The sequence below is a fragment of the Prevotella sp. ICM33 genome (assembly GCF_000517825.1).
Lineage (GTDB): Bacteria > Bacteroidota > Bacteroidia > Bacteroidales > Bacteroidaceae > Prevotella > Prevotella melaninogenica.
Genome location: NZ_JACD01000051.1, coordinates 1 through 57671 on the forward strand (window position 1 = coordinate 1; position 57671 = coordinate 57671).

Here is a 57671-nt window from a genome sequence, read left to right on the forward strand (position 1 = left end):
GTCATNGGNGCCTCGTTGTTAACGTCGAGTGTCTCCTTGTAATGAACGATGTAAGCATTCTTGAAAGAAATCTCCTTCATCTTAGCATCCTCNTCGCTCTTCTTNTAAACNATNTTACCCTCAACAGGNTTNAACTGGCTGTTAAGCATAGCCTCGATNGTAGAAGTGTCATCAGTAGACTCNATNGTTACACTGATACGACCGCCAGAGATGCTTGATGCAGGCTGACCNTTCTTGTCAGTTGTACGGCTGAACTCGTAGTTAGAGTAGAGTACGTCATACTCCTTACCACCTAATTCCAAAGTTGCTCTAAATGAACTCATAATTGANAANTTTTNANTTNTTNGAAAAAAAATGATAAACGAGGCACCCTTATCATCTCCTTNACCAGAAAACAAAAAAGAGAAAACCTCAACAACTTCTTGAAGTCCCCTCTGTACGGCTGTTAAACAGTCTTGCTCTTGAAAAGAAGAGGATGATTCACAATCTGTTGCTTTTAATAATGACAAAATTAGAAATATATTTTCATTACAACAAATATAAAAACAATATATAACAGATATTTAAGTTTTAATACAAGCAACGATTAAATTGAGTTGTAAATCGAGATTGTATCTATAACAGTGCTCAGTATAAAGCTTTATCATAAAGTAATATTTTACTCTAACAACATATTCCCTTGTCAAGAGTAAGACTAATGTATAATTTCTATAAGTTTATCGATTAAGAAACTCAATGGAAATGGAGAAGTAATTCTTTAGGAAAAGACATCTATAAGAACATAAAAAGTACTTAACACCATTGGTGCTTACCCTTAGCACGACATGTGTTGAGGATAAGCACTTAGACTAAAGATAGCGAGAAAGGGATATAATGGCGTTATAATGAATATATTATGACGCAAATGCCTATTCCATATAAGAGATGTTTATCAGACAGCATCAATACAGCAATCGTTATTTTGGTATCACACAATTAATAAAAAAGTGGTATCACTATGGATACACGGAATAAGTAAAGTACATTATATATCGGTAAATAAAAGTAACTATCAGTGAGAAAACGCAAGATTAATGAAACAAATTTCTATCATTAACAATATTACCCCCTTAGCTCCTGGTGATATAATACACTGATAATCAAAATAATAAGAGGAATATCCTTACGAATATTCCTCTTATAACACTCAGTGATTCCGTTGGGGTTCGAACCCAAGACCCACAGCTTAGAAGGCTGTTGCTCTAATCCAACTGAGCTACGGAACCATCATGCGGGTGCAAAGGTACAGATTTAATTCGATTCTACCAAATTCCATTCCCCCAAATTTCGTGACAATAAACTTATCTGGTAAATTTATTTATACTTCTGCAAGAAAGTATCAGCTTGTGTATTTCCAAGTTCCTTAGCCTTTTGAATATTCTTAAGACCTTCTTCCTTCTGTTTACTTTCACATTGTGCAATACCAAGAATAAGATGGGCATCAGGCTGAGAGGCGTCAAGTTGAATTGCCTGTTGAGCAGCACTGATAGCAGCATCAACTTTGTTTAGACGTAACAAAAGGCTACCTGCTTCTGTTGGGTATAAGGCTTCCTTAGGATCAAGTTGTGATGCAATGAGAATATCCTGCAAAGCTTGCTGCCACATACGTCCTTTCACCTCGCACTGTTCACGCATATAATAGAAAGCAGCACCAAGACGTCCTTGGTTAAAATATTCATATGTATAATAATCCTGTACAGCCTTTCTATATTCTCCCATCTTCTCTAATTGCTGACCACGTGTATAGAAATATGGTGCAGAAGTAGAAACATATGGTGTGTCGCAAAGTTCGATACTCTTATTAAGTAAATCGAGAATCTCCTGATCATTAGCTCCCAAATGCTGACGACTCTGTGCCATCTCTAAGTAAAGTTCTGGATTATTGAACTTAGTCTTTGTCAATGCTTCAAACTCAGTATAAGCTTTTGCATAATCGCCTTTCGCATAGATAATCTGTGCCTGAAGGTGACGATAAGCATCGTATGCCTTAGTAGTTTCAGCTTTTTTTATCTCATCCAAAGCCTTATCCAATGTCCATCCCACAGACTTTGTCTTTTCAGCAAATTCTTGAATAAGCGCATTACGATAAATAAGACGAGCAAAGTTATAATGTGCTTCATCCTTTGCAGAAACCTTACTAATAGCTGTTTGCATTGTTTTATCCGCATCAGCAAAGTCACCTTTTGCAACTTGTATATTCGCTAAAGCATAATAACCATCATTTGCTTGTGGGAATTTTGTAATAAATTCGTTGACAATAGCTTCGTGTATATTAGTAGGTTTCTCAGAAGAGAGCATCAATGCAACAACAGCCTCCTCTACTGTGTTTGGTAAACCTATTCGAATATTGCTCTGTCGAAGAGTGATATCATTCTGTGAAAGTCCCTTAACAACAAAGTCCTTGGCATAGTTTACATCCGTTGAACTCTGTGATTCACCAGCAGAATTGAACAAACCGATAACCTGTCCTTTAACATTAAATACAGGAGCACCATTCAATTTGTCAGTAGCTGAAGACTTCAGAATCGTATAATTATACTTATCCATGAACTTTTCAACACTTGACACATCAGCCTTCTCAGCATTACCACTCTTTGGCATTGGTGTAATCCATGCTTCATCACCTACAGAAACTGTTGTTGCCAAAGGAGCAGCAATAGTCTTACCGCTTACTTGAAACTTGACTATATCATAAATCTCATTGGCACCAAGCAAGCAATCCACCTCGTGTTTCTGTCCTTTAGCATCAATAATAACAGCTTTATCTGCTCCTATAAAGGGCTTCCAAGGACTTACAGCAACACCATCTGTACTAATACATACACCATTAGATGTTGCTAAAATACTGCCATCTGCCTTAAAAGTTGTCAATGTAAAAGCTGCATCTGCAGCCTTCTTAATCGCACCAGGTTGAGCAGAAATGTTAGTAGAAACACCCAATATAAGGGCAATGGTCAAAATTAAAGTTTTCAGTTTCATATTCATTATTTCTTTCATTGTATATTTTTAGTAAGGTATTACTATTTCTTCTTACTTAAATCTAATAGTTCCCGAGCATTCTGTAAAGCTGCATCAGAAACATCGGCACCCGAAAGCATCTGTGCTATCTCATTCACACGCTGCTCTTGAGTCAACTCACGCATGTGACTGCGTGTCCCTTCTGCAGTCTCCTCCTTCTCTACTTTATAGTGTGAAGTACCCAAAGCAGCAATCTGTGGAAGATGTGTGATAGAGATAACTTGACGATTATTATTACCCATTTCTTGCATGATGAGAGCCATCTTCTGAGCAATTTTACCACTAACACCCGTATCAATCTCGTCAAAGATAATTGTTGGTAACTTCACGGCACCACTTACCATAGCCTTTAACGATAACATTACACGAGCAATCTCACCACCAGAAGCTACCTGTGCAACAGGTTCCATAGCCGTACTTGTATTGGCAGAGAAAAGAAATTGAATCTTATCTGCACCATCCATTGTCAAAGGCTTTGGGGACAAATCAACCTTAAACCTAACATTCGGAATACCCAATGGAATAAGTCGGCTACTCATCTGTTCCTCAACAATCTTTGCAGCCTTACGCCTAAGTGCAGTCAACTTTTCTGCTTGCTTTTCACAAGTAGTAAGTTTTGTCTTCACTTCTTGCTCAAGTAATTCCAGTTCTTCATCACTGTTATCAATATTCTTTAGCTGATAAGCAATGTTATCACGTATCACGATGAGTTCTTTCTCTGTGGAAACGTGATACTTCTGTTCAAGTGTATTCAGCAAATCAAGTTGTTGATTTATACTATCTAAGCGAGAAGGATCAAAGTCAATATTCTCAACTTCACTACCAATCTCACCTGCAATATCTTTCAGTTCTATATGTACTGATGACAAACGCTGTACGAGTTCTTGTGCTTTAGGATATACTTTCTCTATATTTCCAAGACTATCCAGACTTTGTCCCAGCTTTCGAAGAACTCCATTGTCATCATCACTCAACAGATTATCAGCCTCATAGAAAGCTGTTTTGATATCTTCTGAATGAGAGAGCGTTTCACTTTCTTGCTCGAGTTCTTCTTGTCTGCCCTCATCTATATTAGCATTGTCTAACTCATTGAATTGAAAACGCATGAATTCTTCATTTTCCTGCGCTTTGGAAATCTGCTCTTTCATATCTGAAAGACGTCTTTCAGATTCTTTATAGTCTTGATAAACTGAACGATAAGCAGCCAGTTCTTTTGTGTCTTGAGCAATAATATCCACAACATTCAACTGGAAATCATCCTTCTGTAACAAGAGATTCTGATGCTGTGAATGAATATCTATAAGTTGTTCACCCAATGCACGCATCATTTGTAACGATACAGGTGTATCATTGATAAAGGCACGAGACTTTCCTGTAGCCGTTAGTTCACGACGAACAATTGTATCTTCTGGCTCAAAATCAATATCTTGTTCCACGAAGAAGGATTCAAATCCATAGTTAGAAAGGTCAAAATGTGCCTCAATCGTACATTTCTTCTCCCCTTGCTTTATCTGTTTGCTATCAGCCCTATTGCCTAACAGCAAACCAATTGCCCCCAAGATAATACTCTTTCCCGCTCCTGTTTCACCAGTAATAACCGAGAAACCAGAATGAAAAGCAATATCCAGTTGATCAATCAACGTATAGTTTTTAATATATAGATGTTTCAGCATATATTTGTCAATTATAATAATTGAAGTTAAGGCAGAGGATAACTGTGTCTTACAAAAAGATTACTATTGTTTTATTTTATCCCATGTAATATTCTGACTGGCATTGATACCAAAGAGGATATCGTAGACCAATTCCTTTTCTTTTTGTGTTCCTTTGCCTTTATATATATTAGCCAACTCGTCTTTCTTATAGTCTGTCCATATTTGTGGTAGCATACTTATCGGACGGTTCTCATGTGCTTTCTTTAATCCATTCTCCAAAGCTGATGTGATATTTGTACGACCACGTTCTGCATTGTTAGCCATTTCATCCAAACCTGTACGGTAATAGTCGTACTGCAATTGACGAAAAGGTTTCATAGCACCATCAAGATAATCGTTGATAATAGCAAAGCGGTTGCGTGAATTATCAAAAGCTTTCCATCCCGTAAAGTTGAGATTCTGTGCATTATTCGTCAAAACCATACAACGCTGTAAGACATCTTCACCACCCATAGGAGAAAAAGAATCCAAATCTAATCCTATGATAAGATAAGCATAATAGGCTATCAGTGCCGTCAGTTGGTTATCTATATTCTCCTCATTAAACTCAATCTGATCGAATTGAGCAAAGGTGAAGTTAAAGTCACCATCTTGATTATTATAGAGTGTGGAACTATAAGCAGCATTATAAACTGGGCGGTTTGCTTGTATCAAAGCAGAACAAGTAAAGAGGTTGCTACCTGGATCATATTTGCTAACAGTAATATTAAAGTTACAGTTTATACGTTCATTTCTTTGAAACTGATAATGAGTCCATTGGCGTGTGTTAATAAACTGTTCCAAAGTCTGTTGTAAATTCTCAAAGACAGAAGCATCTGTACCCTGAATCTGATTATGATTCACGGTTACCTTTGCATTTAGCTCTTGCGCAGATAATTCTCCATTAGAGAATAGAAACAAGCTCGTCAATAATATCACGAGCCACTTCTGTCTTTGGTTTCTTAGCATAACTCTTCTTACCTTCTTTGTTGATAATCGTTATTTGGTTATCATCTGCCTGGAAAGTCGTACCAGGAATTCTCGTTGAGTTCAAAACAATGAAGTCAGCATTTTTCTTTTCCAACTTTCTTTGGGCATTGCTTTCTTCTTCATTCGTCTCCAATGCAAAAGCAACGATGCGTTGTCCTTCTCCTTTCATACTACCGATAGTTGCAGCAATATCCTGTGTTGGCTTCAGCTTTAAGAGTAGTTCATCACCCACTCGCTTAATCTTTTGCTCAGCAATCGTCTCTGGACGGAAGTCTGCAACAGCTGCACACAGTATTGCTGCATTACAATTAGGGAACTCCCCTACTGCAGCTTCATACATCTCCTTACAGCTTTCAACATCGACTCTCTGAATATTTTCTGTACAAGTAAGGCTCACTGGACCAGCAACAAGCACTACCTTTGCACCACGTCGACTGCACTCTTCTGCCAAAGCAAACCCCATTTTACCAGATGAATAGTTTCCTATAAAACGTACTGGGTCAATCTTTTCGTATGTAGGACCAGCTGTTATAAGAATCTTTTTATCTTTTAAATCTTCTATATAAGATGGCGACTCCGATAAAGTAGAGAAGAAATCTGCCAAAGCCTTAACAATATTCTCTGGTTCTTCCATTCTTCCCTTACCCTCCAAACCACTGGCAAGAAAACCGCTACCTGGCTCAATAATATGATTCCCGAAGCTACGTAACGTCTCAATATTCTTCTGCGTTGATGGGTGCTTATACATATCTAAGTCCATTGCAGGCGCAATGAAGACAGGTGCTTTCATTGAAAGATAAGTAGTAATAAGCATATTGTCAGCTACTCCATTTGCCATCTTACCCAGCGTAGCAGCTGTACAAGGAGCAATAACCATTGCATCCGCCCATAGTCCGAGGTCTACATGAGAGTTCCACGTACCATCCTTTTGTGAGAAAAACTCACTTACAACTGGTTTATGTGTTAATGCAGACAGCGTGATAGGAGTAATAAACTCCTTACCAGCAGGCGTAATAACCACCTGCACTTCTGCCCCACTCTTTATCAGCTCACGGATAATAAGACAACTCTTATATGCTGCAATAGAGCCTGTTATGCCTAAAACTATTTTCTTTCCTTTCAGCATTACCTTACTTATTATTAAACTCTCTCAGGCGAATACGTGTCAAGACCTGCTTTGTATTATAAGTAAAATCACTTGCAAGCATCCAACTGTAATAACCTGGATCTTTACGCAGAACCTCTGCTACATCCCAACCTTTATACTTACCAAAGTTGAATACTTCATGACGGCGTGGCTTTCCTGTAGCATCCAACAATTGGTTACCATCCTTATCAGTCATGTCACGCCATATTATACGACCAGCGAAGTCCACAAAGTCATTCATACGAGAAAACTCTGCAAGTTCATCCATGTCGTTATTCAACACACGATCCTCTTCTTCCTGATTGCCGGGAGCATACATATCAAGTTCACCCTGTAGCACACGCCATGTAGCTTCAGTATCCTGATCCGCCTTATGTGCTTCAAAGTCGTCCTCCATCTTCCTACCACAGTAGAACTTATAGGCAGCAGCAAGATTACGACGCTCCATCTTATGATAGATATTCTGTGCATCAATCAGACGACACTTTGAGAAATCAAAGTCAACACCTGCACGCAGAAACTCTTCTGCCAACATTGGCACATCAAAACGATTAGAATTATATCCAGCAAAGTCACAACCAGCAAACTTATCTGATAAATCCTTAGCCTTCTGCTTGAAGGTTGGCGCATCAACCACATCAGCATCAGAAATACCGGTCAATAGCGTCACCTCTGCAGGTATTGGCTTTTCAGGATTAATAAATATATTCTCTCTTTCTTCCTTTCCATCAGGATGAACCTTGATAAAAGAAATCTGGATAATACGGTCGTTTACAAGGTCAAGCCCTGTTGTTTCCAAGTCGAAAACAATCAAAGGCTTTGTCAAATTCAGTTTCATACGTCTGTGTATAACCCTATATATAATCATAAAGGAGAATGGCTATATAGAAGATACACAGCCATCCTCCCGATAAAATCTATCTCACTTGTTTCTTAATCGTTCAACAGCATCGGCATAATCAGCATGAGAATATCCTCATTCTCTGGCTGAGTACCTGGTACGATTACACCAGCACGTGATGGATCAGCCAACTGAATGACAACATCATCACTCTCAAGGTTGTTCAATATGTCAAGCATGCTTGAGCCCTTGAAGCCAATGCTCATAGGGTTGCCACCATACTCACAGGTAACACTCTCCTTTGCACTTGTTGCAAAATCAATATCTTCAGCATTCAACTCTAACAAACCTGCTGACACATGGAAACGAATCAACTGTGAAGAATCACTTGCAAAAGGTAATACACGACGCAAAGCACCAATCAATGACTTACGATCAATCGTAACCTGATTAGGATTATCCTGTGGGATTACACTGTTATAATTAGGATATTTACCTTCAATCAAACGACATGCGAGGTTGCCTTCAGCAAAAGAAATCTCTGCAGAACGCTCATCGAAACGAATGATAACATCGCCACCATCCTTTGAAAGAACATTCTTCAACAATGAAGCTGGCTTCTTAGGAAGGACAAATGATGCAGGAGAATCACTCTTAATAGAGAAGATCTTGTTTCTTACAAGCTTATGACCATCGCTGGCAACAACAGCCAAACCATCCTCTTTCAAATCGAAATAAACACCATTCATCACTGGGCGGAGCTCATCCTGTGCTGTTGCAAAGAGTGAACGTGTCAGACTATCTGATAACTTCTCAGCTTGAAGCGTAATTGTCGTTGCATTATCTGATACAGACTGCGCCTTTGGATACTCATCTGCACCAAGAATCGGGAAGTTATAAGAACCATTCTGATAGGTAACATAAATCTTCATTTCATCCAGATTAACATCCAATGTCAATGGTTGCTCTGGGAGTTCTTTCACAGCATCAAGAATCGTATGATTGTTCACTGCAAAATTACCCTCACCTTCACAACTCTCAAGATTCAATGTTCCGCACATGACATTCTCACTATCTGAAGCAGTAATTGTAAGTTGACCATCATGAACTTCAAACAAGAAGCAATCCAAGATAGGAAGAGAATTCTTACTATTAATTACTCGAGAGAGAGTCAACAACCGGCTGCTCAATGCAGTGCTTGAAAGGTTAAATCTCATTAGTATCTTATTTTAGTTAATATTCTGTTACACTTATTATATATCCAGACGGCTGAAACAAGTCCATTACCATCTTTCAACTTCATCGTACAAAAATACAAAAAAGGGACGTGAAAAACAAAAATTAAGTATAAAAGTTTCGCTTTTTAGAACTATTTTAGTAATTTCGCAAACAAAATAAAGTATTAAAATAACCAAAACAAGTAAGAAAAATGGAATTTCAAGGAAAAGTAATAGAAGTCCTTCCTGCACGTGAAGGAACATCTGCAAAAGGACCATGGAAGTCGCAGGAGTATGTGATTGAGACACACGACCAGCATCCAAAGAAGATGGTTTTCAACATCTTTGGTGCTGATAGAATTGAGCAGTTTGCTATCAAGGCTGGTGAAGAAATCAATGTAAGCTTTGACATTGATGCACACGAGTACAACGGCCGTTGGTTTAACAATATTCGTGCATGGAACATTCAGCGTGTAGACGCTACAGCTGCTATGGCTGGTGCGCCTGTTGCTGCAGCTCCTGTCACTCCTCAGCCAGCTCCTGCTGCACCACAGGCTACTCCATTCCCTCCTGCACAGCCAGAGGAAAGTTCTACAGATGACTTACCATTCTAATAGAATTACACTATTTTCCGATATAGATAAAGGCAGACTCTCTGATTTTGTAGAGTTTGTCTTTTTGTTTTAACAGATATTCTTATTACTAAAAATCTTAGCTTTATACCTTATTATATGGTGATACTATGAGTTGTAAACACAATGTCTATAAAAGCAAAACCTATTATCAAATTTATAGTACCTCAAATCCGCAACTAAGCCTTTCAACATCCTTATTGCATTTACACATCCTCTCATTACTGAATTTGCAGATAATTTGAATTTGAAACACCCACTTCTGCCTACAATATCCCCTTACCCCACAATGTGACTTGAGGCAATACGCAGTATTATTCCCAAAAATCCTGCATACCATCCATCCGTTTCTGTCTTTGAATCACAAGTCGGTATGCTTTACCCTTCCACTTCTCAACAAGGATAGAGTTCAATTCAAACTCAATGCCATTGATTTCCTCTGTTTTCCAGCCTTTGAGAGCAAAGGTGTCATTGTAGATCGAACTGCAGCGGTTAGCACGGATATAGAAGGACTTGTTGTGTTTTTCTATTTCCTCCACGATTTCCTTGGAGCATGCTCCACAATCAGTTCTGAAGCGATTGATAATGAGCCCATTCTGTTCAAATCTCTCAAAGAACCTCTTCTGCGTGTTCTTCTGAAGGAAACGAACATTTGTGTTACCATTGCTATTCTCTATACCGACTATCAAATCGCCAATAACCGACACGCCAGGGCGATAACCAAAGAACTTCTTGTATGTAGGCTTTGCATCATACTTCTCTATCTCTATAATCTGATGGTCGAAATCAACATCATACATCTCACTCCCTTTCAGTTGGCCAGATGCAAATATACAATTGAGCAATAAAGTATTGAGAGTGTCAGCCGTATTGAAATCGTAGGTCTTGCCCATATCTGATGTGTATGAAATGTTTTCTTGCGTCAACTTCTTTATCGCTCTGAGGATAGTATCAGAGCTACAAGTGCGAAGTGTCAGATGAAGCGAGAGGTGGTTCATCAAATGAGTAGTGACATCCTGGGGTACATGATCCGCCACAGAAGTAGATACTCATGAGAGAACGAATGATTTCGCTGTACTGATAACCGAACGATCTACACCTTAGACCGAGGGTTGAGTCGATTACAGATGATAATGTGTGGAGTCAAATTGCTCCATGATTGAAAATAACACCCCAAAAGGAGTGAGTCTCTCAGATTTAATTTGTATCTTTGCCATGTCCATCGTCGGATTCTCTTGTTTTTTTTTGCAACACTAAGATAAGTGAAAACTCTGACATGGCAAAATCCTGAGCAACTTTTTGTTGCTCTGGTACTTAAAAAGTTTAATTTATAATAGTATTGCGGAATTAAGAATGTTCATGTAAAACAAAGTACTTATGATATCTGTCTATTCCATCAAACCGCAGTTTCAACGGGTGTTAATGCCTATTTTAGAGTTGTTGCATCGTGCAAAAGTTACTGCCAACCAAATCACCTTGTGGGCTTGTGTCCTCTCACTTGTCATCGGCATTTTGTTTTGGTTTGCGGGCGATGTGGGTACATGGCTCTACCTTTGCCTGCCTGTGGGACTGCTGATACGTATGGCCCTGAATGCCTTAGACGGCATGATGGCTCGTCGTTACAATCAAATAACCCGAAAGGGAGAGCTGTTAAACGAAGTGGGTGATGTCGTTTCGGACACCATTATTTATTTTCCGCTGTTGAAGTATCATCCCGAAAGTCTTTATTTTATTGTGGCTTTCATTGCCCTCAGCATTATTAATGAATACGCAGGAGTGATGGGAAAGGTGCTGTCGGCAGAACGACGGTATGATGGTCCGATGGGCAAGAGCGACCGTGCTTTCGTTCTCGGCCTCTACGGGGTGGTCTGTTTGTTTGGTATAAACCTTTCAGGATATTCCGTTTACATCTTTGGGGTTATCGATTTGTTGCTTGTACTCAGCACGTGGATTAGGATAAAGAAGACGTTAAAAGTAACCAGGAATTCGCAAACGCCTGAGTAAACCGATGGTATTGATAAGCAGTGGAGTATGAAAAAGAAACCTTATCCAACGGTTGCGGTTTTTTCTGGCGGTGGTACACGTTATGCTTTATATCTCGGCATGTATGCGGCGATGCAACATTATGGTGTAAAGCCCGACCTGCTGATTGCCGCTTGCGGTGGCAGTATCGCTGCCAACATCATCAACTCGTTTGCTACCGACGAGCAGCGAAAGGCCTTTATACAGTCGGAAGAGCTGTATCGCTTTGTGCAAAACACCCGAATGACACGTTTCAAAATGCTGTATAAGATAGGTGTCTATTGCCAGCGCAAGGTGCGAAACACATTCTATGCTCCTTATATAGAAAATATTTTCGATAAATTTATCGTAGACATGCCCACCGACATACGCCCTCTTTTGCCCTCGTTGGCTGTTCGACCAACCCTTCCCACCATCGTAGTAGGTGCCCGATTGTTGTTTGACAGGGCTGACATCGGTAAAGAAAGAAACGGAAGAAAACTTTATCGGAAGGTGCTTTTTACCGATGCCGAGACAGCTAGAAACATCGATTTGCCGGCTGTTAACTGCAATTTTAAAAGCTATGAGGGTAGTGCCATCGACTCGCAAGTTGAGCTGTTTCAAGATGTTCCCTTACCCATTGCCACCCGAATATCTGTTTCGGATATGTTCTACGTTCAGCCCGTGCATTACAAAGGTGCCTATTTTGCGGGCGGAATTATTGATTTGATGCCCATAGAACTGGCCGAACAACTTGGCGAAACAATTATCTTTGAGAAGAAAAAGGGGTTTGGCACCATCGACGAGGCACTTATTAGAGCCGTATTTGGATATAGTGGAAACCGCCGATTGCAAGAAGTGATGACGCATTCGGTGAACTATTGGGTAGACACGGCCGACATGAACCAGGCACTTTCGGGCCATTACATCGAAAAAAAAATCAATCTTCTGAAGCTCCAGGTAGAACTGAAACTGCCCAAAACCTATGCCCAGTTTGTAAAAGATATGAACTTTCAATGGCAATACGGATACGATAGGGTTGCCCAACATTTTAAAAACAAACAGGTATGAACATCTTTATTACGGGCGGAACATCGGGTATCGGCTTGGCCTTGGCGCGGTTTTATGCTGCCAAAGGCCATCGGGTGGGGGTGTGCGGACGAAATACGGCACGAATAGACAAGAGTGATGAGGTTAACAAACTGTTACTTGCATACCAGCTGGATGTGTGTGATAAGGACGCATTAACCGTTGCCGTAGAAGTGTTTTGTGCCGATAAGGGGTTGGACATGATGATTGTTGCTGCTGGATATTACCGTAACGGCGTTACTGAAGAAGTGGATTTTGAGCAGACTTCACAAATGTTGAAGGTTAATATCGCGGGTGCATTGAATGCGATGGAAGTGGCACGAGAAGCAATGAATGCATCCGGCGGACATTTGGTAGTGATTGCTTCGGTGGCAGGATTGTTGCATTATCCGTGCGCAAGCGTATATGCCAAGTGCAAAAGAGCATTGATACAGATAGCCGATGCTTATCGCCGAAGTTTAGCCGACTATCAAATAACGGTTACAACACTTGTTCCGGGCTACATAGACACGCCACGATTGAGAGAGATATACCGTAATGACCTTTCCAAATGTCCGTTCTGCATGCCCTTAAATCGGGCTGTTGAAACAATGACAAAGGCCATAGCGCAGCGCAAAGAACAGGTGGTGTTTCCGCCAAAAATGCGCCTTTCCATCGCTTTTCTTTCGCTTTTACCCACTTGTTTGTTATCGGCTTTTATGCACCGAAAGACATTATGGAGCATTCCCAAATAAACAACAAAACTGTATGGACGTGTAAGTGGCCCTTGCCAAACGGTTTGATGCAGCGTTGCGGTATAGATAACAAATGCTTGCAAGTAAGCAAATACATCGCCCTTGTTATTTGTTGGGGTGTATTCTATGCTGTTTATACTTTTGCTGCAAGCTATGCGGCATCGCTTAAAGAGGTGTCTTCGCTTTGCTTTTCGTTTGAAAAAGCCATACCGTTTGTACCTTTTGCCATCTATTTTTATAGCAGTAGTGTGGTGTTTTTTATATGGGTTTTCTTCCTCTGCAATACTTTTCGGCAGCTGTCGACATTAAGTAAACGCATCGTTTTTATAACCGTTTTATCGGGAATTTGTTTTATTATCTTTCCGTTAAAACAAAGTTTTGTACGTCCAGAAACAGCCCATATCTTGTTTTCTTTCATCAATACGTACGATACACCTTTTAATCAGGTCCCGTCTTTACATATAGGTTATGCCTGCATCTTTTGGAGTGGGGTGCGAAATAGCAGGTTCAGAAACTTACTGAGAATGTGGTTGGTGTTGTTAATGCTGTCTACCCTTTTGGTGTATCAGCACCATTTCATCGATATTACTACCGGTTTGATGGCAGGTTTTCTGACGTTATGGATGTTTCCTTACCGTAAAAAGCGCAACCAACAAATAGCAACGGTTTACTTTTTTGTTGCCGCTGTGGGGTTGACGGCGTTATTGTTTGCCATCGAACATTCGGTTTTAGGAAGTATTTTTTTATTGTGGGGCATACTCGTCTTGCTTTTATTGGGCCGTGCTTATTATCGCTCTAATCGACATTTTCTTAAAGACGACCACGGTTGCATCGGTTTTTTGCGTTATATTTTCTATTTCCCCTATATCGCAGTGTATCGCATATTGTGGTTGTTTTCTCGTCAGGCACCTGTAGAAATTGCACCCAACATCTTCGTTGGAGGCTTGCTTTCATGCCGTTCTGCTCGGAAATTCGCCATGTTGGGAGAGGTTTCGGTGTTCGACCTTTCAGCCGAATTACCCGAAAACGCCTACTTTCGCACATCGGCAGATTACCATTGCTTTCCGCTTTTGGATATTGCCACTATCCCCAAAGCCTGTGAGGAGCGTATTGTAAATACGGTTTTAGAGAAGATGAAAGCCGAAGATGTGCCTCGAAAGCTATATATTCATTGTGCAATGGGCCGTTTTCGGAGTCGCCGAATAGGTGAAACGGTGCAGTTAATGATAAATAAAAATTTAACCAAAGATAAAAATGGAAACAGGAACATTTAAGAGTTTTGACAACGCAGATATTTTTTATAGGGTGTGGAATTACAACCCTTCGCAGAAAACCATTGTGATATTGCATCGCGGGCACGAACATTCGGGACGTTTGCAAGCCTTTGCCGAGAACGAGCAATTTGTGCATTTCAACATCTTTGGCTTTGATATGCGTGGACTGGGGCATACTTCACAATCCGTTTCGCCCCATTTTATGGACTATGTACGCGACTTGGATGCTTTCGTAAAATACCTCTATGAGCAGTATGGAATTGTTGAGAGAGACATCTTTGTGGTGGCTAACAGCATTGCAGGTGTAATTGTTTCGGCGTGGTGTCACGACTTTGCGCCCCGTATTGCTGGTATGGCACTTCTTGCTCCTGCGTTTACCATTAAGTTATATGTGCCTTTTGCAAAGACGGGAATTGCGTTGGCAGCGCGGCTCTTCAAACACCTAACAGTGCCCAGTTATGTAAAATCGAAGGTATTGACACATGATGTGGAACAGCAAAAGGCGTACGACACCGACCCGCTAATTACTAGAGAAATTGATGCGCACTATCTCTTGGATTTGCTGAAAGCAGGAAAGCGTATAGTAGAAGATGCTGCTGCCATAACCATACCGACGCTATTGCTCTCTGCCGGTAAAGATTACGTGGTGAAAGACGATATGCAAAAGCGGTTTTTTGTTGACATCAGTTCCACCCAAAAGCGGTTTGTCAAGCTTAAAGGGTTTTATCACGGGCTATTGTTTGAAACGCAACGTGAGCAGGTTTACAATCCTATTGCTGAGTTTATTAACCGCTGTTTCTCACTCGAACAACCGCCGGCGACCTGTATGCCTGATAAATTTACAGTTGACGAGTATAACAAAATGACTTTGAATATGCTTCCCCGAATTGAACGTTGGGGCTTTCGGATGCAGAAATGGATGCTCCATCACTTGGGATTTCTTAGTAAAGGAATGCGTGTGGGACTAAAATATGGTTTTGATTCGGGTATGTCTCTGGATTATGTTTATCGCAACCAAGCACAGGGATGCGGACCAATTGGGCGATGGATAGACAAAGGCTATCTTAACGCCATTGGTTGGCGAGGAGTAAGAATACGACGAGAGCATCTCATCGCAACCGTAGAAGAGCGTATTGAAACGCTTAAACAGCGCAATGAACCCGTGAAAATACTCGATATTGCCGGTGGGACGGGTAATTATTTGTTCGACATCAAACGCAAGTTTCCGGAAATAGAAGTGGTTATAAACGACTTTTCGGAAGCAAATATTGCTTTCGGCGAGGCACAGATACAACAGCAAGGACTTCAAAATATACGGTTTACTCGTCTTGATTGTTTTAATAAAGACTCATATCGACAGCTGAATTTTGAACCTAATATTGTTATTATTTCTGGTATATTTGAGCTGTTTGGTGATAACGAGCTTGTTTGTAAGGCCATCTCTGGTGCTTTATCCGCACTGCAACCGGGCGGCTTTTTGGTCTATACTGGTCAGCCTTGGCACCCTCAGTTAAAAATGATTGCTTTCGTATTAAACAACCATCAAGAGCGTGATTGGATTATGCGGCGGCGTTCGCAACGCGAACTAGACAGTCTTTTCGCCTTTTATGGCTTAACCAAATATGGCATGAAACTCGATAACTTCGGTATCTTTACCGTTAGTTATGGAACGAAATAAGTTGCAAACGGGCTTTTTCTTCAGCCGCAGATAAATTTGTTGGGGGCGTTGTTATCAAAGTAAGACGTGTTGATGGCGATGTTTCGGCGTGTCAAAGTCATTTTCCAATTACCCGTCGCCCTACCATTTTGTAGGATAAGGGGAAAGAAAACTTTGCTGTTGTGAGAAGCTTGCAAAACATCGCCGCGATACTTGTAGGCAATGATGTATTCGTCGTAAGCAGACAGAAAGATAAATCTTTCTTTCTCTTTGATGTCGATTGAAGAAGATTCGTGCAGCAGATAAGTTTTATCGTTGAAAACGACCTTTTGAACCTCTTTTTCAATAATTTCAACGCCCAATCGCGCCTCTTTCACTGACAATTCCGATCACCAACAGAAGTCGTCTAACGTTGCTGGGGCATGACTTCTAAAGTAATTGCGTGCCAATATGCTCAACGTCTCGTCTTTTTTGGGTAAGGTATAGGGGCTACTCGCTCGTCTAAGAGCATGTAGGTATGTGTGTTTCCCACTTCAGGGCCGCTGCAAATGAGTGCCTCGCATTCGGCATTCTCCAAAAAAGGTTCATAAAAACAGTGTCCGAAGGTAAGCCTTTTTCAGCCATTCATTCTGTAATTTGCTGTTTGGCAAGGCTCTTTCCGCCGCTCAACATGTCATAGATATGCTGGTTCGCGGTGTCGTACATCTGCTCGGAGAGGGACACTCTTTTATTGCACTTCGTTTTGGAACTTGCATCTCTGAGCCAAGCTCAGGGGGGTGAACACTATATAAAGAAGTTTGATGCATGGCATTATCTTGTCGTCATGCTTTATGCAGTAATGATGCGTTTAGACTCTCTGCGTGAGATAAAGGCCTCTCTCTTTGCTAATATTAATCGCTTTAAACATCTTGGTTTAAAGCATTTTCCTTATCGAAGTACCTTGTCAGATGCAAACAAACGTCGAGATTCCGAGATATTCGGTTCAATCTATATGAACTTATATGAGAAATACCGCCATGAGCTTTACTCGGACAGCCGAAATTGTGGACAGCCCAAATGGCTGAAGAATCTAAAGATAATAGATTCTACGACAATCAGTCTGTTTTCTAACTTGGTCTTTAAAGGAGTAGGACGTAATCCCAAAACTGGTAAGAAAAAGGGTGGAATAAAAGTACATACAGAGATATTTGCCAATGAGAATGTTCCAAGCGATATCAAGTTCACATCCGCAGCCAGTCATGACCAATTTGCACTTATTCTAGAACGATACGCCAATGAGGAACTGATTGCTTTTGACAGGGCCTATATCAACTATGAAAAGTTCTCAGAACTCACGCAAAGAGGCGTTATATATGTAACTAAGATGAAAAGTAATCTTAGCTTTGAAAGAATTGCTGATACAGATTATGAGATGACTACAGATTATGGAGCTGTACGTGTAGAAACCATTATCTTTCATAAGCATACAAAGGAAAAAGATATCTACCATAAAGCAAGAAAAATTACATATCAGGATAAGACTAAGAAAGGGAAAATCAGATTAATATCTCTGCTGACCAATGATTCTCAGATGTCGGCAGAAGATATTATAGCTATCTATAAGAAACGATGGCAAATAGAAACCTTATTTAAGCAAATAAAACAGAATTTCCCTCTAAGATACTTCTATGGAGAGAGTGCGAATGCTATAAAAATACAAATATGGATTACGCTTATAGCCAATCTGCTTATAACACTAGTGAAGGACAAAATAAAGAGACCTTGGAGTTTCTCAGGCTTGGCAACAATGATAAGAATTCTACTTATGAGTTATGTCTCAATACAAAGATTCTTTGAGCAGCCACATAGAGACTGGGATAGATTGATTAGCCAGGTAAAAGCCCCACCAGAAGAGTTGTCATTATTCTAGGGGGGCTTGGAATTTGAAATTAGAACTAATCATGTGCATTTCAGCAGGATTGAGAGAGAGTATTGCAGCATGTAGAGGTTTTATCGGACAGCAATATTACTTTTTTGAAGCTTATAAGACTATATTTATGTAAATATTTTTGCGCGCAATTGATAACCTATTGCAAGCTAATTTGCACTCAGCACCATTGGTGCTTACTATCAGCACAACACGTGCTGGGCACAAACACGATATGTGCTAAATAATAATACATCAGAAAAAGATGAGGGGAAAGGGCATTATAATCATCATATAATAAGAGATTAATGACCAATTGAAACAAAAAGTGGTATTATATCTCACCCTTCAAAAACCATAATAAACAAAAAATCGCCCAAGGATTTATTGACCCCTTGGGCGATTTATATACTTATTTAATAAGTCTGTGGCCTATTAAACTGCTGCCGCAATCCACTCATATACAAAGCTGCAAACACCAAAGAGGAGAATTCCTGCCATGCAAACAGCCAAAGCGAACTTAGTGTTACAGTCACTCTTGAAGGTTGGCAATGGATTGTCTGTACGAACAATATACATAGCCTTTACAATCTTAAGATAGTAGTAGAGTGAGATAACAGTGTTGAGCAATGCGATGAATACAACCCCATAAGCCCATGCTCCCATTGTAGTGTTGATGTCAGCACCATTAACGCCTGACATGAAGATGAAGAACTTAGAGAACATACCTGCAAACGGAGGAATACCACCGAGTGAGAACATCGCTAAGGTCATCAAGAAGCTCAGACGTGGGTTAGTCTGATAGAAACCATTGTAATCATCAATATTGGTCTTACCACCATTATTCTGTTCTACAACAGAGATAATTGTGAAGACTGCCATGTTAGCAACAACATAAATCAAAACGTAGTAACTAAGTGCAGCAACTGAATTTGCCCAATTATTACCAATAGCTGCCAACATAATATAACCAGCCTGAGAGATTGAACTGAAAGCCATGAAACGCTTCAACTCATTCTGAAGTACAGCAAAAAGGTTGGCAATAGTAATTGAAAGAACAACTACAATCATCAGCAACACGTGCCAATACTCCATCATGCCACCGAAGACATGGAAGAGAATACTCAACAATGTGAAGGCTGCAGCACCCTTTGAGATTACGCTCAAATAACCAGTAACAGTTGTTGGTGCACCTTGATAGGTATCAGCTGTCCAGAAGTGGAATGGAACAAGAGAGATCTTGAATCCAAGACCACTGAAGAAGAACACAAGACCCATGATTACCAATGGGGTTGCCTGCATCTTTGTAGCGATATCATCGAAGTAGAGAGTACCAAACTGACCATAAAGGAAGCTGATACCATAGAGCATTACACCGCTTGAGAAGGTTGCTGTCAAGATAAACTTAGCTGCACCCTCTGCAGAGTTCTTGCGATACATATCGAAGGCAACAGTACATGCCAAAGGCACAGATGCCATTTCAAGACCGAGGAAGAACATCAAGAAGTTGCCTGCACTCATCATGGTGAACATACCGAGCAGTGTTGAAACAATGAGCATATAGAACTCAGATTCTTTACCACTCTTTGCAGCCCAAACACGACTCTGAACAACAACAATAAAGGTACCCATAGAGAGGATTGCCTTCATCACATCAACAGCAGGTGTTGTTTCATACATACCACCGAACAGACTCTGTGTGCCCATAGGATAAAGACACACGAAGGTGTTCAAAAGTAAGAGTACAGAAGCCAGCGGATTGAACCACTTGCGTTCTTCTGTCTTTGCCGTTGCAAAGTCAGCAACGAACAAAACAATCAGGATGGCAATAAGACTTGCCTCCGGAATCATCTTAAAGAAATCACTATAATTCATTTCGCCAGTTTATTAAAGATTACCCAAATTTGGTATATATGTGAAGATGTGATCAAAGATAGGATGAACCGCGTCCATAATCATATTCTCAAAGAAGAGTGGGCAGAGACCTAAACCTGCAACGCAGAAGATTAGACAGCCGATAGCGAATCGCTCGTCCCATGTAGCATCATGTAACTCATAGAACTTCTTATTTGGAATTTTCTGGAAAAGAATCTTTCCTACTACTCGCAAGATATAAACAGCCGTGATTACAATTGCTGTACAAGCAATGATTGTTGCTACACGATGGAATGTACCTGCATTCTCGAATGAACCTACGAAGATTGTCATCTCAGCAACGAAGCCTGAGAAGCCTGGCAAACCAAGGTTAGCAAGACCTGCTACTACATAAGATACAGCCAAGAATGGGATAACCTTCATAAGACCACCAAGGTAACGAACATCACGTGTTCCTGCACGGTGATAAATCATACCGATACATGCAAAGAACAAGGCTGTCATCAAACCGTGTGAAAGCATCTGGAGAATAGCACCAGTGATAGCTGTCTGTGTGGTCATAACCAAAGCGAAGAGTACCATACCACAGTGTGAAACTGATGAATAAGCATTGATATACTTCAAGTCGGTCTGTACACAAGCAGAAAGTGCACCATATACTACAGAGATTGTTGTCAACACAAGGAATACTGGTGCCCACATCTCCAAAGCATCAGGCATAAGGAACATTGCAATACGCAAACAACCGTAGCCACCGAGCTTCATCAAAACACCAGCGTGGAGCATTGATACTGCTGTAGGCGCTGAAGCGTGACCGTCAGGAGACCATGTGTGGAATGGGAACAATGCACCAAGTACACCAAAACCAATAAACACCAACGGAAAGAAGATGTTCTGAATATTCTTAGGCATAGCATGCATACGTGCTAACTCCATTACATCCATTGTGGTAGCACCACTAAAGTAGTAGATACCAAGGATACCGAGTACCAAAAGAGCAGAACCACCCATCAACATCAAGGTAAGCTTCATTGCTGAATACTCCTTAGGACCAGTACCCCATACACCGATGAGGAGGTACATTGGAATCAGCGCAACCTCATAGAACATGAACATGGTGAACATATCCGTAGAGATAAAGAAGCCAAATACACCTGAAGACAAGAGTACAAACCAAAGGAAGTATTCTTTCTTCATTGGTTCAAGCTGCCAGCTGGCAAAAGTACCTGTGAAGACGATAATTGCTGAAAGCAAGATCATTACGACAGAGATACCATCTACACCCACCGAGAAGGCGATATTTAGAGGCTTAAACCACATTACGGAGTTTGTCAACAGCATCGCATCATGATTACCTGCGTTGCGCTGCTGAACGAAATAAACAGTCAGCCAGATTGCACCTATCAAAAGTGCCGTAGAGCCGGCTACCATCACACCGCGTACCTGATTATCATTCTTCGCTACCCAAAGGGCGAAAAGCATCAGGACGGGGATAATTACAAATACAGTTAATATCCAACTCATTTCTTTAAATCAAGCAAAGTAATACTAATGTTAATGCTACAGTACCAGTGATGAACCATACGGCATACTGACGAACATCGCCACTCTGCCATGAACGGATAGACTCACCAGCCTCCTGTGTACCCCAAGCCATGAAGTTAAACGTACCATCAATAACGTGGCGGTCGAACCATGCGATTGGAATAGAGAAGCATCGGAATACGATCTTGTGTGTAAAGAACTGCCATGCATTATCAATATAGAATCTGTTGAGGGCAGCCTTGTGCAAACGTGGGAAGGTACGCTGCAAAGCATCAGCAACAGGCTGCTTCTTGCCCATGTACATCCAAGTTGCAAGAGCAATACCGATAACTGCTGCAATGATACTGGTTGTTGCGATGCTCCAGTCAAGATGGATATCATAGCTGAGACCATTAGCACTTACAAAGTGACCAAATGGAATCCAACCTGCAGTGATAGAGATAATTGCGAGGAATACCAATGGACCCCACATTACGAAAGGTACTTCCTGTGGACGACGACGATTCTCTGGGTCCTGCTCGTAATAAGACTCACCCCAGAAGATTACATAGTAGAGACGGAACATATAGAATGCTGTCATACCAGCTACAAGTGTCATAATCCACTTTAAAGCCTGTCCTTCTACACCAGGAAGTGCATTACATGCTGAGATAATCTCATCCTTAGAGAAGAAACCTGCAAATGGAGGAATACCAGCAATAGCCAAGCAACCAATCAAGAAACAGATATTCGTAATTGGCATGTATTTGTGCAAACCACCCATATACTCCTTGAAGTTGCTACCAATGATAACAATAATAGCACCAGAGCAAAGGAAGAGCAGAGCCTTGAACATAGCATGAGTGAAGAGGTGGAACATTGCTGCCATATAGCCGAGACCACCATGGTGGAGATATTCTGCACTATAAAATGAACCGTGATCCTTCTCATAGAAGCAAACACCAAGCGCAACAAGCATGTAAGCAATCTGTGAGATAGTTGAGAAAGCCAAACCACGCTTAATATCACGCTGAGCACAAGCTACTGCTGCTGCATAGAAAGCTGTGAAAGCAGCAATCCAAGCAATCCAATGGAGTTGCTCCTGTGCACCGAACTGTACATAGATAGGCAACAATGATGCAACCTGGAAAACACCAGCAACAACCATCGTAGCTGCGTGAATCAAAGCAGACACAGGTGTTGGACCCTCCATAGCATCTGGCAACCAGATATGCAATGGGAACATTGCTGACTTACCAGCACCACCAATGAACATCAAGAAGAGAGCTGTTGGGAGTACCCAAGTCAAATGTGGGTTCTTAGCCAAGCCATTCAGTGTCTCAGCAAGACCTGGATTAACATTAAGATCATAGTTGAAAGTTCCTACATAGAAACTGAAGAACAAGATACCAATCAAGAAGAACAAGTCAGCAAAACGTGTGACAATAAAAGCCTTCTTGCTGGCATGAACTGCAGTATGCTTTGGATAATAGAATCCAATCAACAGATATGAACATACACCTACCAACTCCCAGAAGAGATACATCTGGAAAATATTAGTTGCCACTACAAGGCCAAGCATTGACATCGTAAAGAGTGATAGGTAGGCATAGAAACGCTGGAAGCCGTGCTCATACTCCTCAAACTTATAATTCTCATCACGTTCAGCCATATAGCCGAATGAATAGATGTGAACCATCAAGCTGACAGTAGTAATGACGATTAACATCATCACACTGATTGGAGAAAGACGGAAACCAATGTTGAATGTCAAAAGTTCAGTAAACTTCAACCATGTAATGTTGAAGACTGTAACAGTTGGGTATGTACCATTTGCCAAACGACCATCAGTTACATTGAAGGTCTCGCCCATAGCTGTATACTCACCAGTATAAAAGAAATAATGGTAAGCAGTGTAAAGGCTAAGCACAAATAATGTTCCCAACATACAAGTGCCGATAATACCAGCGACCTTGCGAGGCATCTTCATACCGAACAAGCCAAGCACAACAGCGCTTAGGAACGGGAGAAGAAGTATCAAAAATGCGTAATCAAACATATTTGTTTCTTTTTATAATTTCATATTTTCAATACTGTTCACCTGATCGCTGTGGAAATGACGGTAAACATTGATGATAATAGCGAGTGCAACAGCTGATTCAGCAGCACTTACACCGATAGAGAAGAGTGTAAAGAACATACCCTCATATCCATCAGGGAAAAGTAGACGGTTGAATGCAGCAAAGTTAATATCTACGCTATTAAGAACTAACTCTACGGAGATAAGCATTGCAACAAGGTTGCGACGGGTTACGAAACCAAATACTCCGATAAAGAACAATAGTCCACTAAGGACAAAGAAATATCCTACTGGTATCATTTGCTATCCTCCTTCTTTTTGTTATTCAATATAACTAAGCCACCAATGATACAAGCCAAGAGGAATACAGAGATGAACTCGAATGGGAGAACATAACCATACTTATCAGCTGTCATCAAATTACGACCGATGGTTTCCATTGTAACCTCATTTGATAAAGAATCACCATTCACTACAGTGTGACGCAAAACTTCATTCTTTAACAGAACAAGGATTACTGTACCAAAACCAACTAAAGCAATGAAGGCTGCAAGGAAAGTACGCTTTCCTAACCAACGCTCAGAAAGACCTTGCAATGTACGCTTACTTACTAACTGAATAGCAAAAATGTACATCATTGTGATACCACCAGCATAAATACTGATTTGAGCAGCACCAAGGAATGTGTAATCGAGCAGGAAATAGAGACCTGCAACGCCAAAGAGCACAAACAGCAATGCTGTCGCAGCTCGCATGATACGCTTCGTCGACACGCAGAATACGGCTGAAGCCAGTATAATAACGGCGAGAACCGCAAACATAATTAATCTTGCCATATCTCTAAACCTTTATTTCTTTTTAGTATTGAATGTTCCTACCTTCCAGTCTGCACCACCGTCGATAAGACCTGGCAGTGAACCTCCTTCATATACCTCCTTATCAAGGTGAAGGATTAACTTAGAACGGTCGAAGACAGCATTCTCGAAATCATTCGTAAACTCAATTGCATCGAAGTTGCAGGCATTAACACACAACTCACAGAACATACAATCGCCTAAGTCATACTCATAATCAACGAGCTGCTTCTTCTTTTTACCTGTCTCTTCGTTGGTAACCATCTCAGAAAGAATCTTGATAGTACCATTAGGACAAGCCTTCTCACACATTGTACAAGCAGTACATTTGTGATTCTTTTCTTCGTCACGCTTGAAGACTAAACGGCCACGGTGACGCTTGGCTACGTGAAGGGTTGTCTTACGATTCTCAGGATACTGCTCGGTAGATTTTGGTGTGAAGTATTCCTTCATGGTCACCTTCATACCCGTAGCAAGTGTCTTGAGTGCGCTCCCGACCTCACCAAAATATGATTGTTTTTTATCTTCCATTCTCTTTAACCATTAATAGTGAATAGTCCAACCAAATGCTACACATACAGTCATCAAAACGAGAATAACCAATGATAGTGGCATAAGATACTTCCACTCTAATTTCAGAATCTGATCGATACGGAGACGTGGGAATGTCCACTTAATCCACATCAACAAGAATACTACTGCGAATGTCTTACCAAGGAACCAAACAAGACCTGGAATATAATTCATAATAGCATCAAAGCCATCTAATCCAATGTTCAAAGGAGCCCAACCACCTAAGAATACAGTAGTTGCAATACCTGCTACAACAAATAGATTAAGGTACTCTGCCAAGTAATAAAAACCAAATCCCATACCACTATACTCTGTATGGTAACCTGCAGTCAACTCACTCTCAGCTTCTGCCAAGTCAAATGGACCACGGTTAGCCTCTGCATTACCTGCTACACAGAATACGAGGAAAGCCAAAGTAGCAGGAACATGTCCCTGTACGATCAACCACTGCAAAGGACCTGTCTGTGCTTCAACAATACCTGAGATCTGCATAGTACCAGTCAGAATAACTGCTGAAATCAAACAGATACCTAATGACAACTCATATGAAATCATCTGTACTGCACCACGCATAGCAGAAAGGACTGAATACTTGTTGTTACTACCCCATCCTGCGATAAACACACCAATAACACCAATAGAACTAATGGCTGTTACAAGGAAAATACCGACATTGAAATCAAGGATATGAGCTCCCTTATTCCAAGGAAGGAAAGAGAATGTACCGACAGATGCAATAATTACAAGGAATGGAGCCAAGTAATAAAGCAGTTTATCTGCCTTATCAACAGCAAAGATTTCCTTAATCAACATCTTCAATACGTCAGCAAAGACCTGTAAGGTACCCCACCATCCTACTCTGACAGGACCAATACGGCACTGGAAGTAGGCGCAGACCTTACGCTCCATAAAGATAAGCACAATTGCAAGCAAAGCATAAGCAAGAAGTATTGCCAGTCCCACCGCAACGCACTCAATCAGAACGGTCCAGAAATTACTCAAGCCACAAGTGACGCGAAGCAATTCATCGAACCATGTTGTTACTATTCTAAAATCGAACATAGTATGATTTTAATTCTTAATTGATTACTTTAATGATAACCTTGTTAGCGGTCAATATCTGGAATAACGAAGTCAAGCGCAGCACCAGTAGTCACCAAGTCGGCAATCTTCTGACCACGTAGCATCTTATCCATAGCACCAACAAGTGTCAGACCCATAGGACGGAACTTCAAACGATATGCAGTCTTGTCACCACGTGAATCCAGATAAGCACCAAACTCACCACTTGCACCCTCAACAGCGAAGTACCACTGTCCTTCAGGAACCTTGATGATTGGCTTCTGCTTAATATAGAACTCACCCTCAGGGATATTATCAATGAGCTGCTCAATAATATTGAGACTCTGATAAATCTCCTGAATATGACAATAGTAACGATCCATAGAATCGCCATGAGTCAAAGTAATCTGCTCAAAGTTAACCTTATCATACATAGCATATGGATGGTTCTTACGAACATCATTCTTCCAACCACTTGCTCTACCAGCAGGACCAGTCACACCATAGCTGATACAATCCTGCTCATCCATAACACCAACATTACGGAAACGCTCATGGGTAATGACATTATCACCAAAGACATCAAGATACTCTTGAACCATTGGACGTAGGTACTTGCAGAGCTCCTTAACATTTGAAACGAAGTTCGGATCAATATCAGCCTGCAAACCACCTATTCTATAATAGTTCTGAATCAGACGACCACCCGTTGTCTCCTCCATTACGTTCAGCACATGCTCACGATCACGCATACCATAAAGGAAGGCTGTGAGTGCACCTAAGTCCTGAGCACAACAAGATGTATAAAGGAGGTGATTATCAATACGCTGCAACTCATCCATAATTGTACGGATGTAGAGAATACGCTCTGACAATTCAATACCCATACCCTCCTCAATAACACCAACGAGTGCATGACGATGCATCATCGCTGACAGATAGTTCATACGGTCAGTCAATGCCAAGGTCTGAGGATATGTGAACTGTTCACAAAGTTTCTCGATACCACGATGAATATAACCCAAGTGTGGATAAATCTTGGTTACCGTCTCACCATCCAACACCGTCTGCAGACGAAGCACACCGTGTGTAGAAGGGTGCTGAGGACCAATATTTACAACGAAGTTATCATCAGTAAACAGCGGGCGCTGTGTACCAACGAGTTCACCATTCTTATTAAGATTCCACTCTGTAGTTGTATCAAGTTCTACATCATCCTCCGTAGTATACATGTTCTTAGCAGGATCCATGTCATAATCCTTACGGAGTGGATAACCCTTAAAGTCATTTCTCAAGTAGAGACGACGCATATCAGGATGACCAAGGAACTTAACACCATAGAAGTCATAGACCTCGCGCTCTAACAAGTCAGCATCAGCCCAAATATTGTAGACAGAAGGAATCACATGCTCCTCTCCTACCTTCTTTGCAAGCTGCTTTACAGAACAACGCTCGTGTGTATTTGTATTCTCAAGAATATAGATACATCCAAGACCTTCCTCTGCACCAAAGTCTTCGCCGACAACAGTTACAAGGTAATCGAAATGCTTCTCATTCTTCAGCTTTGCCATTTCTGAAGCAAAGCTATCAAAACCGAATTCTTTATTTTCTAATTTCATTCTCGCGTACCTTATATATTAATTGTTAGTAGCTGTCTCATCTGCAGCCTTGCTTGCTGCATCAATCTGATCGATTTCCTTACCCAACTTCTCAACATCTTCTTGTGTCACTGGCTGGTTAACGACAATCGTTTCTTTCTTAGGAGCAGACTCTACAGGAGTTGAAGAAACAGGCTTTGCTTCAGGTTTGGCTGTAGGGCGAACTAGTTTAGGAACTGGTTTATGTGACTCTTCCCAAGCTGCTTCACGCTTTTCCTTAATCTCTTCAGGGGTAATACCCAACTTCTCACTAAAGATAAGCTCGGCATTACTTTTACCCAACTCACGCTCCTCAGCAGTCTGCTTGTGGTTTACACCACCAAAGAATTTCTCAATCTTCACCTTACGTTGAAGCTGCATCATACCATAGATAATAGCCTCTGGACGTGGAGGGCAACCTGGAATATAAACATCCACAGGGATAATCTCATCGATACCACGCATCACATGATAACTATCCTTGAATGGACCACCAGAGATAGCACAACCACCAACAGCAATTACATACTTAGGCTCAGCCATCTGGTCATACAAACGCTTTAAAGCTGGAGCCATCTTATTTGTGATAGTACCAGCACACATTATCAAGTCAGCCTGACGTGGAGAGTTACGTGTTACCTCAAAACCGAAACGTGAGAAGTCATAACGCGCACATCCAACAGACATAAACTCAATACCACAACATGATGTTGCAAAGGTAAGTGACCAGAGAGAGTTACTACGTCCCCAATTGATAAGTTGATCCAAGTTACCGAGAACGAGGTTTGTTCCACCATCGTTCAATTCGCTTGCCATTTTGCTAAGCGTGTCATTGTCTTTCCATTCATCGTATGGAAGAGACTTGATTTTTGGCTTTCTTATTTCCATTCAAGTGCTCCTTTCCGCCAAGCATACGCAAGACCAAATACTAATACCAACATAAAGAAACCAATCGTAGCAAGTGCGAGAGGTCCAAATGTTTTTACAACAACAGCCCAAGGATAAAGGAATACGGTTTCCACGTCAAACATCAAGAAAAGAATGGCAAAGAGGTAGTAACCGATATGCACTGGCAACCAAGAGGTTCCGTAAGTCGGGATACCACACTCATAAGGCTCACCCTTCGCCGGATTATATGAACGCGGACCAATCCATTTAGCAATAGCATAAGCTGCTACTACCAAGAATGCGGCCGTTATCAAAACGGTAACAAAAAGTGTGAAATACATAAACTTTATATAGCTATAATTTAATTGTTCAATCTTGCTCTAAGAAAACATGTTTCAAAACGTGTGCAAAGATACAAAAATATTTGAGAACGTGTGCAAATTAAGCAGAAAAACATACCACTTTTTGCAAACTCCACTTTACAAACGATGTATTGGCAGATTTACAAGACGATAATACGAAGTTTATCAAATACGACATGTTTACTTCCTACGACAATTAGGTTACTAATGAAGTTGTTCATGAAAATATCTTATCGACAGCTTACATGAAAGAAAACAAATTAAGAATAGTATTCTATCAATCCATCTATTGGTGAAGCTATCACCTTACCAACTTTAAAATTAAAAGTACTGGCACTCATTCTTAACTGTTCTTCAAAAGCTGCTGCAATCCCCCCAACAGCAGAAATTGTACGGACTGAGGTTGCTGTATACTTCAAGATATTTTTCTTAAAGAAATTATCGAAGTTAAATCTTACTAAAGATTCTAATTCAGCATATTGTAAGTTCTCTTTAATAAACTTAGAAATACCTCCTAAGTAGCGATTCGCAAGCGGTTGACGATAAACTTTATCTATGATTTCTGGATAGGTTAAACCACTCCACTCTAAATATAAATCGCGTATCTCTGTAGATAAATCACCCTTAAAAATACCATTGAGTAGCAACTTGCCAAGTACTGCTCCACTACCTTCATCTCCTAAAATATAACCTAAAGGCGGAACGTTTGCCACAATATTCTCGCCATCATACTGACAGCTATTGGCACCAGTACCTAAAATACAAGCAATACCCGCATCGTATCCACAGACAGCATGTGCAGCCCCTAACAAGTCACTCTCCACCTTTATCGAAGCTGAAGGGAATGAAACCATAAGTGCTTCACTCACAACTGAAGAAAGATTCTTCGTACAGCCTGCTCCATAAAAAGCTATCTGTGAAACACATTCTGTTATATCTTTCTTTAGTAAAAAGCTATCATTTTGCTCTGTAGCCTTGCATAGCGCAGGCTTTAGCTCCTGCTCTAACACCTTCAAAATAACATCCTTCGACTGATGAAAAGGATTTATCCCTTGTGTACGAACTTTCAGAACATACTTACTTGTATCTGTAGGCAAACTAATCAATGCCCAGTCTGTCTTTGATCCTCCACTATCAGCAATTAATATCATAGTATATTTTTTCGTGCAAACTTACTATTTTTTATTCATTTATATGAATTATAACCCAAGAAATGCACATACAAAGACATCTTTAGTATCATTTTACATTCCGATATAAGCCTAAATGATAAACTTTGTGTACCTTTGTAGACATTAAAACAATCATAAAAACTATTCTTTACAACAAATAGATATGCGCAAAAAGCTATTCTTTATCACCATATTGCTGTTTATCCTGACCCTTCCAGCAAATGCTGTACTACAGGAGGACTCACTGAAAAACTCACTCCAAGTACTACGCCATGAATTGATTGCACAACATCTTGAACAAACAAAACAACTGAATAAGTCAAGATTCATAACTGAGCAAGTGACAAATCAGCTAAAAGAAATTGGTGAAAAGTCTGCTCAGGTATCATTGATGCTTTACTCACAGAAGACGGACAACATCTTTGACCTTACCTATGCTTGCCAACAAGCAACCGAATTATGGAAAGACTTCCAAACAAAAACACGTCCGTTTCATGACCTTATCACGGAAAGTAACGAAGAAATAGCACGCTACGACTCCCTTGTCAATGTGCTTAGCACGATGTACACTTTCGGTCTTACTCAAAAAATGAAGACTGACCGAAACGTATGTCTTACTCTTGCTGTAAGTATTCGAAGAATGCTAAAGGAGCGCAATGATTCTTATCAAGAATATATACAATATTACAATTACAGCCAGCATCAGTTGCAGGCACTTGATGCTTATGCCCAAAAACGCTATGCCGAGATTCAGTCAGGCATCTTTACAAACACAGGAGATAGCTACTTCAAGGTTCTTAAGTCAGTTCGTTTTCGTCTTAGTCAGATGAACACGACACTCTCTGAGAAATATACTCCAAACACCGTCGTAGTCTCTCAATGGGATGTAAAATGGATTATTACACTCTTCAGTATGATTCTGATTTATGGTTTGATAGCCATTATCATTAATTATCTGAGTATTCGATTCCTTGTGACGCGAGTCATGAAGACAAATCGTTTCGAGCAGAAGAATCAAAGTTTCCTTGCCAAGCGTACTTGTATTATTATGCTTGCTTCTGTCATCACATTTAGTATAGTACTTATTATTATCCGATTGTTCTCGCCTTCTAACTTCGTACACATGGCATGCAGCCTACTTTTGGAGTACACATGGATGCTATCAGTCATTTTTGCATCATTGCTTCTGCGTGTAGAAGGTTCACAGACACATAATGCTTACCGTATTTACTATCCCCTGATTATGATTGGCTTCTTTGTCATTGCGTTTCGTATCGTGATGCTACCAAGCTCAGTCGTAACTCTTCTCTTCACACCTATATTATTCATAGACACATTGTGGCAGGCAAGAATGATACACAAATATCATAAACTTGTACCTCATTACGACTTAAACTTTGCATATATCTCTCAATTTGTATTCATCTTCTCACTTATAAGTGCATCGATTGGATATACAATGTTTGCCGTTCAGGTAATCATATGGTGGTCAATGCAGTTGGCTTGTATTCTTACAATTGCTTTCTTCAAAGACTACCTCAACCAGTACAGGGAGAAACATCCAATAAAGAAACTATCACCAGCAAAGGTATGGCTTCTTCGTTTTGTTGACATTGTTCTCATTCCAACAGCTTTGGTAATATCATTTATCCTTGCTATTTATTGGGCAACTGATGTCTTTAATCTTAGTGGATTGACATGGAACTTATTCCGCGCCAACTTTATTGACTCTGATAAGATACAGATTAGTGTTTACTCAATAGCTGTGGTAACTATCCTATGGTTCATCTTTAATTATCTGAATCTAACGATTCGAGATGCTATCAAGTTATATCTCAAACGCAATGACCCATCTACAGCCGAAGCACGTGCTACGATGTATATCAACGTATTACAAGTAATCGTGTGGGGAGCTTGGCTATTGATTACACTTGGTTTCTTTAAAGTCAGCAGCACATGGTTAGTTGTTGTAACAGGTGGCTTGTCAACGGGTATCGGTTTCGCCATGAAGGATATTCTTGAGAACATTTATTATGGTATTTCTTTGATGGCTGGACGTATTAAGATTGGCGATTATATCATCTGTGACGGTATACGTGGTAAGGTAAGTTCCATAAACTATACCTCGACAGTGATTGATGCACTTGATGGTTCTACGATTGCTTTCCAAAACTCACAACTCTTCACTAAGAACTATAAAAACATGACTAAGAACGATGGTTATGAGGTAGGAACTATTCAAGTTGGTGTTGCATACGGTACGAATGTAAAAGAAGTAAGAGAACTACTTATAGATGCTATTGCTAAACTTGGCATCACTAATGAGAAAAAAGATATTATTGTTAGACTTCAAAGCTTCGATGATAGCTGTATCACACTGAAGATTCTTGTTTGGCTAAATGTGTTAACACAGGGAAATGATATATCAGTTGTTATGGAATGTATCTATGATACGCTGAACAATAACGGCATTGAAATCCCATTCCCACAGCGTGAGATTACAATTAAGCATCAACAAGAAAGCTAACATATTAGCCTATTTACTTAGGTATAAGGACTATAGGTAGGTAAAACACACTCCATTTTATTAGTCAGAAAAGGCTTTTCGTCATATATATGATGACGATTATAAGCCTTTTTACCCTCTCCTACGATTGTGTTGAGGCTTAGCACGTGTGGTGCGAAGGCTTAACACCAATGGTGCGAAGGGCAAACTCCAAGCTATATATTATTGGAGAGAATGCAACTCAACGTTTGGAACGATGAGTACCAGTATGTAATAAGAAACTTATTACTTGTTTTTTCTACATATATCAACAGCTATTATGCTAAAAAAATTATTACAGAATAACAACATAAATCTTAATTAAAAAAAACTCAAGAATACGCTTTTCAAAGATACTTATAACTATCATAAAATCAATTGATTACATATTACAGAAGTAAAAGATGCTTGTTTAGCATTTAAAAAGGCGTTAATAAGAGATCAAAAGGGCATCTTTTAAAACCAAGTAAGGCTTAATAGAGATACAGTTAAGCATTGATTAGACTTGATGAAGAGAAGAAATATTGACAAATATAAGACCAATGGTTAGTATTATAATATAAAAAAAGAGGGATGCAATATGCATCCCTCTATATAACTTAATCTTTGTTCAATTCAACTTATTAGAAGTTGTAGTAAACTCCGAAAGTAATGTTGTTGCCATCAAGGCTTGCACCCCAAGTGTGAGCATCTACGCTTGAACCCTTCTGCTTAACAGACTTCCAACCAGCGAAACCTACGTGAGCTACGAGGCTTACCTTTGGGCTAACGTTTACAGCAACACCTGGCTTCAAACCTACAGACCATGCGTTTGTACCACCTCTATAGTGCTGGTAAGCAAAACCACCATCAATGAAACCATTTACATACTTGCTACGTGCGAAAGTGTAACGAACGTATGGCTCCAACTTAAAGTAGTTGTTAACTGAGTTCTCGCTCTCGATGTTAACAGGGTTACCTTTACCCCAACCAACTACTGTACCGATTGCCAAGTTTTCGTCGAGATTAATACCAACCTCAGGGAGAACCTGATAAGTTGTTACGTTCTCTGAATTACCAATCTTTGATGAAGCAATACCTACGCTACCACCAACATAACCCTGTGCGCTTGCTGCAAGTGATACACATACTACAGCAAATGACAATAAAATCTTTTTCATAATAGAAAACTTTTAAATTAATACTGAATTAAATCTATTTACCTTATGCTACATACCACTCATAAAGAGGTAATAAGCGTTATTTTCTGGGTGCAAAGTAAAAGGTTTTCTATTAAACAACCAAATTTTATGCATAAGTTTTACTTTAAACATCTAAATGAACGTTAATCATTTGTCTGTTCACCTTATTATATATAACTTTGCAGTAACTCTTGAGAGAATATATCAATATTTTTGTAGAAACAGGAGCATTATATACTATTGAATTATGATGAATAAACCTACTTTCATTGCAGGTCCCTGCGTTATTGAAAGCCAAGAACTACTCAACACGGTTGCAGAAGAGTTGGTTAGGCTTAATAAGAAATACGATATAGATATCATTTTTAAAGCAAGCTTTGATAAGGCTAATCGTACAAGCATACACTCTTTCCGTGGTCCAGGACTTGACAAAGGACTTATGATGCTTCAAACAATCAAGGAGAAGTACGGATTACGATTGCTAACCGATATTCATGAAAGCTATCAAGCTGAGACTGTTGGAGAAGTTATTGACGTTATTCAGATTCCTGCTTTCCTTTGTCGTCAGACTGACTTATTAGTGGCTGCAGCAAAGACTGGTAAGATTGTAAACATCAAGAAAGCACAGTTTCTTAGTGGTAGAGATATGCGTTATCCTGTACAAAAGTGTCACGAAAGTGGGGCTAAGGATGTGTGGTTGACTGAACGTGGAAATAGTTTTGGATATAATAACCTCGTTGTTGACTTCCGTAATATCCCTGATATGAAAGAAATCGTTTCGAATGTTATTATGGATTGTACGCATAGTGTACAGCGTCCAAGTGCAGGAGATGGTAAGACGGTTGGCGATCGTAAGTTTGTACCTTCGATGGCATTAGCGGCTAAAGCCTTTGGTGCTACAGGCTACTTCTTTGAAGTTCACCCTACTCCAGACGCAGGACTATCAGATGCAGCTAATATGTTGGAACTTGAGAAGTTAGATGAATTAATAGAAAAACTGGTATGAACGAAGCAGAACAAAGATTGACACAGGTCAGAGCATATGCAACACAGTGTATCAAAGAAGAAGCTGAAGCTACACTTAATCTGATAAACCAGTTAGATGAGAACTTTGATAAGGCTGTTAGCCTAATGTTCCATTGTACTGGTAAGGTTATTGTCACGGGTGTTGGCAAAAGCGGAAATATAGGTGCTAAGATTGCTGCAACCCTTTCTTCTACGGGTACACCTGCATTCTTTGTTAACCCTCTGGACGTTTATCATGGCGATTTGGGTGTGATGACAAAGGATGATGTTGTATTAGCATTATCTAATTCTGGACAGACAGACGAGCTACTCCGCTTCATTCCAATGGTACTTCACATGAATATTCCTATTATTGGAATGAGTGCCAATCCGAATTCATTATTGGCAAAGTATTCTACAGCCCATTTGAAAGTGTGGGTCGAGAAAGAAGCGTGCCCTCTTAACCTTGCTCCAACCAGTTCAACAACGGCAGCTCTTGTCATGGGTGATGCCTTAGCGATTGCGCTTATGCGTGTACGCAACTTTAAGCCACAGGACTTTGCACAGTTCCACCCTGGTGGAGAGTTGGGAAAACGCTTATTGACTACAGCACAAGACGTAATGCGTTCTGATGAACTTCCTATTATTCCAAAGGATATGCACTTAGGGGAAGCCATCATACATGTAAGTAAGGGTAAGCTTGGCTTGGGTGTATCGCTTGACAATGGGAAGGTGATAGGCTTGATAACGGATGGAGATATCCGTAGAGCTATGGAACGTTGGCAGGCTGAGTTCTTTGATCATACGGTCAGTGATATAATGACAAGAGAACCAAAGATAGTCTTACCAACTACGAAGATTACAGAGATTCAACAGATTATGCAGCAGAATAAGGTACACACAGTGTTAGTATGCGATGAGGAAAGACACTTCTTAGGTGTTGTTGACCATTATAGTTGTATGCTGTAAAGATAGTTTTTATTATCTTATCTACGATATTTATATTGGGCAACATAACCTTTGTTTGCCATAGGTTATTGTTTGCCATTGACGAAAATGAGAGAAAGAAAAGTGAACTTTAATACAAAAAAAGCTATTACATGGGTGATGGTATTATGTTACATACTATTCCCAACATACCTTTTAGCACAAACAGAGACAGAAAACACTGTGACTGAAGGGCATGAGATACTTGCGAATAGAGCCGATTCTATGATTGTGAATCAACTGCGCAAGAAGAATGTACACTTCTCTCATAACAACTCAGTAACTTTACTTACGACAGGTAAAGATAAGTTTAATGATTTATTCAAGGCTATTGATCAAGCACGTTCGAGTATTCACTTGGAATACTTCAACTTTCGAAATGATTCTATCAATGACGAACTCATACAACATTTAGCGGCAAAAGCGAAAGAAGGAGTTGAAGTTAGAGCTGTTTTTGATGGCTTTGGCAATGCAAGTAACAACCGTCCCATGAGGAAACGCCACCTAAAAGCGATTCGTGAAAAGGGCATTGAGATATATGAGTTTAAGCCAATGGAGTTCCCTTGGCTACATGATATATTCAATCGTGACCACCGTAAGATTGTTGTTATAGATGGAAAGGTTGCATATACGGGTGGAATGAATGTAGCTGACTATTATATTAATGGTACTGAAGTTGTTGGCTCATGGCATGATATGCATTGTAGAATCGAGGGAGACGAGGTAAATACATTGCAGAACATCTTTCTTAATATGTGGTTTTTAGTATCTGGACAGAGAATACATGGTGCTAAATATTATCGTGGAATCTCTAACGCTGATTACATAAAAGGCTTGAAACCTGACACTTGTGGAAGTGCAGGAAGTAAAATGGTGGGTATTATTAACCGTGAACCACACATTTCAAAGGATATTATCCGTTATTTCTATGTGAATGCTATCAATGATGCAAAGGACAGTATAAAACTTATCAACCCATATTTTACACTGAGCAGAGCCTTGAAAAAAGCATTAAGAAATGCCGTAAAACGAGGTGTAAAAGTAGAAATCCTACTGAGTGTAAAGAGTGATATTCCTCTTACTCCCGATTGTGGATTCTATAATGCACATCAATTAATGAAGAAAGGTTGTACAATCTGGATGTATGAAAAAGGTTTTCATCACACAAAAATTATTACTGTAGACGGACAATTCTGTACTGTTGGGTCAGCCAATCTTAATGCAAGAAGCCTACGATGGGATCGTGAAGAGAATGCAGTAATAGTTGATGCTTGTACAACAAATGAGTTGGATGAACTCTTTGAAGCCCAAAAGAAAGATAGTTTTAAGCTTACAGAAGCAAAGTGGAAACAGTGGCGTACACCATGGCAACGTTTCCGTGGCTGGTTTGCTCATCTGCTATCTCCATTCCTATAACGGATAGAAAATAGCAAATTAGCCATATCAAATCTTATTGATATCAATATAACCATGCATCACTGCATAGATGGTTAAGGCTGACACACTCTTCATTCCAAGCTTGTCCATAATATTCTTGCGGTGAGTAATAACTGTTGTAAGACTGATATTCAACTTCTCAGCAATCTCTTTGTTAATCAATCCTTGAACTATCAAAGACAAAACCTCTATCTCACGATTGCTTAAGATCTTATTCTTTAATACTTGAGGGAGTTCCGGTAAGTTCTTACCACCAGAGTGACCATACTGTACTATCTTCAGAATAGCCTTGACAAGTTCATCCTCTGGAACATTAATACAAAAACTATGGAAACCAGAAAGCTGTGCATTTGGGTCCTTAGTAATAGTCAGAACAATGGTCTTGTGGATACATTGAGAGAAGAATTGTCTATTTTCTAAGACAATTACTTGTGACACAAAATAATGATAATACGAATTTGGCTGTGCCTTTTCGAACTCCTGGAAGCTTGAAAAAGAATCAACAGTCATGATAGGCATAACATTCTGTAATAGCTGCTTCAATCCTAACACAACAAGTGTGTTAGCGTCAACTATCGCTATCTTGGGACGTCCCATATTCATATTAACTGGATGCTCCATCGTTTTGTTTATAGAGTAATAGGGTGACTACCCACCCTATTAACAGATTTCTATTAAAGTTTCACGCTACTGATATCCACAAGATTATTAACAATTGCATAGATTGTTAATCCTGCTGGTGAATGTATTTGCAACTTACGAGCGATATTACGTCGATGCGTAATCACCGTGTTAGTTGAAATACACAGATGGTCAGCTATTTCCTTGTTTGTCATTCCTTGTGCAACTGCCACAATTACATCCTTTTCACGATCACTAAGAACCTCGTTTGACACAGGATTCTGCGTAATCATGTTCGAAATCTTTACACTTACATCATTTTGCTTACTCTTTTGTTCTAAGCGTCTGATTACTGGAATAAAGATTTCTTCTTCTACCAAAGCATGCTGTTCAAGCCATGCTTCACAGTTATATATATCATATAATGTAGCAGTAAGACGGTTGTTATGATGCGCATCGGAAGGCAAATACTTGATAATAATACTCTTCAATTCACGTAACTTCACGTCTGTTTGGCTATGATGCTTAGAATAAGTCTCAACATCGTATGTATCATTTGCCTCACCCTTCAGCAGGCTATCAACATATGGAAACACATTCTTCTCCTCATATTGCATGTGATTATGGATAGAATGAGCATACTCATCATAGAGGCGGAGAATAAGACGGGCAAGATTATCCGTTTCATCCAAAGAAGCACACAATTCTTTACGTATGAAAGGTAACTTATATTCAAGGTAATAAGTATGACTTGCTCGTAAGTATTGCATAAGGGTTGGAATAGACAATCTGTCTACATCATCAAAAGCCTTATATCCGTTTATAGTAAAATTAACTACAGCCAGGAATGTATAAGTGTCTACATTCTGTTCATCACAAACCTCTCTCACGGTTTTATCACCAAAGCCCAAGCTGATACCAAAGCTCCCTAAGCTCTGTAACAGGTCGTAATTATCTCTGATAAGATAAATCATCTTATCATCGGGCTCGTACATTTTCTGATTCTTCATCTTGTCACGTTGTAATGATATCGTATGCAAAATAACAAAAAAAAAGTCAATAATGCAATAGTTATTGTCAAGTATTTATTTTTTTATCATTAATTATCATCCTAAAAAATACACTATAAAAGAGCTACTTAATCATCTAATATTCTACTAAACCTATAATCTTACGATGTGTTTATCTTGATAGTGGCAGGTAATTCTCACCTTTTTACGAATGTGTTTATGCCCCGCACATATCGTGCGATAGCTTAGCACCAATGGTGTTGTTGGTTAACACCAATGGTGTTGAGTACTAAACACCTTACCATATCTTGTAAATAAAAGAACGACTTAGTACAAAAATTCTTTCGAATAATATGCTATAAGCTACAAAGGGAGAACTATTTTTGTTTATTTAGTGGTTTGTTCCAAATAAAAGCGGTATCTTTGTAACTTCTAAAGTGTTATAAAATACATGATAAGCTAAGACAACTGATATGACAACAGATAAAACAGCCATTAGAAAGGTTACTCGTAAACGTGGAGCAAAAGCACAGAAAGCACCGTTGAAAAGTCGTACTATCTCGAATGACCTTATCCCTATAGAAGAAGAAACATGGCTTCTTCAGCCTATCGCCGTGACGATGATGCGTCATGACTATTCGCTCATCCAGGTGAGGATTCTGGTGTCTATTGTTGAGAGTCTGCAATCAATCTTACATGGTATTTTAAATAACAAACGAGGATTTCAGCTCGACTTATTCCACACTGACGAGTTGGATGAGGACGGACGTATGCCTATAAAACTGCCATTCAAAGAATTAGGTGTCGACCCAAATCACTATCCTCAATTGAGAAATTCACTGAAGATGCTTGCTTCTATTCCTGTAGAAATACCCTATAAGACAGCTGAAGGAAGAAAGTACACCAAGGCAACCAACCTTTGTGACGTATATATTCCAGAGGATCGCTCTTATAACAAATATGCTATATTGAAGCTTGATCATAGTGTTGCAGAGCGTCTTGTATCGTTAGACTTCGGTTATCATCGCTTAGGCAAACAGATTGTCTTTGCATGTAAAAACCGCTACACCCAGCGTATCTATATGTTTATAGAGTCATGGGTGGACAAAGGTCGTACTGTTATTAAGACTTTGGAGTTCCGCAAGATGCTTCGTTTGGAGAACAACTATAAGAAGTTCTCAGACTTCTGTCGTCGTGTTCTTGACCCTGCCATGCAGGAATTAAAGGAGCTTGCAGAGAAAGGTTTCTGTGATTGTCACTTTGAGTATGAGAAGAAGTATGACCATGGCCAGCGTGGTGGTGAGCCAGATGAGCTTATCTTCATCATACACCGCACTAAGGATAAGATGAATGTACAATTGCAGGAAATGACACAGAACCAGCGTCGACAGTTCCAGCAATACCTTGTACAATACTTTGACTTCACACCAGTAAATGCACAAGCAATGGCTGATCGTATTACAGCCGAAACCTACCAGGAGGCTGTACAGAAGCTAATGAGCCTACGCGATCGTTTTGCTAAGACATTCGTTAAGGATAAAGCTGCCTATACTTTCAAGAGTCTTGACGAAATGTTGAAGTCGAAGGAAGTTCCCAACACCATAGTAGAGGAAGTGGAATAACATATAGGAACTTTCCCTTACGGAATAGGAATTTACCTATTGGATATTTGAAACCAAACGACTACTTTTGCAATAGAGATATAACATAAGTAGTCATTTTTAAAGGTTACAGATATGAAAAAGAATATTTTATATACATTCGCTTTAGGTTGTTTAAGCCTTTCACTTTCTTCATGTGGTGCATACCTCTCTGCAGGGGGTGGATATGGTAGTCCTGTTTCTGTATATGACGATGGATATAATGTTGGATACAGCAGTACATACGGCAGAATTGGATATGAAGAGGCGCGACGACAGGCACTCTTCTTATCAGACAAGATGGCTTATGAACTTGGATTGAGCGACGCACAGTATCAAGCTGTGTATGAGATAAATCTTGACTATCTCCTTAATATGCAGGGTGAACGCTCACTTTATGGAGATTATTGGGCACGCCGTAACAGCGATTTGTTCTATGTATTGAATGCTCGCCAATATAACTATTACATAGGTGAAGATTACTTCTACCGTCCAGTTTATTGGTACAATAATGATTATGCTTATCGCGTTTACAATCGTTACCGCGACCGCAATTATTATTACCGTTCACGCCCAGCAGAATACTACACCTATCGTGGCGGAAGAAACAGATACAATGACAGCTATTATGCAGGACGCTTTGGCGCTCGACGTAATCCACCTACGGTAACCAACCGTACAAGAACGAGTCAAGAGGTTTATCAAAATGGTGGTTCATGGAATGCTCCTCAGCAGAATAATGGCTATAGCAGCTTTGGTAATGCAAGGAGAGAGAATATGAATACTGCACCAAGTAGGTCTTATAACCAGCAATTTGGAGGAGCAAGACCACAGTCTGAAAGACAGACTTATCAACCTCAACAGCAGCAGTATTCTACTCCTCCACAGCCATCAGGTAGTAGGTCTTCATTTGGAAGTGCTTCTCGTTCATCAGCACCAAGTGCTCCAATGAACTCTAATCAGTCTTCATTTGGCGGTGCTTCTCGCTCATCAGCACCAAGTGTTCCAATGAATTCTAATCAGTCTTCATTTGGTAATGCTTCTCGCTCATCAGTACCAAGCGCTCCAATGAATTCGAATCAGTCACTATCGGGTTCAACCCGTTCAGATGCACCAACGAATAATAGTCGATTTGGTGGACATAGATAGTAGAAAAATAATATATGAGAATAACGGAAATAAACCGCTCAAGAGTAGCCTCTGTAATGGTCAGGGGCTACTTTCATGCATTCTTCTCGGGACTGGCTGATGCCTTGTATCCAGGGAAGAAAAGGTTAGAACCAAAGGAATACAAGCAATTATTGGTTAACAATTTTGATAACCTTTCAGGTCATTTTGTATCTGTACTCTTTCCTGTCCTTATCCGTCTGAACTACTCAGACCTTGATACTGTGGCAGAAGATATGAAGCGACGTCATTTCTCTGAGACAACTTCTGCAAAGATTTTATTGCGTTATGCCTGTGGGAGTAAGGAGTTATATGACCTTGTAACAGCCGAATATCAAAAACAGATGTTTGCTCTGCTTGACGGACATTTACAGTCTGCTGAAGACTATTTTGCTGATTGCCCTACTTTAGGACATGAAAACAACGTTCCTGTTTCACTGGCTATCCGCTCTATCGTTCGTGTACAAATGCAAGCCTATGCAGCTGGAGTAACACAAGCAAAGACAGAGATTAATGGATTGCACCAGGCAACTGTATACCGTTTGATGATTGCTGGAATGATGACACTTCTGCATGAAGAGCCTGTAAAGTTTGAAGAGGAGAATTTGGAAATGATGTTCAGAAAGGTATCATTAAACTCTGATAACTTTGAACACCTCATGAATGAAATGAACCAAGCATACGAAGACTTGGTTTAATACAAATATTTTCGAAACAAAGACTTTAGAGAGGTAGCACTGAAACACTATATCATCTGTCACCATAAAGCAGCTATACAACCTCACTTTTACGGCTTTTAAGGTTAGAATTTCTTTTACATTTTGTTCTACAAAGCCTGTTAGAAGACGATATAAAACGGCTTTCTTTAACACACCTGTAACCAACTGTAATTCAATATCTTACAATGCAGCATAAGAAAAGGTGCTTAGTTGGCTTTCAAAAGGGCGTTAGTTAGACCTCAAAAGGGCACCTTTTACAATACAATTAGTGCTTAATTGGAATCCAATTAAGCACTAACTACTTTTATTGCAAGAATATTTTTTGACATTATCTATAAATTCTAAAGATACAATACACTATCTTTTTGACTTATAGTAAAGTGATTTTTCCACAGATTCTCATACTCTTAGTAGATACATTCATCTACCTTTATATCCGTCTCTTCAGTTGGTATGTGTGGAAGGAACTGAAAAGGAAAACAGATACCAACCTTATATGCATTTGTGAGCAAAGGAAGAAAACGGTCATAATAACCTTTTCCACGTCCAAGACGATTCCGTTCCTTATCAAAAGCCATACCTGGAATGAGCGCAAATTCTATAGAAGAGAAATCCGTAAAAGCTTCACCTATAGGCTCAAGTATTCCATAACTACTCGTTTCAAAGGAATTTGGATTACGATAGAGTCGAAGTTCCATTTCGGTATCGCTGATGACAACAGGAAGAAGAACAGTCCTTCCTTCATTATGAAGTTGCTTGATGAGGTCATGGGTATAGACCTCATCAGGCAACGAATTATACAGAAGAACTGTCTTAGCACTTTGAAGACGTGGGTGATTGAGTACTCGTTGGATAAGTGGACGTGACCCATTTATCAATTCTTCTGTAGAAAACTGCTTCTTACGTGCCCTCACTTCTTTCCGTAAGGACTTTTTATCAGACTGTATCATCGACGTAGAGGGATTGTTTTACGTAGAGAATCAGAATGCTTCAGAGCCTTCTGCTTTGGTTTAAGCAAAAGTAGAGAAGGCATATGGAACACTCTGATAGCCTCTTTTACAGTTGCATCGTCACGGTTCACATACTCTATCCAAGCCTGTTCATCAAGTATATTATAAATGATACGGCTGTTAAGATAATCCTGCAGAAGTGAGTGTGAACGCATAATCATGAGATTACGTCTGCGCAATCCGTTCTTTTCTGCAAAGTTAACGAAGTCACCTACAAGGTTCTGATGCTCCAAGTAGTTTGCCAAAGGTTTCATTTCTCCAAAGCTACTGAGTTTCTTTCTATTACTATCAGTATAATTGAAAGCATACTGAAGGATAAGACCACTCATCACAGCTTCCTTATAATAAGAAGTTACCTTTGATGTATCCTCTGGTACAAAGATGTCTGGCGTAATACCACCGCCACCATATACGGTACGTCCGTTTACTGTATGATAAGCTGGTCCCTCATGTTTTATACTATCCTGAGAGAAGAACTCACCATGCTGATAACGTGTGAGAATATCATTCTCATAGTCAGCATTATCACCAGGCTTGAATGGCTTTTGGATACAACGTCCTGAAGGAGTATAATAACGTGCTATCGTCAATCGAATCAAACTGCCATCATTAAACTGAATTTGCTGCTGTACCAATCCCTTACCAAAGGAACGACGACCAACAATCGTTGCACGATCGTTATCTTGCATAGCACCAGCGAAGATCTCTGCAGCAGAAGCCGAACCCTCATTGATAAGTACAACCATTGGAATATGCTGATAGCTTCCCTTACCATCACTACGATAATTAACACGAGGACTCTTTCTACCTTGTGTATAAACTATCAGACGATTCTTTGGAAGGAACTCATTAGCCATCTGTACAGCAGACTCCAAGATACCACCTCCATTATCACGAAGGTCAATAACCAAGTGATCTGCACCCCGAATATTGAGAGTTTGCAAAGCTGCTAACATCTCCGCATAAGTTCTTTCACCAAAACTCTTGATACGAATATAGCCTGTTGTATCATTAAGCATATATGCAGCAGAGACACTCTTCACAGCAATATCACCACGTGTTACCGTGAACATCTTTACTCCCTTTTCACCATATCGCTTAACACCAATCTTTACCTTCGAATCCTTTGGACCCTTAAGACGGTGCATAGCTTCCTCGTTTGTAACATCTTTACCAACAAACGATTTACCATTGATACTAACAACCTTGTCACCTGCTAACAAACCAGCCTTATCTGCGGGTCCATCCTTGATAACATTCTGTATACGCAATGTATCTTGACGAATAGTAAATTCAATTCCAACACCTGAGAAAGAGCCCTTCAAGTCATCCGTAGCCAGCTGCACATCCTTTGCACTGATATAGACAGAATGTGGGTCAAGCTCTGACAGAATCTCAGGAATAGCCTTATCAACAAGTTCATCGATATTAACAGAATCAACATACTGATCATCGATGATATGCAACAGATTACTAAGTCGACTACTACCACTATTAATGATATTTAGACGATTACCTGAAAAATGATTGGCATAGAAAGTACCAATAAGAATACCGACGACAACACATAGTGCCATCAGTAACGGCATGAAATGATTGTTTTTACTCTGATTCATAAAAGCCTACCCCCCCACTCTTCCAGATAAGATGAAAGCACCAAGAGGGATTCGATAAATACTTGTTATACTTTGTTTTATTAACAGTGGGGATAAACTATATTAGGTATGAGACCTATTTGATTATACTCCAACAGTTTACTCAAATTCTTATTCTTGTTTATAAAGACGCTGAAGAAGAACTACTGCCATCCTCAAGACTTTTATACTCTACTTCAACTCCAGCTCTTGTCAGCAAATCTATACCATCAGTAAGACGATACTTCTCGGCATAAACAACTCGTCGAATACCTGCCTGAATAATGAGCTTTGCACATTCAATACAAGGAGAAGCTGTTACGTAAAGCGTTGAACCTTCACTATTATTACCACTTCGGGCAAGTTTCGTAATAGCATTGGCTTCAGCGTGGAGGACGTATGGCTTTGTTACGCCAGATTCATCCTCACATATATTTTCAAAACCACTCGGTGTACCGTTATAGCCATCGCTAATAATCATCTTATCCTTCACAACCAAGGCACCTACCTGACGTCGTTTGCAATAAGAATTCTCAGCCCAAATACGTGCCATTCGAAGGTAACGATAGTCAACAGCAGCCTTACCTCTTCCCTCTACAGAAGAAGATGCTGATGAGTATTTTGATATATGTTCGTTATTCATTCTATTGATAGATTTTATAAATAAACATGGAAACAAACAGCAAAATAGCTATTATCCATTATCTATTATCCGATTTTCAAAACTATTACTGCCCTTTCGTAAGTCCATCTCTCTCTTTCAACGCATCAATAGTTGGCTCTTGTCCACGGAAACGTTTGTAGAGAGTCATAGGATGTTCTGTACCACCACGTGAGAGAATATTATCTCGGAAACGCTGTGCAGTAGCTTGATTAAAGATTCCTTCTTTCTTAAATACACTGAAAGCATCAGCATCAAGGACCTCTGCCCACTTATAGCTATAATAGCCAGCAGCATAACCTCCTGCCATAATATGAGAGAATTGTACAGTCATACATGTATCCATACGTTGCTCATCAATAATTGCTGGTGCCCATGCTTTCTTCTCAAAGGAGATGATATCCTCGGTGAACTCTTCTTTGTGTGTGTAATAAGCCATATCTAAGAGCCCGAAACTTACCTGTCTCAAACATGCTGTTGCAGCTCCATAATTACGGCTGGCTATTACCTTTTCTATCAACTCATCGGGCATTGGTTCACCTGTCTGATAATGGAAAGCAAAGGTACGGAGGAATTCTTTCTCAACAGCAAAGTTCTCCATAAACTGAGAAGGAAGTTCTACAAAGTCCCACCAAACATTGGTTCCTGATAGACTCTCGAAACGCGTGTTAGCAAATATACCGTGAAGCGAATGACCAAACTCATGCAAGAAGGTCTCAACCTCACCTAATCTTAACAATGCAGGCTTATCCTCTGTAGGCTTAGAGAAGTTCATAACAAGAGAGGCATGTGGGCGTACATTTGTACCATCACGCTCAATCCACTGACCTTGGAACTCTGTCATCCATGCACCATCACGCTTTCCTTTACGTGGGTGGAAGTCAACATAGAGTACAGCCAAATAACTACCGTCCTTGTCGTAAACCTCATAAGGTTTTACATCTGGATGATAAACAGGTATATCCTTGTTCTCTTTGAAGGTAATACCATAAAGACGTGTAGCCAAGCCAAAGACTCCCTTGATTACATTGCCTAACTCCAAGTAAGGGCGAAGCATCTCGGGATCAAGGTCGTATTTCTTCTTCTTCAGTAACTGACTATAATAAGCTAAGTCCCAAGGCTCCATCTTAAAGGCGGCCCCCTCTTCTTCCTTAGCTAAAGCTTCTACTTCCTCACGCTCCTCAATAGCCTTTGGTTTATAAGCCTCAATAAGGTCATTAAGAAGTTTATACACATTCTCAACTTTCGTAGCCATGCGATGTTTCATCACATAATCAGCAAAGGTATCATAACCAAGAAGTTGAGCCATCTCTCTACGAAGATTTATCAGACGCTTACAAAGTTCAAGGTTGTTTGTGTCGTTGTCTTTTATACAGAGCGTGTTGCGAGCCATATAGAGCTCTTTACGCAGTTCACGCTGAGTACTATACATCATAAATGGGCCATAACTCGGGGCATCCAAAGTAAATACCCAGCCTTTTAGTCCATGTTCTTTTGCAGCTTCGTGTGCCGCTTCACGTGCGGTATTAGGAAGTCCATCAAGCTGTTGCTCATCAGTAATGTGCAGAGTATATGCTTTATTCTCCTTCAAAACATTCTGTGAGAACTGCAATGATAGCATTGAGGCTTCCTCAGTAAGCTTGCGCAAACGGTCCTTTCCGGCTTCATCCAACAAGGCACCACTACGCACGAAGCCCTCATAACTTTTCTCCAACAGACAATTTTCCTCTGGTGTCAACTCTCCATGATGTTCATAGACATACTTGACACGTTCGAAAATCTTAGGATTTAAACTAACATCATTACCATGCTTAGTGAGAATAGGACTCATCTTCTGTGCCAAAGCGTCCATTTCATCATTTGTTTCAGCACTGAGCATATTAAAGAATACACTCTCCACACGACTCAGAAGATTATAGTAATGCTTACGTCCTTTAACCTCATCCTCTGGTATAATCGTATTCTCAAAGGTTGATTCATCGGGGTTATTAATAATCTTCTCAATCTGCTCGTCTTCACGGCGAATACCTTCCATCATTGCCTCTTCATAATCAGCAAGAGTAATACGGTTGAAAGGTACCGTGTAATGCGGTGTATCATAAGGTAGGAAGAAAGGATTTATACGCTCTTTCTCCCCTGTTATATTATCTATCATTTCTTTTTCTACTTTCTCTTAATTTAATTTACAAAGATAACTCAAAAAAAGGAAATATACTATATAAAGAGGTGGAATTTAACGCAATTTTGTTTCTATATTACATGTAGAGTAATAAGTCTCTACAACTTAAACCCAAATTGACTCATTAGAAACTAATCTGATTCTGTTTTTGTCTGTCTTTGTAACGAAGGCATAGCGAGCTACATCATATTACAAAGACAATACAAGATGCCGACAAGATGATAAAAAACATTAAGAAATAATAAGCTGATTAACGCCCAACACGATTGGTGTTTACCATCAGCACGAGATGTGCTAAGCCCCAGCACCATATGTGCTAATCATCAACACGTGTAAAAAAGGGAGTAAAAGAAACTCATTGTTACACTTAAACAATAAGGCATTAATAACTAATTAATATAGAAAAAGTAACTGAATAGTACTAATATCAAATTAAATATTAGTAAAAGAATATAAGAGAAGACATCTATCCTCTTAAGGTTTCCAACTGCGGAATAGTAATAATTCCCCTACTCATTGTTAACAGCCCATCACGTTGTAAAGCATTGAGCATACGAGAGATATTAAGACGACTTTGATGTAACTCTTGAGCAAGGTCTTCCATCGTTATCCTTAACACTTTACGACCTGCTTGTGTAAGACAGCGAAGACGTAAAAAATTAACAAACTGCTGGCGAATGTCACTGGGCTGTTGCCTCCATGGGATATGACTCATTCGCTGTGCTTGCATAGAAATACTATTAAGAAGATTAAGGCGGAAAATAAGATAATTATCAAGTAGACGTAACACCTCTGACTTATCCAACGAAAGCAGACTACAATCTGTCTGCGCGATAAAATCCTTTGTATAGCGTTGCATAAGTCCGAAGAAGTGTTCGGGCTGAATAACTGCTGGTGCCGACAATTCTTCCTCTATACGATAACGATGGTTATCAGCATGACTTATCACACGAAGCGTACCATTCATTAGAAAGAATAGCTGTGTACATTTATCATCCATGCTTACAAGCGGTTTGTCTGCAACAAGTTTATGAAAGCCAAACTTTGTTTGCCCTACGATATCTGACAATTCATCCGTACTAATACCGATGAAAAGTGGCAGTTCGAGAAGTTTATCGTAGAGTTGAAGCATAGTAATAAAAAACATATATAGCCGCCTTCTCAAGCGAGAAAGCGGCTATATTTTTATTTAACAACTTTTCCTTTCATTGAAGGGCTATACCATACTTGCAAATTACCTTTCGCATCAGAATAGATGAAGTAAGCCATCAACTCTGGATGATGTTCGAGTAATTTACGTGCTTTCTCGATACCCATCACCATAAACGAAGTGGCATAAGCATCAGCTGTAGCACAGTTTTTAGCTAAGACAGTTGCAGAAAGGAGTGAATGCTGTACAGGATATCCAGTCTTTGGATCAATGGTATGAGCATATTTCTTTCCACCTTTATAATAGAAATTACGGTAGTTACCACTCGTTGCCATAGCCTTGTCCGTAACATTCAATACCGTCTGTATCTCTTGATTAACCTTCACGCTATCATCTGTTGGCTTTGTAACACCAATCTTCCAAGGCAGACGCTGTTCACTATTACCCATCGTAACAATCTCACCACCAATCTCTACCATAAAGTTTTTAATACCATTACGACGTAAGAAACGAGCAACAATATCAGAGCCATAGCCCTTAGCAATTGCAGAACAATCAAGCATAACACGCTTATCTGTCTTCTGAATTGTGTTACCAACAAGCTTCACCTTATTATACCCTACAACCTGATGCAAGCTATCTATAGCCTGCTTAGAGGGATGCTGACCAGTCTTAAAACCAAAGCCCCACATATTTACCATTGGAGCAACTGTGATATCAAAAGCGCCATCAGTTTCTTTAGAAATAGACTCAGCGAGTGTAAACACCTCACGAAACATCTCATTCACCTTCACAGGTTTGTTTTGATTAATCTGTGAAATCAACGAATTAGCTTCAAAAGTAGAGAAGGTCTGATTTACCTTCTTCAATTCTGCTTCTATCTGCGGCTGAAGATCTTCATTGCTTTGATAGGTAATATTATAAACTGTACCAAAGATAAATCCCTTGTTATGCTGATATGGCATTGAACGCTGACAACGAACAATAGCTATTGAACCAATTATCAACACAAGAAGAAAAGGAATTTGCCAATATAGTTTTTTCTTATTCATATAATGTTTTTATTTATTAAGAGTTAAGAGAAAGTTAGACTTAGAAGGGAATAACTTTTACAGTTAGGACGCACAGGCAGTACGTCCATTAGTAAAAACTATTAGAGAAACTAACAACAAGTTCTCTCTGACTTCTAAATAACTATCTCATTATAGTTCAAAAAGTACATTAAAGGTAGCACCAAGCTGTGATGACCCACCACGACCATAACCAGGAACATACCAAGCTTCGCCTATTTCTCCCATCTTATGAGCTACACGGAGTTTATAACGAACACTCCAACCCATACGAATAGGGCCTAAAATCTTTGCATCAACACTACCAACGAGTTCTGCCCAAAGTTGACTTCCCTTATTACCAAGAGCACCATAAGAGGATTGTGTTCCCCAAATAGGGTCAGCAAGTCCTGGACTAAGAACATCATACTTAAACGAAGTGTAGCCTACTCTACCACCCACCATGAAGCGATAATCGTCATGCTTATTCTTAAGCATATTAAAGTCGCAGCCCACTCGTCCATAAGGTGCACTCGTCTTAAAGTTCGTTCCTGTTGTTTCATCGGCTTTATCAGCCTGTCCCACACCAACTTCAACTATAGGAAAATATCTATCCTTGAGATTTACTCGTAGCAAAGCTTCATACTGACCGTATGATGCAAGCCAACGCATAGCAGGTCCAACAAGATCTACACCCACTGCTGCCCCCCTAAAGAAAGGAATGCTATCCTCCTTTACCTTTGGCAAGGATGACCGGCGTTGTGCATTAGCTGTAGTTGGGTACAACAGAAATAATGCATTAAGGATTAGTAAAAGTGATAAGTATATGTTCTTTCGTACCATCATAATCAACATTAGGATTACTGATTTCAACCTGACTCACACGTGTGCCCTTTGCTGATACGGCAGTAAGGGTATGAAAGAATGCTGGCGAACAGTCAACACTCTCAAAATGACTAATATTTGTCTTTGACACTGTAACTGTATCAACTGTTGTTACACCTGCCTTACTTGTGAACACAAAGCGTAACATGTCACTATTGCCACTATAGCTCATAGGCAAACTGAATTTTGTCGTGTTAACCTGTTTATTCAACAAAATCGTATCTGTTTTGTTCTCACGTATTGCCGAGATAGTAAGTGTATCGTGCAAAGTATCGCCCTGTACAACATAATTAGCCCATACACCATTGGTTACAGGACAATCAATGTCAGAACAAGAACTCATCCAAATTACTCCTCCAAAGAGAAGAGTAATCAAGAAAGCTTTAGTTACTATATGTTTAATCTTGCTATAGTTCATTTCCTATTGAATTATATAAATAAGTAACATCAGTTGATAAGAGTTTTCAAACTTATCCTCACAGCTCTCCATTAAGTATCGCATATAAAAAGAGACTGTTGCTGTAATCATCTATCAAAAAATACAGAAAGAGGGATTTCTCTTACATTTCTTTCTCTATCTGATAGTCATTTCTGCGTGGATTACTGCGACTGATAAGGTCGCCAATAAAGCCGGCAAGGAAAAGCTGTGTACCCAATACCATCGCAACAAGAGCGATAAAGAAGGAAGCATGATCAGAAAGTAGGTCGCCATATACACCATTAACAAGCATAATAACCTTTTCTACAATCAGCCAAAGGAATGCTATAAAGCCAATGAAGAACATAAACGAGCCCATCAAACCAAAGACATGCATTGGCTTCTTACCAAAGTTGGTGAGAAACCAGAGTGTCAATAGGTCAAGATAACCATTGAAGAAACGATTAATTCCAAACTTTGATTTACCATACTTACGTGCTTGATGCTGTACAACCTTCTCACCTATACGTACGAAGCCTGCTTCTTTTGCAAGATAAGGGATATAACGGTGCATCTCGCCATATACTTCAATATTCTTCACTACATCACGACGATAGGCTTTCAAGCCGCAATTAAAGTCATGCAAATTATGTACACCACTAATCTTACGAGCCGTAGCATTAAAAAGTTTTGTTGGTATAGTCTTTGTCAATGGGTCATAACGTTTCTGCTTATAACCACTGACAAGGTCGTACTTCTCCTCCATTATCATACGATAAAGCTCTGGTATCTCGTCAGGAGAATCCTGCAAATCAGCATCCATCGTAATAACAACATCACCTTGAGCAGCATTAAAGCCACAGTAGAGCGCAGGACTCTTACCATAGTTACGACGGAACTTTATAGCATGAACATGTTCCTCATCTTTATGATGTAAATCCTCAATAACATCCCAGCTCCTATCTTTAGAGCCGTCATTGATAAATATTATTTCATACGTGAAGCCATTAGCGTTCATCACGCGCTGAATCCACGCGTGTAATTCTGGTAAACTTTCTTCCTCATTGTAAAGAGGAATAATTACTGATATATCCATATTCTGTATTAGGAGTTTTCTATTAGAAATGAGGAGTTTATTAAGTTTAATTTAAGATATCTGTCTCTTGCCTTTCTTAGACATAATAGCTGCAATAAATAGAGAGCATAAGCCACCTAACATTACGGCAGTAACAAAAGTGCTTGAGGCTAACGAGTAGGGTTGAAAAGCCTCTGGCAACGCTGCAATAAACTGGTCATATGGAACACCTATAGCTGCAAGAGTACTTTTTCCCTCATTACTGGAATAGAGATTAGTAACCATCATGAGTAATTTTCCATTATCAAGATAGTGCATATAAAGCCATTGCAGCAAGCTAAAGATAATTGCAGCATTAAAGAAAACACGTACACAATAAAAAAGACTACGACGAAAAGATATAACTCCATTACGTCCCTCCTCACGAAAAATCTTCAATCGATAAGCAACAAAGAAAGGAGTTGAAATAGAGAGTAAAAAACTAAATTGTGCCAAAACCGGCAGAATGGTTATACCCAACAAGCATGCGAAACTTGCTGCCCAAATGATAGCAAGATAAATACCATCATAACGAGTATAAGCTGTCAGCTGTTTAAAATCTTCATAAATCATGATACAAAAGTACGGAATATTTATTATAAATAATGTAGTACACTGCCAAATTTATGTTTTTTTGTTAAAAAGTTCAAACCCCATATATTAGGGTCAAGCAGCATATAAACGGCTTATGGTAGGTCATTATTACCCCCAATCTGCCAAATAATGACAGATTATAATGACAAGTAATAATAACCAAACGTAATGACCAATTATGCAGAAACAGTTATTTATCAGTGAAATTAGCTGTAAGTTCAATTTAAGAAGACCAAAGGTAGTCAACAAGCCTACTAATGTTTATTGTGTGGTATATGTTGGAGGAAAGCAACATTATTTTGCGACTGGCTTAAAGGTGTTGCCTAGTCAATGGAATAAGAAAAAGCAGATAGCAGAAGTAAGTAATACATTAACGACACTTGACAATAGAAACAATAATATTCTGAATGAGAAAATAAACCAATTAAGAGGATATTATAAGGAATATATTGAGTATCTTTGTAGCAATCCAAACGATACCGATAAACTATGTAACTTTATTTATAAAGATATGAATGTGAAGAAACCTAGTGAAACAAAAGAAAAAGCAACGGACTTATTAGAACGTGCTTTAGAGATTTACAAAAGTAAAAGTAAATCATTAAGTACTGCTACTTTAAGAGGATATGAAAATAAGATGAATGCTTTTAAAAAGTACATTAAAGATAGCAAAGTAGATGATAACTTAGAACTATTGACACAAAGAGGACTTAATAGTTATCAAGATTATCTACTGAATGAAGCTACTAAAGTTAAAGTAGGTAAAATGGGTGGAGGAAAAGAAAGCATAAACCAAAAGTGTCAATTTATTGCAAAACTAATAAATGAAGTCTTATGCTGCACTAATGATTTTATGGATTTGGCTATACAACCAGTAAAATATATTGCTTTAAAACGCAATAAGAAAAATAAGGAGGAAGGAGTACATTTTCCATTAGATGATAAAGAAATAAAGGCATTTGGGGAAGTAACTGACTTAAACGAGAAACAAATCTTATATAGGGATATATTTGTTTTACAGTGTAGTTGTGGGCAGCGTGTTTCAGACCTTAAACAGTTAATAATGGGTAATTATACCAAAGATGAAGATAACTTAATACTGTTAAAGACACAGAAAGAGAGTACACCAGCATACATCTATGAAACAGAAGAAATAAAAAAGATATTAGACAAATTAAAAAGTTACATATTCGACTATAAAGGAAGAACGTGTTTAAAAGCTGGAGAATATAGAATTAATCTAGACAATTTAGATAATGACCCACAATATAATGAAGCAATAAAACTTATAGCTGAAAAAGCAAACTTAAATCGTATATGGACTTATAGGGATGCACAAGATAGACCTTTAAACAATCCTATACATAAAATAATATCATCACATTGTGCAAGACATACATTTGCAACTATAATGAGAGCTAAAGGATATGGAGCTGATAAAGTATGCTGGTTGTTAGGACACGTAGATGATACAATGGTTAAATCTGTTTATGCACATAATGATGATAAGTTAAAAAAAGAGATATTAAAAGATACAAGAAAAAGAGTTGAGGGTCAAGATAAAACAAAAGATAAGACAAAAGAAGACGCTTTACAATCTTTATTTGCTTATGATAGATTAAAAGAATTGGAAAGAATGAAAGATAACGGTATAAATATATTACCATTGTCTGATAAGTGCATATCCATAATAAAAGATACTAGCAATCTTAAAAAGGATATTCAATTAATAAATACAGCACCTAAAGAAAAGCAAGAAGAATTTATAAACAAAGTCAAAGAATTAGATAAAATAATATGGTATATTGCAAAACATACAGCAGATACAACACTATATAATATTTATGAGTATAAGAGTAAAGAATTAGGTATTATAGATAAAGTAACAGATATAAACCTATTAGAGTATATGTTTGAACAAGACTTAAGGGATGAAGAACAAGAATATTATTCAGATGAAGCCCAAGCAGAAAGACATTTCGAAGATAGCAAAAAAGCCAGCTCCAAATAAGGAACTGGCTTTACTCTTTAATATATTAAGCTATCTACAAAGTCTATATATTTTAACCGACTACAGTGTAATCTCATATACTCATTTTTTTCTGTATCAAAACTAATTATTCTACCATCATCCATTACATAGATACCCACAACTTTAGTAGTACCTTTAACTACTCCATAATAAGCAGTACTATTAGCTTTACCTTCTTTTGGAAGAGTTATACCATACTCTCTATATTTAATAATACTATCATTACTAATATAAGGATTAGCTTTAACTTTCTTTGCTAACTCATTACTTTTCTGGAGTATCAAAGTATCATAGTATCTAATGGAATCTATTGCACAATAATCTCTTTGTACTATTGTATCTACAATCTCTATATTATTTTCTTTAGCATAAGTTTCTAATGGATTATTAGACTTATTGCAGCTTACTAATGTTATCAATGTGATTAAAATAAATAATGTCTTTTTCATAATGTGTATTTTTTAGCGTATTGTTTAGGTAATAAATATGTTTCTTTATCTATATCTCCAGTTTTATAAACAGTACTATTAGGTAATGATTTATTTTCTACTGTTATTATTTTATCTGCTATCATTTTCTTAATATCTCTATAGCTAAATAGATACATAGTATCACCAAAGAAATAAACCATCCAGCAATTATTAGTAGTTCCATTATTCTATAGTATATCCATATAATCTAATTTCTATTTCTCCATTATATAAGTATCGTAACTTTCATATCTGGGATTTCTATTTTTAATCTCTACTCCTATTACTTTATCTTTATATTTAAAGAAACAATCTATCCTATCATAATCTCCTTTAGTAAACTATATATCAGTAACTCCTTTACTAAGTAAGAACTACTATAATTTCTATCTACCTATAAGTTCACTTTTCTAATATCCGTTCATAATGATTAAATTTTAAAGGTTAATTTTATTTTATCTATCATATAACCCCTAGTAGGTTTACCTTCTATTTTTTTTACTTTTTCTACAGCATCATAGTAAGGAGATTCTGTTATTAAGGATGCTTTTACTTTTAGTTCTATTCCATACTTATTAAAGAGCTTAGCGAATATTATTTTTAAATCCTTAGTGCTAATAAATCCAGTCCCTATTTCAGCATATATATCTCTGTAAACTCTTTCCAGCTTTATCTTATCAGCTACTCTAGCTAACATTTTTTCTTTATTATAATGGAGTGTATGTATTTCTGTTACAGATAAGTATTTAACAATATTCTCAAACTCTGGATAATCAGTTAAATATTCCTCGCTCCTAGTAGATAAATAATCATTTAATAAGTCTTTATAGCTAATTGTTATAGCTTTCTTAACTTTAATATTAAAATCCTCCCAGATTTGTTGGTTAGTATATATGCTAAATCTTTTACTCTTATTATAAGCAGCTCTTATACCAAACCCATCTTTATATTGCTTTCTGATTGACTGCTTATAAATAAATGATTGTCTTTTAAGCTCATTAATTTTCATTTCTCCATTAACTATAGAAATAAGAGATTTCTCTAAGTTTAAATCCTTACTGTAGGATTCTCTTTCCTCATTACTCATTTTTTGCCAACCAGATATTTTAAGTTTAGCATCAGATTCTTTATCACTCATTAGCTGATTAAACTCATTATCATCTAAGATATGATTATTATTACTATAAAAGTGTACTATAAAGTTTCTAAATATATTATGGTACTCTTTATTATCTCTTAATCTACCCACTATTTGCTCTAATGTTGTAGATATATCTACTAAGGTAGTATCTCTGTAACCATCACTTACAACAACAACTAAAGCATTATTACTAAACATATTACAACCTTGAAACCCTTTCTTTGTAAAGAAGTTAATCTTTTTATTAGGGTTGGTTACTGGCTCTATCTCATAATCTCCTAATATTTTCTTATTACGGATTCTATTAGCACAACTGATTTTAACCAACTCTGGATTTATCTTTAAAGTATTTACTATTTGCTCTATACCAGTAACAGTATTAAAGAAAATAAATAACTGTTCTACATCTATACCACCTATATTTAGACCATTTTCTAAAAACTCATTTATAAAGTTAGTAACACCAGTGATAAGTTTAGTAGTCTTATATCTCATTACATTTACTTTCTCTGTTTCGTCCCAGATTACTTTATAATGTGGTAATTCCTTAAATGCTGGTATCTCAAAACTAATATCTATAGGAGTAGCAGACAATAAAGAATAATGGTTAAACAGCTTGATAGTTTCTAATAGCTTAGTTATTGAATCCTCCCTATAATCCATTTCACTTAATAATAAATGATACTCATCTACTACTATATACCAATCATTAGGATTATCTATCCATTTTAATATCTTATTACTAAAGCTATCATA

At 38.9% G+C, this 57671-nt stretch carries 50 protein-coding genes, 1 tRNA gene and 2 pseudogenes (1 of these 53 running past the window's edge); 15 read left to right on the top strand and 38 right to left on the bottom strand.

What is annotated here, in order from left to right; all coding sequences use genetic code 11:
* From tssD to dnaN, 8 genes are all read right to left on the bottom strand, one after another.
* A partial coding sequence (gene tssD / locus HMPREF1505_RS05555; protein ID WP_036923642.1) for a type VI secretion system tube protein TssD occupies nucleotides 1-323 on the bottom strand: 323 nt, incomplete at its 3' end.
* A gap of 867 nt (nucleotides 324-1190) precedes the next feature.
* Nucleotides 1191-1265: transfer RNA gene (locus HMPREF1505_RS05560), tRNA-Arg, on the bottom strand.
* A gap of 88 nt (nucleotides 1266-1353) precedes the next feature.
* A complete protein-coding gene (locus HMPREF1505_RS05565) occupies nucleotides 1354-3036 on the bottom strand; it encodes a tetratricopeptide repeat protein (protein ID WP_036923644.1) in 1683 nt (560 codons plus the stop codon).
* A 23-nt stretch (nucleotides 3037-3059) separates the two neighbouring features.
* Complete coding sequence (recN, locus tag HMPREF1505_RS05570) at nucleotides 3060-4730, bottom strand: DNA repair protein RecN (protein ID WP_036923646.1); 1671 nt, start codon at nucleotides 4728-4730, stop codon at nucleotides 3060-3062.
* Between the two features lie 63 nt (nucleotides 4731-4793).
* Nucleotides 4794-5720, bottom strand: a complete 927-nt coding sequence (locus HMPREF1505_RS05575; protein ID WP_051412331.1) for a DUF4835 family protein — start codon at nucleotides 5718-5720, stop codon at nucleotides 4794-4796.
* Nucleotides 5656-6867 carry a bifunctional phosphopantothenoylcysteine decarboxylase/phosphopantothenate--cysteine ligase CoaBC gene (coaBC, locus tag HMPREF1505_RS05580; protein WP_036923649.1) on the bottom strand — a complete coding sequence of 404 codons (1212 nt, stop codon included), beginning with the start codon at nucleotides 6865-6867 and terminating at the stop codon, nucleotides 5656-5658. The genes HMPREF1505_RS05575 and coaBC overlap by 65 nt, the downstream gene beginning before the upstream one ends.
* Nucleotides 6868-6871: 4 nt before the next feature.
* The gene (locus tag HMPREF1505_RS05585) at nucleotides 6872-7726 is read right to left on the bottom strand and encodes a 3'-5' exonuclease (protein WP_036923650.1); all 855 of its coding nucleotides are present in this window, start codon (nucleotides 7724-7726) and stop codon (nucleotides 6872-6874) included.
* Nucleotides 7727-7821: 95 nt separating this feature from the next.
* Complete coding sequence (gene dnaN, locus HMPREF1505_RS05590) at nucleotides 7822-8946, bottom strand: DNA polymerase III subunit beta (protein WP_036923652.1); 1125 nt, start codon at nucleotides 8944-8946, stop codon at nucleotides 7822-7824.
* A gap of 212 nt (nucleotides 8947-9158) precedes the next feature.
* Here dnaN and HMPREF1505_RS05595 point away from each other — a divergent pair, with 212 nt between their 5' ends.
* Entirely contained in the window at nucleotides 9159-9560 is a 402-nt protein-coding gene (locus HMPREF1505_RS05595; RefSeq protein WP_036923654.1) for a DUF3127 domain-containing protein, read from the top strand.
* A gap of 126 nt (nucleotides 9561-9686) precedes the next feature.
* Here HMPREF1505_RS05595 and HMPREF1505_RS13440 read toward each other — a convergent pair.
* Nucleotides 9687-9902: pseudogene (locus HMPREF1505_RS13440) on the bottom strand (hypothetical protein).
* A pseudogene (locus HMPREF1505_RS05600) lies at nucleotides 9896-10795 on the bottom strand (IS1380 family transposase); the annotation flags it as partial. The pseudogenes HMPREF1505_RS13440 and HMPREF1505_RS05600, both read right to left, overlap by 7 nt.
* Before the next feature lie 160 nt (nucleotides 10796-10955).
* Between HMPREF1505_RS05600 and HMPREF1505_RS05605 the strand changes: the two are divergent.
* From HMPREF1505_RS05605 to HMPREF1505_RS05625, 5 genes are read left to right on the top strand one after another with little or no spacing between them, the layout of a single operon-like run.
* The gene (locus HMPREF1505_RS05605; RefSeq protein WP_036923656.1) at nucleotides 10956-11582 is read left to right on the top strand and encodes a CDP-alcohol phosphatidyltransferase family protein; all 627 of its coding nucleotides are present in this window, start codon (nucleotides 10956-10958) and stop codon (nucleotides 11580-11582) included.
* Nucleotides 11583-11609: 27 nt separating this feature from the next.
* Nucleotides 11610-12650, top strand: a complete 1041-nt coding sequence (locus HMPREF1505_RS05610) for a patatin-like phospholipase family protein (protein ID WP_036923658.1) — start codon at nucleotides 11610-11612, stop codon at nucleotides 12648-12650.
* On the top strand, nucleotides 12647-13402 hold the full coding sequence (locus tag HMPREF1505_RS05615) for an SDR family oxidoreductase (protein ID WP_036923660.1): 756 nt from the start codon (nucleotides 12647-12649) through the stop codon (nucleotides 13400-13402). The genes HMPREF1505_RS05610 and HMPREF1505_RS05615 overlap by 4 nt, the downstream gene beginning before the upstream one ends.
* A complete protein-coding gene (locus HMPREF1505_RS05620; RefSeq protein WP_036923662.1) occupies nucleotides 13384-14676 on the top strand; it encodes a phosphatase in 1293 nt (430 codons plus the stop codon). The genes HMPREF1505_RS05615 and HMPREF1505_RS05620 overlap by 19 nt, the downstream gene beginning before the upstream one ends.
* Entirely contained in the window at nucleotides 14657-16354 is a 1698-nt protein-coding gene (locus HMPREF1505_RS05625) for a bifunctional alpha/beta hydrolase/class I SAM-dependent methyltransferase (protein ID WP_009011241.1), read from the top strand. The genes HMPREF1505_RS05620 and HMPREF1505_RS05625 overlap by 20 nt, the downstream gene beginning before the upstream one ends.
* Nucleotides 16355-16374: 20 nt before the next feature.
* Here HMPREF1505_RS05625 and HMPREF1505_RS13445 read toward each other — a convergent pair whose 3' ends face one another.
* A complete protein-coding gene (locus HMPREF1505_RS13445; protein WP_231480345.1) occupies nucleotides 16375-16710 on the bottom strand; it encodes a DNA glycosylase AlkZ-like family protein in 336 nt (111 codons plus the stop codon).
* Nucleotides 16711-17075: 365 nt separating this feature from the next.
* Between HMPREF1505_RS13445 and HMPREF1505_RS05635 the strand changes: the two genes are divergently transcribed.
* Entirely contained in the window at nucleotides 17076-18242 is a 1167-nt protein-coding gene (locus HMPREF1505_RS05635; RefSeq protein WP_231480346.1) for an IS4 family transposase, read from the top strand.
* 432 nt (nucleotides 18243-18674) lie between these two features.
* Here HMPREF1505_RS05635 and HMPREF1505_RS05640 read toward each other — a convergent pair whose 3' ends face one another.
* From HMPREF1505_RS05640 to HMPREF1505_RS05690, 11 genes are all read right to left on the bottom strand, one after another.
* Nucleotides 18675-20114: an NADH-quinone oxidoreductase subunit N gene (locus HMPREF1505_RS05640; RefSeq protein ID WP_036923666.1), complete on the bottom strand. Its 1440-nt coding sequence runs from the start codon at nucleotides 20112-20114 to the stop codon at nucleotides 18675-18677.
* Nucleotides 20115-20126: 12 nt separating this feature from the next.
* A complete protein-coding gene (locus HMPREF1505_RS05645; RefSeq protein ID WP_013264465.1) occupies nucleotides 20127-21638 on the bottom strand; it encodes a NuoM family protein in 1512 nt (503 codons plus the stop codon).
* 4 nt (nucleotides 21639-21642) lie between these two features.
* Nucleotides 21643-23697: an NADH-quinone oxidoreductase subunit L gene (locus HMPREF1505_RS05650; protein WP_036923668.1), complete on the bottom strand. Its 2055-nt coding sequence runs from the start codon at nucleotides 23695-23697 to the stop codon at nucleotides 21643-21645.
* 12 nt (nucleotides 23698-23709) lie between these two features.
* On the bottom strand, nucleotides 23710-24018 hold the full coding sequence (nuoK, locus tag HMPREF1505_RS05655) for an NADH-quinone oxidoreductase subunit NuoK (RefSeq protein ID WP_004360908.1): 309 nt from the start codon (nucleotides 24016-24018) through the stop codon (nucleotides 23710-23712).
* A complete protein-coding gene (locus HMPREF1505_RS05660; RefSeq protein ID WP_036923670.1) occupies nucleotides 24015-24554 on the bottom strand; it encodes an NADH-quinone oxidoreductase subunit J in 540 nt (179 codons plus the stop codon). The genes nuoK and HMPREF1505_RS05660 overlap by 4 nt, the downstream gene beginning before the upstream one ends.
* Before the next feature lie 12 nt (nucleotides 24555-24566).
* Nucleotides 24567-25103: a 4Fe-4S dicluster domain-containing protein gene (locus HMPREF1505_RS05665; protein ID WP_004360906.1), complete on the bottom strand. Its 537-nt coding sequence runs from the start codon at nucleotides 25101-25103 to the stop codon at nucleotides 24567-24569.
* A 12-nt stretch (nucleotides 25104-25115) separates the two neighbouring features.
* The gene (nuoH, locus tag HMPREF1505_RS05670) at nucleotides 25116-26207 is read right to left on the bottom strand and encodes an NADH-quinone oxidoreductase subunit NuoH (RefSeq protein WP_013263889.1); all 1092 of its coding nucleotides are present in this window, start codon (nucleotides 26205-26207) and stop codon (nucleotides 25116-25118) included.
* Between the two features lie 44 nt (nucleotides 26208-26251).
* A complete protein-coding gene (locus HMPREF1505_RS05675) occupies nucleotides 26252-27826 on the bottom strand; it encodes an NADH-quinone oxidoreductase subunit C (protein WP_036923672.1) in 1575 nt (524 codons plus the stop codon).
* A gap of 18 nt (nucleotides 27827-27844) precedes the next feature.
* Entirely contained in the window at nucleotides 27845-28732 is an 888-nt protein-coding gene (locus HMPREF1505_RS05680; protein ID WP_036923673.1) for an NADH-quinone oxidoreductase subunit B, read from the bottom strand.
* Nucleotides 28723-29073 (bottom strand): NADH-quinone oxidoreductase subunit A, encoded by a 351-nt coding sequence (locus HMPREF1505_RS05685; protein ID WP_013264896.1) that lies wholly within the window; start codon nucleotides 29071-29073, stop codon nucleotides 28723-28725. Before HMPREF1505_RS05685 ends, HMPREF1505_RS05680 begins: the two co-directional genes overlap by 10 nt.
* Nucleotides 29074-29354: 281 nt before the next feature.
* Nucleotides 29355-30245: an ATPase gene (locus tag HMPREF1505_RS05690; RefSeq protein WP_036923674.1), complete on the bottom strand. Its 891-nt coding sequence runs from the start codon at nucleotides 30243-30245 to the stop codon at nucleotides 29355-29357.
* A gap of 184 nt (nucleotides 30246-30429) precedes the next feature.
* Here HMPREF1505_RS05690 and HMPREF1505_RS05695 point away from each other — a divergent pair, with 184 nt between their 5' ends.
* Nucleotides 30430-32793, top strand: a complete 2364-nt coding sequence (locus HMPREF1505_RS05695) for a mechanosensitive ion channel domain-containing protein (protein WP_036923675.1) — start codon at nucleotides 30430-30432, stop codon at nucleotides 32791-32793.
* A 641-nt stretch (nucleotides 32794-33434) separates the two neighbouring features.
* Here the strand turns inward: HMPREF1505_RS05695 and HMPREF1505_RS05700 are convergent.
* Entirely contained in the window at nucleotides 33435-33971 is a 537-nt protein-coding gene (locus HMPREF1505_RS05700) for an outer membrane beta-barrel protein (protein WP_036923676.1), read from the bottom strand.
* Between the two features lie 268 nt (nucleotides 33972-34239).
* On the opposite strand from HMPREF1505_RS05700, the gene kdsA reads away from it, so the two are divergent.
* The 3 genes from kdsA to HMPREF1505_RS05715 all read left to right on the top strand — a co-directional run bounded on the left by kdsA (nucleotide 34240) and on the right by HMPREF1505_RS05715 (nucleotide 37400).
* Nucleotides 34240-34998 carry a 3-deoxy-8-phosphooctulonate synthase gene (gene kdsA / locus HMPREF1505_RS05705; protein ID WP_036923677.1) on the top strand — a complete coding sequence of 253 codons (759 nt, stop codon included), beginning with the start codon at nucleotides 34240-34242 and terminating at the stop codon, nucleotides 34996-34998.
* Nucleotides 34995-35966 (top strand): SIS domain-containing protein, encoded by a 972-nt coding sequence (locus HMPREF1505_RS05710; RefSeq protein WP_013263848.1) that lies wholly within the window; start codon nucleotides 34995-34997, stop codon nucleotides 35964-35966. Before kdsA ends, HMPREF1505_RS05710 begins: the two co-directional genes overlap by 4 nt.
* A gap of 87 nt (nucleotides 35967-36053) precedes the next feature.
* Nucleotides 36054-37400, top strand: coding sequence for a phosphatidylserine/phosphatidylglycerophosphate/cardiolipin synthase family protein (locus HMPREF1505_RS05715; RefSeq protein WP_036923707.1), 1347 nt, complete (start codon nucleotides 36054-36056; stop codon nucleotides 37398-37400).
* 27 nt (nucleotides 37401-37427) lie between these two features.
* Here the strand turns inward: HMPREF1505_RS05715 and HMPREF1505_RS05720 are convergent, their stop codons facing one another.
* Both HMPREF1505_RS05720 and HMPREF1505_RS05725 read right to left on the bottom strand, forming a co-directional pair.
* The gene (locus HMPREF1505_RS05720; RefSeq protein ID WP_036886645.1) at nucleotides 37428-38042 is read right to left on the bottom strand and encodes a response regulator transcription factor; all 615 of its coding nucleotides are present in this window, start codon (nucleotides 38040-38042) and stop codon (nucleotides 37428-37430) included.
* A 53-nt stretch (nucleotides 38043-38095) separates the two neighbouring features.
* On the bottom strand, nucleotides 38096-39052 hold the full coding sequence (locus HMPREF1505_RS05725) for a LuxR C-terminal-related transcriptional regulator (RefSeq protein ID WP_013264377.1): 957 nt from the start codon (nucleotides 39050-39052) through the stop codon (nucleotides 38096-38098).
* A 473-nt stretch (nucleotides 39053-39525) separates the two neighbouring features.
* Between HMPREF1505_RS05725 and HMPREF1505_RS05730 the strand changes: the two genes are divergently transcribed.
* The 3 genes from HMPREF1505_RS05730 to HMPREF1505_RS05740 all read left to right on the top strand — a co-directional run bounded on the left by HMPREF1505_RS05730 (nucleotide 39526) and on the right by HMPREF1505_RS05740 (nucleotide 42557).
* Nucleotides 39526-40674 (top strand): replication initiation protein, encoded by a 1149-nt coding sequence (locus HMPREF1505_RS05730; RefSeq protein ID WP_004360893.1) that lies wholly within the window; start codon nucleotides 39526-39528, stop codon nucleotides 40672-40674.
* Between the two features lie 114 nt (nucleotides 40675-40788).
* Nucleotides 40789-41841 (top strand): hypothetical protein, encoded by a 1053-nt coding sequence (locus tag HMPREF1505_RS05735; RefSeq protein WP_036923678.1) that lies wholly within the window; start codon nucleotides 40789-40791, stop codon nucleotides 41839-41841.
* Between the two features lie 14 nt (nucleotides 41842-41855).
* On the top strand, nucleotides 41856-42557 hold the full coding sequence (locus tag HMPREF1505_RS05740; RefSeq protein ID WP_197017497.1) for a hypothetical protein: 702 nt from the start codon (nucleotides 41856-41858) through the stop codon (nucleotides 42555-42557).
* Nucleotides 42558-42985: 428 nt separating this feature from the next.
* Here HMPREF1505_RS05740 and HMPREF1505_RS05745 read toward each other — a convergent pair whose 3' ends face one another.
* The 10 genes from HMPREF1505_RS05745 to HMPREF1505_RS05790 form a co-directional block, all read right to left on the bottom strand.
* Nucleotides 42986-43528 (bottom strand): 5-formyltetrahydrofolate cyclo-ligase, encoded by a 543-nt coding sequence (locus tag HMPREF1505_RS05745; RefSeq protein ID WP_036923680.1) that lies wholly within the window; start codon nucleotides 43526-43528, stop codon nucleotides 42986-42988.
* Nucleotides 43525-45204, bottom strand: coding sequence for a S41 family peptidase (locus tag HMPREF1505_RS05750; protein ID WP_036923681.1), 1680 nt, complete (start codon nucleotides 45202-45204; stop codon nucleotides 43525-43527). Before HMPREF1505_RS05750 ends, HMPREF1505_RS05745 begins: the two co-directional genes overlap by 4 nt.
* Nucleotides 45205-45364: 160 nt before the next feature.
* Nucleotides 45365-45865: a dCMP deaminase family protein gene (locus HMPREF1505_RS05755; RefSeq protein WP_036923682.1), complete on the bottom strand. Its 501-nt coding sequence runs from the start codon at nucleotides 45863-45865 to the stop codon at nucleotides 45365-45367.
* 85 nt (nucleotides 45866-45950) lie between these two features.
* Nucleotides 45951-48038, bottom strand: coding sequence for a M3 family metallopeptidase (locus HMPREF1505_RS05760; protein WP_036923683.1), 2088 nt, complete (start codon nucleotides 48036-48038; stop codon nucleotides 45951-45953).
* Nucleotides 48039-48528: 490 nt separating this feature from the next.
* Entirely contained in the window at nucleotides 48529-49194 is a 666-nt protein-coding gene (locus HMPREF1505_RS05765; protein ID WP_036923708.1) for a Crp/Fnr family transcriptional regulator, read from the bottom strand.
* A 53-nt stretch (nucleotides 49195-49247) separates the two neighbouring features.
* The gene (locus HMPREF1505_RS05770) at nucleotides 49248-50264 is read right to left on the bottom strand and encodes an FAD:protein FMN transferase (protein ID WP_036923684.1); all 1017 of its coding nucleotides are present in this window, start codon (nucleotides 50262-50264) and stop codon (nucleotides 49248-49250) included.
* 150 nt (nucleotides 50265-50414) lie between these two features.
* Entirely contained in the window at nucleotides 50415-51107 is a 693-nt protein-coding gene (locus HMPREF1505_RS05775) for a DUF6048 family protein (RefSeq protein ID WP_036923685.1), read from the bottom strand.
* Entirely contained in the window at nucleotides 51061-51564 is a 504-nt protein-coding gene (locus tag HMPREF1505_RS05780; protein WP_036923686.1) for a DUF6452 family protein, read from the bottom strand. The genes HMPREF1505_RS05775 and HMPREF1505_RS05780 overlap by 47 nt, the downstream gene beginning before the upstream one ends.
* Before the next feature lie 142 nt (nucleotides 51565-51706).
* Nucleotides 51707-52660, bottom strand: a complete 954-nt coding sequence (locus HMPREF1505_RS05785; RefSeq protein ID WP_036923687.1) for a glycosyltransferase family 2 protein — start codon at nucleotides 52658-52660, stop codon at nucleotides 51707-51709.
* A gap of 51 nt (nucleotides 52661-52711) precedes the next feature.
* Entirely contained in the window at nucleotides 52712-53251 is a 540-nt protein-coding gene (locus tag HMPREF1505_RS05790; RefSeq protein ID WP_036923688.1) for a DUF4199 domain-containing protein, read from the bottom strand.
* A 199-nt stretch (nucleotides 53252-53450) separates the two neighbouring features.
* On the opposite strand from HMPREF1505_RS05790, the gene HMPREF1505_RS12845 reads away from it, so the two are divergent.
* Entirely contained in the window at nucleotides 53451-55283 is a 1833-nt protein-coding gene (locus tag HMPREF1505_RS12845) for a tyrosine-type recombinase/integrase (protein WP_081722934.1), read from the top strand.
* Nucleotides 55284-55300: 17 nt separating this feature from the next.
* Here the strand turns inward: HMPREF1505_RS12845 and HMPREF1505_RS05800 are convergent, their stop codons facing one another.
* The 3 genes from HMPREF1505_RS05800 to HMPREF1505_RS05810 all read right to left on the bottom strand — a co-directional run.
* Nucleotides 55301-55753, bottom strand: a complete 453-nt coding sequence (locus HMPREF1505_RS05800; RefSeq protein ID WP_036923689.1) for a hypothetical protein — start codon at nucleotides 55751-55753, stop codon at nucleotides 55301-55303.
* Nucleotides 55750-55878: a hypothetical protein gene (locus tag HMPREF1505_RS13620; RefSeq protein WP_255326823.1), complete on the bottom strand. Its 129-nt coding sequence runs from the start codon at nucleotides 55876-55878 to the stop codon at nucleotides 55750-55752. Before HMPREF1505_RS13620 ends, HMPREF1505_RS05800 begins: the two co-directional genes overlap by 4 nt.
* A 326-nt stretch (nucleotides 55879-56204) precedes the next feature.
* On the bottom strand, nucleotides 56205-57671 hold the 3' portion of the coding sequence (locus tag HMPREF1505_RS05810; RefSeq protein ID WP_036923691.1) for a DEAD/DEAH box helicase family protein. Its footprint extends 297 nt past the window's final position; only the last 1467 of its 1764 coding nucleotides appear in the window; its start codon lies beyond the right edge, outside the window; the stop codon is at nucleotides 56205-56207.

Excerpts from the sequence above, each read along its gene's own strand:
- HMPREF1505_RS13620 (WP_255326823.1), bottom strand. The coding sequence starts at position 55,878 with ATGATAGCAGATAAAATAATAACAGTAGAAAATAAATCATTACCTAAT.
- HMPREF1505_RS05575 (WP_051412331.1), bottom strand. The coding sequence starts at position 5,720 with ATGCTAAGAAACCAAAGACAGAAGTGGCTCGTGATATTATTGACGAGC.
- HMPREF1505_RS05755 (WP_036923682.1), bottom strand. The coding sequence starts at position 45,865 with ATGAATAACGAACATATATCAAAATACTCATCAGCATCTTCTTCTGTA.
- HMPREF1505_RS05700 (WP_036923676.1), bottom strand. The coding sequence starts at position 33,971 with ATGAAAAAGATTTTATTGTCATTTGCTGTAGTATGTGTATCACTTGCA.
- dnaN (WP_036923652.1), bottom strand. The coding sequence starts at position 8,946 with ATGAGATTTAACCTTTCAAGCACTGCATTGAGCAGCCGGTTGTTGACT.
- HMPREF1505_RS05695 (WP_036923675.1), top strand. The coding sequence starts at position 30,430 with ATGCGCAAAAAGCTATTCTTTATCACCATATTGCTGTTTATCCTGACC.
- HMPREF1505_RS05770 (WP_036923684.1), bottom strand. The coding sequence starts at position 50,264 with ATGAATAAGAAAAAACTATATTGGCAAATTCCTTTTCTTCTTGTGTTG.
- HMPREF1505_RS05785 (WP_036923687.1), bottom strand. The coding sequence starts at position 52,660 with ATGGATATATCAGTAATTATTCCTCTTTACAATGAGGAAGAAAGTTTA.
- HMPREF1505_RS05685 (WP_013264896.1), bottom strand. The coding sequence starts at position 29,073 with ATGTATTTCACACTTTTTGTTACCGTTTTGATAACGGCCGCATTCTTG.
- HMPREF1505_RS05715 (WP_036923707.1), top strand. The coding sequence starts at position 36,054 with ATGAGAGAAAGAAAAGTGAACTTTAATACAAAAAAAGCTATTACATGG.
- HMPREF1505_RS05735 (WP_036923678.1), top strand. The coding sequence starts at position 40,789 with ATGAAAAAGAATATTTTATATACATTCGCTTTAGGTTGTTTAAGCCTT.
- coaBC (WP_036923649.1), bottom strand. The coding sequence starts at position 6,867 with ATGCTGAAAGGAAAGAAAATAGTTTTAGGCATAACAGGCTCTATTGCA.
- HMPREF1505_RS05595 (WP_036923654.1), top strand. The coding sequence starts at position 9,159 with ATGGAATTTCAAGGAAAAGTAATAGAAGTCCTTCCTGCACGTGAAGGA.
- HMPREF1505_RS05775 (WP_036923685.1), bottom strand. The coding sequence starts at position 51,107 with ATGATGGTACGAAAGAACATATACTTATCACTTTTACTAATCCTTAAT.
- HMPREF1505_RS05660 (WP_036923670.1), bottom strand. The coding sequence starts at position 24,554 with ATGGCAAGATTAATTATGTTTGCGGTTCTCGCCGTTATTATACTGGCT.
- HMPREF1505_RS05725 (WP_013264377.1), bottom strand. The coding sequence starts at position 39,052 with ATGAAGAATCAGAAAATGTACGAGCCCGATGATAAGATGATTTATCTT.
- HMPREF1505_RS05760 (WP_036923683.1), bottom strand. The coding sequence starts at position 48,038 with ATGATAGATAATATAACAGGGGAGAAAGAGCGTATAAATCCTTTCTTC.
- HMPREF1505_RS05625 (WP_009011241.1), top strand. The coding sequence starts at position 14,657 with ATGGAAACAGGAACATTTAAGAGTTTTGACAACGCAGATATTTTTTAT.
- HMPREF1505_RS05710 (WP_013263848.1), top strand. The coding sequence starts at position 34,995 with ATGAACGAAGCAGAACAAAGATTGACACAGGTCAGAGCATATGCAACA.
- HMPREF1505_RS05800 (WP_036923689.1), bottom strand. The coding sequence starts at position 55,753 with ATGAAAAAGACATTATTTATTTTAATCACATTGATAACATTAGTAAGC.
- HMPREF1505_RS05675 (WP_036923672.1), bottom strand. The coding sequence starts at position 27,826 with ATGAAATTAGAAAATAAAGAATTCGGTTTTGATAGCTTTGCTTCAGAA.
- HMPREF1505_RS05650 (WP_036923668.1), bottom strand. The coding sequence starts at position 23,697 with ATGTTTGATTACGCATTTTTGATACTTCTTCTCCCGTTCCTAAGCGCT.
- HMPREF1505_RS05615 (WP_036923660.1), top strand. The coding sequence starts at position 12,647 with ATGAACATCTTTATTACGGGCGGAACATCGGGTATCGGCTTGGCCTTG.
- HMPREF1505_RS05680 (WP_036923673.1), bottom strand. The coding sequence starts at position 28,732 with ATGGAAATAAGAAAGCCAAAAATCAAGTCTCTTCCATACGATGAATGG.
- HMPREF1505_RS05750 (WP_036923681.1), bottom strand. The coding sequence starts at position 45,204 with ATGAATCAGAGTAAAAACAATCATTTCATGCCGTTACTGATGGCACTA.
- nuoH (WP_013263889.1), bottom strand. The coding sequence starts at position 26,207 with ATGTTCGATTTTAGAATAGTAACAACATGGTTCGATGAATTGCTTCGC.
- kdsA (WP_036923677.1), top strand. The coding sequence starts at position 34,240 with ATGATGAATAAACCTACTTTCATTGCAGGTCCCTGCGTTATTGAAAGC.
- HMPREF1505_RS05620 (WP_036923662.1), top strand. The coding sequence starts at position 13,384 with ATGGAGCATTCCCAAATAAACAACAAAACTGTATGGACGTGTAAGTGG.
- HMPREF1505_RS05720 (WP_036886645.1), bottom strand. The coding sequence starts at position 38,042 with ATGGAGCATCCAGTTAATATGAATATGGGACGTCCCAAGATAGCGATA.
- HMPREF1505_RS05740 (WP_197017497.1), top strand. The coding sequence starts at position 41,856 with ATGAGAATAACGGAAATAAACCGCTCAAGAGTAGCCTCTGTAATGGTC.
- HMPREF1505_RS05565 (WP_036923644.1), bottom strand. The coding sequence starts at position 3,036 with ATGAAAGAAATAATGAATATGAAACTGAAAACTTTAATTTTGACCATT.
- HMPREF1505_RS05780 (WP_036923686.1), bottom strand. The coding sequence starts at position 51,564 with ATGAACTATAGCAAGATTAAACATATAGTAACTAAAGCTTTCTTGATT.
- HMPREF1505_RS05790 (WP_036923688.1), bottom strand. The coding sequence starts at position 53,251 with ATGATTTATGAAGATTTTAAACAGCTGACAGCTTATACTCGTTATGAT.
- nuoK (WP_004360908.1), bottom strand. The coding sequence starts at position 24,018 with ATGATACCAGTAGGATATTTCTTTGTCCTTAGTGGACTATTGTTCTTT.
- HMPREF1505_RS05665 (WP_004360906.1), bottom strand. The coding sequence starts at position 25,103 with ATGGAAGATAAAAAACAATCATATTTTGGTGAGGTCGGGAGCGCACTC.
- HMPREF1505_RS05610 (WP_036923658.1), top strand. The coding sequence starts at position 11,610 with ATGAAAAAGAAACCTTATCCAACGGTTGCGGTTTTTTCTGGCGGTGGT.
- HMPREF1505_RS05640 (WP_036923666.1), bottom strand. The coding sequence starts at position 20,114 with ATGAATTATAGTGATTTCTTTAAGATGATTCCGGAGGCAAGTCTTATT.
- HMPREF1505_RS05745 (WP_036923680.1), bottom strand. The coding sequence starts at position 43,528 with ATGATACAGTCTGATAAAAAGTCCTTACGGAAAGAAGTGAGGGCACGT.
- HMPREF1505_RS12845 (WP_081722934.1), top strand. The coding sequence starts at position 53,451 with ATGCAGAAACAGTTATTTATCAGTGAAATTAGCTGTAAGTTCAATTTA.
- HMPREF1505_RS05690 (WP_036923674.1), bottom strand. The coding sequence starts at position 30,245 with ATGATATTAATTGCTGATAGTGGAGGATCAAAGACAGACTGGGCATTG.
- HMPREF1505_RS05765 (WP_036923708.1), bottom strand. The coding sequence starts at position 49,194 with ATGCTTCAACTCTACGATAAACTTCTCGAACTGCCACTTTTCATCGGT.
- HMPREF1505_RS05730 (WP_004360893.1), top strand. The coding sequence starts at position 39,526 with ATGACAACAGATAAAACAGCCATTAGAAAGGTTACTCGTAAACGTGGA.
- HMPREF1505_RS05645 (WP_013264465.1), bottom strand. The coding sequence starts at position 21,638 with ATGAGTTGGATATTAACTGTATTTGTAATTATCCCCGTCCTGATGCTT.
- HMPREF1505_RS05605 (WP_036923656.1), top strand. The coding sequence starts at position 10,956 with ATGATATCTGTCTATTCCATCAAACCGCAGTTTCAACGGGTGTTAATG.
- recN (WP_036923646.1), bottom strand. The coding sequence starts at position 4,730 with ATGCTGAAACATCTATATATTAAAAACTATACGTTGATTGATCAACTG.
- HMPREF1505_RS05585 (WP_036923650.1), bottom strand. The coding sequence starts at position 7,726 with ATGAAACTGAATTTGACAAAGCCTTTGATTGTTTTCGACTTGGAAACA.